Annotated in this window: 65 protein-coding genes; 55 read left to right on the forward strand and 10 right to left on the reverse strand. The window is 62.2% G+C overall.

What is annotated here, in order from left to right; all coding sequences use genetic code 11:
• From BQ8794_RS12300 to BQ8794_RS12470, 35 genes are all read left to right on the forward strand, one after another.
• Positions 1–204, forward strand: a 204-nt coding sequence (locus BQ8794_RS12300; protein ID WP_483189060.1) for an EF-Tu C-terminal domain-related protein, incomplete at its 5' end; no start/stop codon positions are given.
• Between the two features lie 63 nt (positions 205–267).
• Positions 268–576, forward strand: a complete 309-nt coding sequence (gene rpsJ, locus BQ8794_RS12305) for a 30S ribosomal protein S10 (protein ID WP_006205468.1) — start codon at positions 268–270, stop codon at positions 574–576.
• A 140-nt stretch (positions 577–716) separates the two neighbouring features.
• Complete coding sequence (rplC, locus tag BQ8794_RS12310) at positions 717–1,463, forward strand: 50S ribosomal protein L3 (protein ID WP_077377556.1); 747 nt, start codon at positions 717–719, stop codon at positions 1,461–1,463.
• Entirely contained in the window at positions 1,463–2,083 is a 621-nt protein-coding gene (gene rplD, locus BQ8794_RS12315) for a 50S ribosomal protein L4 (RefSeq protein WP_027154042.1), read from the forward strand. Before rplC ends, rplD begins: the two co-directional genes overlap by 1 nt.
• A complete protein-coding gene (locus tag BQ8794_RS12320; protein WP_010909275.1) occupies positions 2,080–2,373 on the forward strand; it encodes a 50S ribosomal protein L23 in 294 nt (97 codons plus the stop codon). Before rplD ends, BQ8794_RS12320 begins: the two co-directional genes overlap by 4 nt.
• 23 nt (positions 2,374–2,396) lie before the next feature.
• On the forward strand, positions 2,397–3,230 hold the full coding sequence (gene rplB / locus BQ8794_RS12325; protein WP_027154041.1) for a 50S ribosomal protein L2: 834 nt from the start codon (positions 2,397–2,399) through the stop codon (positions 3,228–3,230).
• Positions 3,231–3,246: 16 nt separating this feature from the next.
• Positions 3,247–3,525, forward strand: coding sequence for a 30S ribosomal protein S19 (gene rpsS, locus BQ8794_RS12330; RefSeq protein ID WP_006205463.1), 279 nt, complete (start codon positions 3,247–3,249; stop codon positions 3,523–3,525).
• A gap of 2 nt (positions 3,526–3,527) precedes the next feature.
• Positions 3,528–3,917 (forward strand): 50S ribosomal protein L22, encoded by a 390-nt coding sequence (rplV, locus tag BQ8794_RS12335; protein WP_023799292.1) that lies wholly within the window; start codon positions 3,528–3,530, stop codon positions 3,915–3,917.
• Positions 3,917–4,642, forward strand: coding sequence for a 30S ribosomal protein S3 (rpsC, locus tag BQ8794_RS12340; protein WP_077377560.1), 726 nt, complete (start codon positions 3,917–3,919; stop codon positions 4,640–4,642). Before rplV ends, rpsC begins: the two co-directional genes overlap by 1 nt.
• Positions 4,643–4,669: 27 nt before the next feature.
• Positions 4,670–5,083: a 50S ribosomal protein L16 gene (rplP, locus tag BQ8794_RS12345; RefSeq protein ID WP_023799290.1), complete on the forward strand. Its 414-nt coding sequence runs from the start codon at positions 4,670–4,672 to the stop codon at positions 5,081–5,083.
• Positions 5,084–5,096: 13 nt separating this feature from the next.
• The gene (rpmC, locus tag BQ8794_RS12350) at positions 5,097–5,297 is read left to right on the forward strand and encodes a 50S ribosomal protein L29 (RefSeq protein WP_023799289.1); all 201 of its coding nucleotides are present in this window, start codon (positions 5,097–5,099) and stop codon (positions 5,295–5,297) included.
• An 11-nt stretch (positions 5,298–5,308) separates the two neighbouring features.
• Positions 5,309–5,548: a 30S ribosomal protein S17 gene (gene rpsQ / locus BQ8794_RS12355; RefSeq protein WP_077377563.1), complete on the forward strand. Its 240-nt coding sequence runs from the start codon at positions 5,309–5,311 to the stop codon at positions 5,546–5,548.
• Positions 5,549–5,619: 71 nt separating this feature from the next.
• Positions 5,620–5,988, forward strand: a complete 369-nt coding sequence (gene rplN / locus BQ8794_RS12360; RefSeq protein ID WP_006205457.1) for a 50S ribosomal protein L14 — start codon at positions 5,620–5,622, stop codon at positions 5,986–5,988.
• 12 nt (positions 5,989–6,000) lie between these two features.
• Positions 6,001–6,315 (forward strand): 50S ribosomal protein L24, encoded by a 315-nt coding sequence (rplX, locus tag BQ8794_RS12365; RefSeq protein ID WP_013531428.1) that lies wholly within the window; start codon positions 6,001–6,003, stop codon positions 6,313–6,315.
• Complete coding sequence (gene rplE, locus BQ8794_RS12370; protein ID WP_023799287.1) at positions 6,308–6,886, forward strand: 50S ribosomal protein L5; 579 nt, start codon at positions 6,308–6,310, stop codon at positions 6,884–6,886. The genes rplX and rplE overlap by 8 nt, the downstream gene beginning before the upstream one ends.
• Positions 6,887–6,913: 27 nt before the next feature.
• Positions 6,914–7,219, forward strand: coding sequence for a 30S ribosomal protein S14 (rpsN, locus tag BQ8794_RS12375; protein WP_023799286.1), 306 nt, complete (start codon positions 6,914–6,916; stop codon positions 7,217–7,219).
• Positions 7,220–7,231: 12 nt separating this feature from the next.
• The gene (gene rpsH, locus BQ8794_RS12380; RefSeq protein ID WP_006205453.1) at positions 7,232–7,630 is read left to right on the forward strand and encodes a 30S ribosomal protein S8; all 399 of its coding nucleotides are present in this window, start codon (positions 7,232–7,234) and stop codon (positions 7,628–7,630) included.
• Between the two features lie 112 nt (positions 7,631–7,742).
• Positions 7,743–8,276 carry a 50S ribosomal protein L6 gene (rplF, locus tag BQ8794_RS12385; RefSeq protein ID WP_023799285.1) on the forward strand — a complete coding sequence of 178 codons (534 nt, stop codon included), beginning with the start codon at positions 7,743–7,745 and terminating at the stop codon, positions 8,274–8,276.
• A gap of 192 nt (positions 8,277–8,468) precedes the next feature.
• Positions 8,469–8,828, forward strand: coding sequence for a 50S ribosomal protein L18 (gene rplR, locus BQ8794_RS12390; RefSeq protein WP_029352225.1), 360 nt, complete (start codon positions 8,469–8,471; stop codon positions 8,826–8,828).
• Between the two features lie 156 nt (positions 8,829–8,984).
• Entirely contained in the window at positions 8,985–9,548 is a 564-nt protein-coding gene (gene rpsE, locus BQ8794_RS12395) for a 30S ribosomal protein S5 (protein ID WP_006333394.1), read from the forward strand.
• Positions 9,549–9,573: 25 nt separating this feature from the next.
• A complete protein-coding gene (gene rpmD / locus BQ8794_RS12400) occupies positions 9,574–9,771 on the forward strand; it encodes a 50S ribosomal protein L30 (protein ID WP_006205449.1) in 198 nt (65 codons plus the stop codon).
• Between the two features lie 22 nt (positions 9,772–9,793).
• Positions 9,794–10,267 carry a 50S ribosomal protein L15 gene (gene rplO / locus BQ8794_RS12405; RefSeq protein ID WP_077377566.1) on the forward strand — a complete coding sequence of 158 codons (474 nt, stop codon included), beginning with the start codon at positions 9,794–9,796 and terminating at the stop codon, positions 10,265–10,267.
• Between the two features lie 191 nt (positions 10,268–10,458).
• Positions 10,459–11,799, forward strand: coding sequence for a preprotein translocase subunit SecY (secY, locus tag BQ8794_RS12410; protein WP_077377569.1), 1,341 nt, complete (start codon positions 10,459–10,461; stop codon positions 11,797–11,799).
• On the forward strand, positions 11,796–12,416 hold the full coding sequence (locus BQ8794_RS12415; RefSeq protein ID WP_077377573.1) for an adenylate kinase: 621 nt from the start codon (positions 11,796–11,798) through the stop codon (positions 12,414–12,416). Before secY ends, BQ8794_RS12415 begins: the two co-directional genes overlap by 4 nt.
• Before the next feature lie 191 nt (positions 12,417–12,607).
• Positions 12,608–12,976, forward strand: a complete 369-nt coding sequence (rpsM, locus tag BQ8794_RS12420) for a 30S ribosomal protein S13 (RefSeq protein ID WP_023799280.1) — start codon at positions 12,608–12,610, stop codon at positions 12,974–12,976.
• A gap of 157 nt (positions 12,977–13,133) precedes the next feature.
• Positions 13,134–13,523: a 30S ribosomal protein S11 gene (gene rpsK / locus BQ8794_RS12425; RefSeq protein WP_023799279.1), complete on the forward strand. Its 390-nt coding sequence runs from the start codon at positions 13,134–13,136 to the stop codon at positions 13,521–13,523.
• 100 nt (positions 13,524–13,623) lie between these two features.
• Positions 13,624–14,634: a DNA-directed RNA polymerase subunit alpha gene (locus tag BQ8794_RS12430; protein WP_023799278.1), complete on the forward strand. Its 1,011-nt coding sequence runs from the start codon at positions 13,624–13,626 to the stop codon at positions 14,632–14,634.
• Positions 14,635–14,736: 102 nt separating this feature from the next.
• Positions 14,737–15,168, forward strand: coding sequence for a 50S ribosomal protein L17 (gene rplQ / locus BQ8794_RS12435; RefSeq protein WP_077377576.1), 432 nt, complete (start codon positions 14,737–14,739; stop codon positions 15,166–15,168).
• 192 nt (positions 15,169–15,360) lie between these two features.
• Complete coding sequence (locus BQ8794_RS12440) at positions 15,361–16,848, forward strand: DegQ family serine endoprotease (protein ID WP_077377579.1); 1,488 nt, start codon at positions 15,361–15,363, stop codon at positions 16,846–16,848.
• A 51-nt stretch (positions 16,849–16,899) separates the two neighbouring features.
• Positions 16,900–18,210 (forward strand): replication-associated recombination protein A, encoded by a 1,311-nt coding sequence (locus BQ8794_RS12445; protein ID WP_077377582.1) that lies wholly within the window; start codon positions 16,900–16,902, stop codon positions 18,208–18,210.
• A gap of 103 nt (positions 18,211–18,313) precedes the next feature.
• Positions 18,314–18,691 carry a fluoride efflux transporter CrcB gene (gene crcB, locus BQ8794_RS12450; RefSeq protein ID WP_077377585.1) on the forward strand — a complete coding sequence of 126 codons (378 nt, stop codon included), beginning with the start codon at positions 18,314–18,316 and terminating at the stop codon, positions 18,689–18,691.
• 135 nt (positions 18,692–18,826) lie between these two features.
• Positions 18,827–19,807 carry an RluA family pseudouridine synthase gene (locus BQ8794_RS12455; protein WP_077377588.1) on the forward strand — a complete coding sequence of 327 codons (981 nt, stop codon included), beginning with the start codon at positions 18,827–18,829 and terminating at the stop codon, positions 19,805–19,807.
• Between the two features lie 11 nt (positions 19,808–19,818).
• Positions 19,819–20,733: a DMT family transporter gene (locus BQ8794_RS12460; protein ID WP_077377591.1), complete on the forward strand. Its 915-nt coding sequence runs from the start codon at positions 19,819–19,821 to the stop codon at positions 20,731–20,733.
• An 11-nt stretch (positions 20,734–20,744) separates the two neighbouring features.
• The gene (locus tag BQ8794_RS12465) at positions 20,745–21,536 is read left to right on the forward strand and encodes an ATP12 family chaperone protein (protein ID WP_077377791.1); all 792 of its coding nucleotides are present in this window, start codon (positions 20,745–20,747) and stop codon (positions 21,534–21,536) included.
• Positions 21,537–21,813: 277 nt separating this feature from the next.
• Positions 21,814–23,703 (forward strand): MFS transporter, encoded by a 1,890-nt coding sequence (locus tag BQ8794_RS12470; protein ID WP_077377794.1) that lies wholly within the window; start codon positions 21,814–21,816, stop codon positions 23,701–23,703.
• Between the two features lie 189 nt (positions 23,704–23,892).
• Here BQ8794_RS12470 and BQ8794_RS12475 read toward each other — a convergent pair whose 3' ends face one another.
• The gene (locus BQ8794_RS12475) at positions 23,893–24,087 is read right to left on the reverse strand and encodes a DUF2735 domain-containing protein (RefSeq protein ID WP_077377594.1); all 195 of its coding nucleotides are present in this window, start codon (positions 24,085–24,087) and stop codon (positions 23,893–23,895) included.
• 317 nt (positions 24,088–24,404) lie between these two features.
• On the opposite strand from BQ8794_RS12475, the gene BQ8794_RS12480 reads away from it, so the two are divergent.
• Entirely contained in the window at positions 24,405–25,442 is a 1,038-nt protein-coding gene (locus BQ8794_RS12480; RefSeq protein WP_077377596.1) for a glutamine synthetase beta-grasp domain-containing protein, read from the forward strand.
• Between the two features lie 134 nt (positions 25,443–25,576).
• Here the strand turns inward: BQ8794_RS12480 and glnA are convergent, their stop codons facing one another.
• Positions 25,577–26,986: a type I glutamate--ammonia ligase gene (glnA, locus tag BQ8794_RS12485; protein ID WP_023799265.1), complete on the reverse strand. Its 1,410-nt coding sequence runs from the start codon at positions 26,984–26,986 to the stop codon at positions 25,577–25,579.
• Between the two features lie 54 nt (positions 26,987–27,040).
• Positions 27,041–27,379, reverse strand: coding sequence for a P-II family nitrogen regulator (locus BQ8794_RS12490; protein WP_006205430.1), 339 nt, complete (start codon positions 27,377–27,379; stop codon positions 27,041–27,043).
• Positions 27,380–27,795: 416 nt separating this feature from the next.
• Here BQ8794_RS12490 and BQ8794_RS12495 point away from each other — a divergent pair, with 416 nt between their 5' ends.
• Positions 27,796–29,325 (forward strand): bifunctional ADP-dependent NAD(P)H-hydrate dehydratase/NAD(P)H-hydrate epimerase, encoded by a 1,530-nt coding sequence (locus BQ8794_RS12495; RefSeq protein WP_077377599.1) that lies wholly within the window; start codon positions 27,796–27,798, stop codon positions 29,323–29,325.
• A complete protein-coding gene (locus tag BQ8794_RS12500) occupies positions 29,322–31,343 on the forward strand; it encodes a hypothetical protein (protein WP_077377602.1) in 2,022 nt (673 codons plus the stop codon). Before BQ8794_RS12495 ends, BQ8794_RS12500 begins: the two co-directional genes overlap by 4 nt.
• A gap of 34 nt (positions 31,344–31,377) precedes the next feature.
• Here BQ8794_RS12500 and BQ8794_RS12505 read toward each other — a convergent pair whose 3' ends face one another.
• Positions 31,378–32,910, reverse strand: a complete 1,533-nt coding sequence (locus tag BQ8794_RS12505) for an acyl-CoA carboxylase subunit beta (RefSeq protein ID WP_077377605.1) — start codon at positions 32,908–32,910, stop codon at positions 31,378–31,380.
• Positions 32,911–33,228: 318 nt separating this feature from the next.
• Between BQ8794_RS12505 and BQ8794_RS12510 the strand changes: the two genes are divergently transcribed.
• From BQ8794_RS12510 to BQ8794_RS12520, 3 genes are all read left to right on the forward strand, one after another.
• On the forward strand, positions 33,229–33,465 hold the full coding sequence (locus tag BQ8794_RS12510) for a transcriptional regulator (RefSeq protein ID WP_077377608.1): 237 nt from the start codon (positions 33,229–33,231) through the stop codon (positions 33,463–33,465).
• A 64-nt stretch (positions 33,466–33,529) separates the two neighbouring features.
• Entirely contained in the window at positions 33,530–33,760 is a 231-nt protein-coding gene (locus tag BQ8794_RS12515) for a type II toxin-antitoxin system RelE/ParE family toxin (protein ID WP_425293535.1), read from the forward strand.
• A gap of 343 nt (positions 33,761–34,103) precedes the next feature.
• Positions 34,104–35,507, forward strand: a complete 1,404-nt coding sequence (locus BQ8794_RS12520; protein ID WP_077377614.1) for a DEAD/DEAH box helicase — start codon at positions 34,104–34,106, stop codon at positions 35,505–35,507.
• Between the two features lie 98 nt (positions 35,508–35,605).
• On the opposite strand, the gene BQ8794_RS12525 is transcribed toward BQ8794_RS12520, so the two are convergent.
• Entirely contained in the window at positions 35,606–36,580 is a 975-nt protein-coding gene (locus tag BQ8794_RS12525) for an alpha/beta hydrolase (RefSeq protein WP_077377617.1), read from the reverse strand.
• 95 nt (positions 36,581–36,675) lie between these two features.
• Complete coding sequence (locus BQ8794_RS12530) at positions 36,676–37,497, reverse strand: SDR family oxidoreductase (RefSeq protein ID WP_077377620.1); 822 nt, start codon at positions 37,495–37,497, stop codon at positions 36,676–36,678.
• A gap of 214 nt (positions 37,498–37,711) precedes the next feature.
• On the opposite strand from BQ8794_RS12530, the gene BQ8794_RS12535 reads away from it, so the two are divergent.
• The 6 genes from BQ8794_RS12535 (at position 37,712) to BQ8794_RS12560 (ending at position 42,426) form a co-directional block, all read left to right on the forward strand.
• A complete protein-coding gene (locus tag BQ8794_RS12535) occupies positions 37,712–38,746 on the forward strand; it encodes a cysteine synthase A (protein ID WP_077377624.1) in 1,035 nt (344 codons plus the stop codon).
• Positions 38,746–39,489, forward strand: coding sequence for an alanyl-tRNA editing protein (locus BQ8794_RS12540; RefSeq protein WP_077377797.1), 744 nt, complete (start codon positions 38,746–38,748; stop codon positions 39,487–39,489). The genes BQ8794_RS12535 and BQ8794_RS12540 overlap by 1 nt, the downstream gene beginning before the upstream one ends.
• Positions 39,490–39,540: 51 nt before the next feature.
• Positions 39,541–40,392 carry a 3-mercaptopyruvate sulfurtransferase gene (gene sseA / locus BQ8794_RS12545; RefSeq protein WP_077377627.1) on the forward strand — a complete coding sequence of 284 codons (852 nt, stop codon included), beginning with the start codon at positions 39,541–39,543 and terminating at the stop codon, positions 40,390–40,392.
• A gap of 5 nt (positions 40,393–40,397) precedes the next feature.
• A complete protein-coding gene (locus BQ8794_RS12550) occupies positions 40,398–40,961 on the forward strand; it encodes a GNAT family N-acetyltransferase (RefSeq protein WP_027154015.1) in 564 nt (187 codons plus the stop codon).
• Between the two features lie 113 nt (positions 40,962–41,074).
• Positions 41,075–41,881 carry a 4-hydroxy-tetrahydrodipicolinate reductase gene (gene dapB, locus BQ8794_RS12555; protein WP_077377630.1) on the forward strand — a complete coding sequence of 269 codons (807 nt, stop codon included), beginning with the start codon at positions 41,075–41,077 and terminating at the stop codon, positions 41,879–41,881.
• Between the two features lie 77 nt (positions 41,882–41,958).
• Complete coding sequence (locus BQ8794_RS12560; RefSeq protein WP_077377633.1) at positions 41,959–42,426, forward strand: DUF1203 domain-containing protein; 468 nt, start codon at positions 41,959–41,961, stop codon at positions 42,424–42,426.
• Positions 42,427–42,654: 228 nt separating this feature from the next.
• On the opposite strand, the gene BQ8794_RS12565 is transcribed toward BQ8794_RS12560, so the two are convergent.
• Entirely contained in the window at positions 42,655–43,956 is a 1,302-nt protein-coding gene (locus BQ8794_RS12565; protein WP_077377636.1) for an outer membrane protein, read from the reverse strand.
• A 200-nt stretch (positions 43,957–44,156) separates the two neighbouring features.
• On the reverse strand, positions 44,157–45,272 hold the full coding sequence (gene ald / locus BQ8794_RS12570) for an alanine dehydrogenase (protein ID WP_077377800.1): 1,116 nt from the start codon (positions 45,270–45,272) through the stop codon (positions 44,157–44,159).
• 159 nt (positions 45,273–45,431) lie between these two features.
• Between ald and BQ8794_RS12575 the strand changes: the two genes are divergently transcribed.
• A complete protein-coding gene (locus tag BQ8794_RS12575; protein WP_023799250.1) occupies positions 45,432–45,905 on the forward strand; it encodes an Lrp/AsnC family transcriptional regulator in 474 nt (157 codons plus the stop codon).
• Here the strand turns inward: BQ8794_RS12575 and BQ8794_RS12580 are convergent.
• Positions 45,902–46,558 (reverse strand): 5-formyltetrahydrofolate cyclo-ligase, encoded by a 657-nt coding sequence (locus BQ8794_RS12580; protein ID WP_077377640.1) that lies wholly within the window; start codon positions 46,556–46,558, stop codon positions 45,902–45,904. The two genes, BQ8794_RS12575 and BQ8794_RS12580, sit on opposite strands and share 4 nt — an antisense overlap.
• A gap of 270 nt (positions 46,559–46,828) precedes the next feature.
• Here BQ8794_RS12580 and BQ8794_RS12585 point away from each other — a divergent pair, with 270 nt between their 5' ends.
• The gene (locus BQ8794_RS12585; protein WP_077377643.1) at positions 46,829–48,094 is read left to right on the forward strand and encodes an NAD(P)/FAD-dependent oxidoreductase; all 1,266 of its coding nucleotides are present in this window, start codon (positions 46,829–46,831) and stop codon (positions 48,092–48,094) included.
• Between the two features lie 260 nt (positions 48,095–48,354).
• Here the strand turns inward: BQ8794_RS12585 and BQ8794_RS12590 are convergent, their stop codons facing one another.
• The gene (locus BQ8794_RS12590; RefSeq protein ID WP_077377647.1) at positions 48,355–49,611 is read right to left on the reverse strand and encodes an SAM-dependent methyltransferase; all 1,257 of its coding nucleotides are present in this window, start codon (positions 49,609–49,611) and stop codon (positions 48,355–48,357) included.
• Positions 49,612–49,786: 175 nt separating this feature from the next.
• Here BQ8794_RS12590 and BQ8794_RS37000 point away from each other — a divergent pair, with 175 nt between their 5' ends.
• From BQ8794_RS37000 to BQ8794_RS12615, 6 genes are all read left to right on the forward strand, one after another.
• Positions 49,787–49,921 carry a hypothetical protein gene (locus BQ8794_RS37000; protein WP_274609392.1) on the forward strand — a complete coding sequence of 45 codons (135 nt, stop codon included), beginning with the start codon at positions 49,787–49,789 and terminating at the stop codon, positions 49,919–49,921.
• A gap of 104 nt (positions 49,922–50,025) precedes the next feature.
• The gene (locus tag BQ8794_RS12595; RefSeq protein WP_077377651.1) at positions 50,026–50,316 is read left to right on the forward strand and encodes a Dabb family protein; all 291 of its coding nucleotides are present in this window, start codon (positions 50,026–50,028) and stop codon (positions 50,314–50,316) included.
• A 169-nt stretch (positions 50,317–50,485) separates the two neighbouring features.
• Entirely contained in the window at positions 50,486–51,397 is a 912-nt protein-coding gene (locus BQ8794_RS12600; protein ID WP_244554927.1) for a VOC family protein, read from the forward strand.
• Complete coding sequence (gene kdsA, locus BQ8794_RS12605) at positions 51,394–52,224, forward strand: 3-deoxy-8-phosphooctulonate synthase (RefSeq protein ID WP_077377657.1); 831 nt, start codon at positions 51,394–51,396, stop codon at positions 52,222–52,224. The genes BQ8794_RS12600 and kdsA overlap by 4 nt, the downstream gene beginning before the upstream one ends.
• Positions 52,225–52,325: 101 nt before the next feature.
• A complete protein-coding gene (locus tag BQ8794_RS12610; RefSeq protein WP_077377803.1) occupies positions 52,326–52,529 on the forward strand; it encodes a dodecin family protein in 204 nt (67 codons plus the stop codon).
• 97 nt (positions 52,530–52,626) lie between these two features.
• Positions 52,627–52,992, forward strand: coding sequence for a PRC-barrel domain-containing protein (locus BQ8794_RS12615; protein ID WP_077377660.1), 366 nt, complete (start codon positions 52,627–52,629; stop codon positions 52,990–52,992).
• The last annotated feature ends 241 nt before the right edge of the window (positions 52,993–53,233 follow it).

Genomic DNA, 53,233 nt, shown 5'->3' on the forward strand with positions numbered 1-53,233 from the left:
CGGCCGCAGTTCTATTTCCGCACGACCGACGTGACCGGCATCGTGTCGCTGCCGGAAGGCACCGAGATGGTGATGCCGGGCGACAACATCACCGTCGATGTCGAACTGATCGTGCCGATCGCCATGGAAGAGAAGCTGCGCTTCGCCATCCGTGAAGGCGGCCGCACCGTCGGTGCCGGCATCGTCGTCACCATCAAAGAGTAATTTGGACTTAAACCGATCTGTCGCGGGCGCTGCCCGCGCCGCGCCAGAACAAGGAAGTGACGCATGAACGGACAGAATATCCGCATCCGCCTGAAGGCGTTTGATCACCGGGTGCTTGACGCCTCGACGCGGGAAATCGTGTCGACGGCCAAGCGCACCGGCGCCAACGTCCGCGGCCCCATTCCGCTGCCGACGCGGATCGAAAAGTTCACGGTCAACCGGTCGCCGCACGTCGACAAGAAGAGCCGCGAGCAGTTCGAGATGCGCACGCACAAGCGTCTGCTCGACATCGTCGATCCGACCCCGCAGACGGTCGACGCTTTGATGAAGCTCGATCTTGCCGCCGGTGTCGACGTCGAGATCAAGCTCTAAGGAACCAGAGCGGCGGGGCGACCCGGAACTCTGAAGGAACAAGAGGCGTGGAGGGGCGACAGCCCCGACAGGGAACTCTGAAGGAACAAGAGGCGTGGAGGGGCGACAGCCCCGACAGGGAACTCTAAAGGAATGAACCGATGCGTTCAGGTGTGATTGCAAAGAAGGTGGGAATGACCCGCATCTACAACGATGCCGGGGAACATGTTCCCGTCACCGTTCTCCAGATGGAGAACTGCCAGGTCGTGGCGCAGCGCACGCAGGAGAAGAACGGCTATACCGCCGTCCAGCTCGGCGTTGGCCTTGCCAAGGTGAAGAACACGTCGAAGGCGATGCGCGGCCATTTCGCGACCGCTTCCGTCGAGCCGAAGGCCAAGGTTGCCGAGTTCCGCGTCTCCGCCGACAACATGATCGATGTCGGCGCCGAGATCACCGTCGATCATTTCGTCGTCGGCCAGAAGGTCGATGTGACGGGAACCACGATCGGCAAGGGTTTCCAGGGCGTCATCAAGCGGCACCACATGGGCGGTGGCCGCGCGACCCACGGCAACTCGGTCTCGCACCGTACGCACGGCTCGACCGGCCAGCGCCAGGACCCGGGCAAGGTGTTCAAGGGCAAGCATATGGCCGGCCACATGGGTGACACCCGCGTCACCACGCAGAATGTCGAGGTCGTCTCGACCGACGCCGACCGCGGCCTGATCCTGATCCGCGGCGCGGTTCCCGGTTCGAAGGGCGCCTGGATCCTGGTCCGCGACGCGGCCAAGGTTGCGCTGCCGGCCAATGCGCCGAAGCCCGCCGCAATCCGCGCCATTGCAACCAGTGATGGCGCCAAGAACGATGCCCCGGCCACAGCAGATGCCCCGGCCACAGAGGGAGCGGAATAATGGACCTCAAGATCACAACGCTTGGCGGCAAGGACGCCGGCAAGGTGAAACTCTCCGAGGAGATTTTCGGCCTTGATCCGCGCGAGGACATCCTGCAGCGCGTCGTGCGCTGGCAGCTTGCCAAGAAGCAGCAGGGCACGCACAAGACCAAGGGTCGCGCCGAGATCGCCCGCACCGGCGCCAAGATGTACAAGCAGAAGGGTACGGGCCGCGCCCGTCACCATTCGGCACGCGCTCCGCAGTTCCGCGGCGGCGGCAAGGCGCACGGCCCGGTCGTCCGCAGCCACGAGCACGATTTGCCGAAGAAGGTGCGTGCGCTGGGCCTCAAGCATGCTCTCTCGGCCAAGGCCAAGAGCGCCTCGCTCATCATCATCGATGAGCTGATGCTGACCGAGGCCAAGACCAAGGCGCTGATCGCGAATTTCGCGACACTGGGCCTGTCCAACGCCCTGCTGATCGGCGGCGCCGAGCTCGACAAGAACTTCAAGCTGGCGGCCACGAACATCCCGAACATCGACGTGCTGCCCATCCAGGGCATCAACGTCTACGACATTCTGCGCCGCGGCACGCTGGTCCTTTCGAAGGCCGCCGTCGAGGCTCTCGAGGAGCGCTTCAAATGACCGACCTTCGTCACTACGACGTGATCGTCTCGCCGGCGATCACCGAAAAGTCGACCATGGCTTCCGAGCAGAACCAGGTCGTCTTCAACGTCGCCAAGAAGGCGTCGAAGCCGGAAATCAAGGCTGCCGTCGAAGCGTTGTTCGGCGTCAAGGTGATGGCCGTCAACACGCTTGTCCGCAAGGGCAAGATCAAGCGCTTCCGCGGCACGATCGGCCGCCAGAGCGACGTCAAGAAGGCGATCGTGACGCTGGCCGACGGCCAGTCGATCGACGTCGCGACGGGTCTCTGAGCAAGACCGCGAGGACAACACACATGGCACTGAAAAAGTTCAACCCGATAACGCCGAGCACCCGCCAGCTGGTCATCGTCGACCGCTCGGGCCTCTACAAGGGCAAGCCCGTCAAGGGCCTGACCCAGGGCCTGACCAAATCGGGCGGCCGCAACAATTACGGCCGCATCACGGCCCGCTTCATCGGCGGCGGTCACAAGCGTACGTATCGCATCATCGACTTCAAGCGCCGCAAGTTCGACATTGTCGGCACAGTCGAGCGTATCGAATACGATCCGAACCGCAGCGCCTTCATCGCGCTGATCAAGTATGACGATGGTGAGCTATCCTACATCATCGCTCCGCAGCGCCTTGCTGCCGGCGACAAGATCGTGGCCGGCGAAGCGGTCGACGTGAAGCCGGGCAATGCGATGCCGCTGGCCTCGATGCCGGTCGGCACGATCGTCCACAACATCGAGCTGAAGCCGGGCAAGGGCGCCCAGGTTGCCCGTTCGGCTGGCGGTTATGCCCAGCTCGTCGGCCGCGACCAGGGCATGGCGATCCTGCGCCTCAACTCAGGCGAGCAGCGTGTCGTCCACGGCTCGTGCATGGCCACCGTCGGCGCCGTGTCCAACCCGGACCACGGCAACATCAATGACGGCAAGGCAGGCCGCACGGTGTGGCGGGGAAAACGTCCGCACAACCGCGGCGTGACCATGAACCCGGTCGACCATCCGCACGGCGGCGGCGAAGGCCGCACCTCGGGTGGCCGCCATCCGGTTTCGCCTTGGGGCAAGCCGACCAAGGGCAAGAAGACGCGGTCCAATAAGGCGACCGACAAGTTCATCCTGCGCTCGCGCCATCAGCGCAAGAGCTAAGAAGAGGTAACGCCAAGTGACTCGTTCGATTTGGAAAGGCCCCTTCATTGACGGCTACCTTCTCAAGAAGGTGGACAAGGTTCGTGAAGGTGGTCGCAATGAGGTGATCAAGATGTGGAGCCGTCGCTCCACCATCCTGCCGCAGTTCGTCGGCTTCACCTTCGGTGTTTACAACGGCCAGAAGCACGTTCCCGTTTCGGTGAACGAGGACATGGTCGGCCACAAGTTCGGTGAATTCGCTCCGACCCGGACCTATTACGGTCATGGCGCGGATAAGAAGGCGAAGAGGAAATAATCATGGGCAAGGCCAAAGCTCCGCGCAGGCTTGCTGACAACGAAGCGCGCGCCGTGTTGCGCACGATCCGTATCAGCCCGCAGAAGCTGAACCTGGTTGCCGCGCTGATCCGCGGCAAGAAGGTCGCGACAGCGCTTTCCGATCTCGAATTCTCGGCCAAGCGGATTTCCGGCACGGTCAAGAAGACGCTGGAATCGGCGATCGCCAACGCGGAAAACAACCACGACCTCGACGTCGATGCGCTGATTGTGGCGGAAGCCTATGTCGGCAAGTCGATCGTCATGAAGCGGTTCCATGCCCGTGGCCGTGGCCGCGCCAGCCGTATCGAGAAGCCGTTCTCGCACCTCACGATCGTCGTTCGTGAAGTCGAAGAAAAAGTGGAGGCCGCATAATGGGCCAGAAAATCAATCCGATCGGTCTGCGTCTCGGCATCAACCGGACCTGGGATTCGCGCTGGTTCGCCAACACCGGCGAGTACGGCAAGCTGTTGCATGAGGACATCAAGATCCGCAAGTATCTTGAGAAGGAACTCAAGCAGGCCGCGATTTCGAAGGTCGTGATCGAGCGTCCGCACAAGAAGTGCCGCGTCACCATCCATGCGGCGCGTCCGGGCCTGATCATCGGCAAGAAGGGCGCCGACATCGAGAAGCTTCGCAAGAAGCTGATGGAGATGACGAAGTCCGAGACGCATTTGAACATCGTCGAAGTGCGTAAGCCCGAGATCGACGCGACGCTGGTCGCCCAGTCGATCGCCCAGCAGCTCGAGCGCCGTATCGCGTTCCGCCGCGCCATGAAGCGCGCCGTGCAGTCGGCGATGCGTCTCGGTGCCGAAGGTATCCGCATCAACTGCGCCGGCCGTCTCGGCGGCGCCGAGATCGCGCGCATGGAATGGTACCGCGAAGGTCGCGTGCCGCTGCATACGCTGCGCGCCGACGTCGACTACGGCACGGCCGAAGCACACACCGCCTACGGCATCTGCGGTGTCAAGGTCTGGGTGTTCAAGGGCGAAATCCTCGAGCACGACCCGATGGCTTCGGAGCGCCGCGCCACCGAGGGCGATCATGCGCATGGCGGTGGTGGTGAGCGCGAACGCGGTCGCCGTCGCGAAAACGCCTGAGACAGTTGAGAATTTGGAGTTAGAACGATGCTGCAGCCAAAGCGCACAAAGTTCCGCAAGCAGTTCAAGGGTCGTATCCATGGTGCCGCCAAGGGTGGCACCAATCTGGATTTCGGCGGTTTCGGGCTGAAGGCGCTTGAGCCGAACCGCGTCACCGCGCGTGAGATCGAGGCGGCCCGCCGCGCGATCACCCGCGAGATGAAGCGCGCCGGCCGCGTCTGGATCCGTATCTTCCCGGACGTGCCGGTGACGTCGAAGCCGACCGAAGTCCGCATGGGCAAGGGCAAGGGCGCAGTCGACTACTGGGCGGCGCGCGTCAAGCCCGGCCGCATCATGTTCGAGATCGACGGCGTCAATGAGGAAACCGCCCGTGAGGCGCTGCGTCTCGGCGCGGCCAAGCTCTCGGTCAGGACGCGCTTCGTACAGCGCATCGCAGAATAAGGACGGGCTGATCATGAAAGCCGAAGACATCCGGACCAAGACCCAGGACCAGCTGACCGACGAATTGGCCAGCCTGAAGAAGGAGCAGTTCAACCTGCGCTTCCAGAAGGCCACCGGCCAGCTCGAGAAGACCGCGCGCGTGAGGCAGGTCCGCAAGGACATTGCGCGTATCAAGACCATCGCTGCGGAAAAGTCCGCGGCTAAGAAGGCTTAAGGACGAAAACCATGCCAAAGCGCATTCTGCAGGGCACCGTCGTCAGCGACAAAAACGAGAAGACGGTTGTCGTCAAGGTCGAACGGCGCTTCACGCATCCCGTGATGAAGAAGACCGTGCGCATGACCAAGAAGTACAAGGCGCACGACGAGAACAACGCCCACAAGATCGGCGATCAGGTGTTCATCCAGGAATCGAAGCCGATTTCCAAGGACAAGCGCTGGACCGTCGTGTCTTCGGACCAGGCGTAAACAACGAATTTTGGACAGACCGGGGAGGGGCTTTGAGCCCATCCCGTTAGAAGAGAAGAAGGCGGCCAGTCATGATTCAGATGCAAACAAACCTCGACGTCGCGGATAATTCCGGCGCCCGTCGTGTCATGTGCATCAAGGTGCTGGGCGGCTCGAAGCGGAAATACGCTTCCGTGGGCGACATCATCGTGGTGTCGATCAAGGAAGCCATCCCGCGCGGCCGCGTCAAGAAGGGCGATGTGATGAAGGCGGTCGTGGTTCGCACGGCCAAGGACATCCGCCGCCCGGACGGCAGCGTGATCCGTTTCGACAAGAACGCGGCCGTTCTCGTCGACAACAAGAAAGAGCCGATCGGCACGCGTATCTTCGGACCGGTTCCGCGCGAACTCCGCGCCAAGAACCACATGAAGATCATCTCGCTCGCGCCTGAAGTGCTGTAAGGAGCCGGACCAATGCAGAAGATTAGAAAAGGCGACAAGGTCGTCGTGCTGGCCGGCAAGGACAAGGGCCGTTCGGGCGAAGTCCTCTCGGTACAGCCGAAGGAAGACACCGCGCTGGTGCGCGGCGTCAACATGATCCGTCGTCACCAGAAGCAGTCCCAGTCCCAAGAGGGCGGGATCATCACCAAGGAAGCGCCGATCCAGCTGTCGAACATCGCGCTGGCCGACCCCAAGGATGGCAAGCCGACCCGCGTCGGCTTCATCTTCCAGAAGGACGGCAAGAAGGTGCGCGTCGCCAAGCGCTCGGGAGAAGTCATCAATGGCTAAGGCTCAAACCAAGCAGGCGACTGCCCAGAACACGCCGCGCCTCAAGCAGGTCTACAACGAGACCATCCGCAAGGCGCTGCAGGAGCAGTTCGGCTACGAGAACGAGATGCAGGTTCCGCGCATCGACAAGATCGTGCTGAACATGGGCGTCGGCGAGGCGACCGGCGATTCCAAGAAGCCTTCGATCGCGGCGGAAGATCTTGCGCTGATCGCCGGCCAGAAGGCCGTCGTCACCCATGCGCGCAATTCGATCGCCGGCTTCAAGGTCCGCGAAAAGATGCCGATCGGCGCCAAGGTCACGCTGCGCAAGGAACGCATGTACGAGTTCCTCGACCGCCTCGTGAACATCGCGCTGCCGCGCGTCCGCGACTTCCGCGGGCTCAATCCGAAGAGCTTCGATGGCCGTGGCAACTATGCCATGGGCATCAAGGAACACATCGTGTTCCCGGAGATCAACTACGACAAGGTTGATCAGATCTGGGGCATGGACGTCATCGTTTGTACGACTGCGAAGACGGACGACGAAGCCAGGGCATTGCTCAAGGCCTTCAACTTCCCCTTCCGCCAGTAACGGCAGCGAGAAAAGGAAAAATCTGAAATGGCAAAGACCAGCTCAGTCGAGAAGAACAACAGGCGCCGCAAGCTTGTGGACCAGTACGCTGCCAAGCGTAAGGTCCTCAAGGCGATCATCATGGATCAGTCCAAGCCGATGGAAGAGCGCTTCCGCGCTCAGCTGAAGCTTGCGGCACTGCCGCGCAACTCGGCCAAGATCCGCATCCGCAACCGCTGCGAAGTCACCGGACGTCCGCGTGCCTACTATCGCAAGCTCAAAGTATCGCGCATCGCGCTTCGTGATCTCGGCAACAACGGCCAGATCCCGGGCCTGGTCAAGTCGAGCTGGTAAGGAGGACATAACATGTCATTGAGCGATCCTCTCGGCGATATGCTGACCCGCATCCGCAACGCCTATGGCCGCAAGAAGTCGAGCGTTTCGACGCCGGCCTCGCGCCTGCGCACCCGCGTCCTCGACGTGCTGAAGGCGGAAGGCTATATCCGCGACTACAGCCAGACCGACTTCGACAACGGCAAGTCCGAAATCGAGATCGAGCTGAAGTATTTCGACGGTGCGCCGGTGGTGCGCGAAATCGCCCGCGTTTCGAAGCCGGGCCGCCGCGTTTACGTTTCGGCGAAGTCGATCCCGCACGTCGCCAACGGCCTCGGCATCGCCATCCTTTCGACACCGAAGGGCGTGATGGCCGACCACGAAGCGCGTGAACAGAATGTCGGCGGGGAAATCCTCTGCCAGATCTTCTGATCTGGAGCGCGATCCCGAACCGAACCACGCAGTGAAACGTGGAACCCGGCTTTCGGACAAGATCACGCTCGAAACAGAGACCTGAAACAAGAGAAGTGACGAGGACAACAAAATGTCTCGTATTGGAAAGAAACCCGTTTCGCTGCCGCAGGGCGTGACCGCGACCGTCGACGGCCAGACCGTCACGGCGAAGGGCCCCAAGGGTGAGCTGAAGTTCGTGGTCAACGACGAAGTGCTGGTCAAGATGGAAGGCAGCGAGATCGCTGTCCAGCCACGCGACCAGACCAAGACCGCCCGTTCCAAATGGGGCATGTCGCGCACCCAGATCGTCAACATCCTGCAGGGCGTCAAGGACGGTTTCGAAAAGAAGCTCGAGATCACCGGCGTCGGCTATCGCGCCGCCATGCAGGGCAAGAACCTGCAGCTGGCGCTCGGTTTCAGCCATGACGTCGTCTACGAAACGCCGCAGGACATCACGATCACCGTGCCGAAGCCGACGGAAATCACAGTGACCGGCATCGACAAGCAGAAGGTCGGTCAGGTTGCTGCCGAGATCCGCGAGTATCGCGGTCCTGAGCCGTACAAGGGCAAGGGCGTTCGTTACGCTGGCGAGAAGATCGTCCGCAAGGAAGGCAAGAAGAAGTAATTTCGTGGATGGTGAATGGAGAATGGTAAATGGCGGTAGGATAGAGCAGGGGCCGGGTGGCACTTGCTTTCTACCATTCACCATTTTTCCATTCACCCTTCACTGCAAATCAACGCCGCGGGGAGCGGTCGCGGGAAGCTTGTCCTACCGCACAGGGTTGCCCCCGTTTTTTGAAGGCAAGGAACTGATATCATGGGCTCGAAAGAATCCACCCAACGCCGCGCTCAGCGCGTTCGCCGCCAGATCAAGAAGGTCGCCGGCGAGCGTCCGCGTCTGTCGGTCCACCGCACGTCGAAGAACATCTACGTCCAGGTGATCGACGACGCAAAGGGCCACACCATCGCTGCCGCCTCGACGCTGGAGAAGGACCTCAAGGGTTCGCTCAAGACCGGTGCCGACACTGCCGCCGCTGTGGCAATCGGCAAGCTGATTGCCGAGCGCGCTTCGAAGGCCGGCGTCAAGGAAGTCGTCTTCGACCGCGGACCGTACATCTATCACGGCCGCGTCAAGGCGCTGGCCGAGGCTGCCCGTGAAGGTGGCTTGAGCTTCTAAAGCATGATCCCGAACCGGAGGTCTGCGCAGCAAAGGGTTGCAGACTTTTCGGTTAAGATCATGCGAAGGGAAAAATGAGTTTCGCCCCCGGCAACCCACAGAGGGAACCGGATATCATCATCAACCGTGCTTCCGGAAAAAAACAAGGAACAGGATATGGCACAGGAACGTAGGGATGGCGGCCGCGGCCGTGATCGCGAAGAGCGCGACGACGGCATGGTGGACAAGCTCGTCCACATCAACCGCGTCGCCAAGGTCGTCAAGGGCGGCCGGCGCTTCGGCTTTGCAGCACTCGTCGTCGTCGGCGACCAGAAGGGCCGCGTCGGCTTCGGTCACGGCAAGGCGCGCGAAGTGCCAGAGGCGATCCGCAAGGCGACCGAATCGGCCAAGCGCGACATGATCTTCGTGCCGCTGCGCTCGGGCCGTACGCTGCATCACGACGTTGAGGGACGCTGGGGTGCCGGACGCGTTCTGCTGCGCGCTGCCAAGCAGGGTACCGGCATCATCGCCGGCGGCCCGATGCGCGCCGTCTTCGAGACGCTCGGCATGCATGACGTGGTCGCCAAGTCGATGGGTTCGTCGAACCCCTACAACATGGTTCGCGCCACCTTCGACGCGCTGAAGAGCCAGATGCATCCCAAGGATGTGGCTGCCGCGCGCGGCATCAAGTATTCGACCCTTCAGGCCCGCCGCGGCACCGCCGTTGCGGCCGAAGAATAGTCGACGCTGACCAGGGATATTGACCATGGCCAAGAAAGCAACCAAGACCATCACCGTCGAGCAGATCGGTTCGCCGATCCGCCGGCCGAAGGAGCAGCGCGCGACGCTGGTCGGCCTCGGCCTCAACAAGATGCACAAGCAGCGCACGCTGGAGGACACCCCCTCCGTGCGCGGCATGATCGCTGCCGTCCAGCATCTCGTCCGCGTCGTGGACGAGGGCTGAACCAGAGCGCAGGAGAACTCAGATGAAACTCAACGATCTGCGTGACAAGGACGGCGCGACGCATTCCAGGAAGCGTCTCGGCCGCGGCATCGGTTCCGGCTCGGGCAAGACCGCCGGTCGCGGCGTCAAGGGCCAGAAGGCGCGCTCCGGCGTCGCCGTCAACGGCTTCGAGGGCGGCCAGATGCCGCTCTACCGGCGCTTGCCGAAGCGTGGCTTCAACAACATCTTCGCCAAGAGCTTTACCGTTGTGTCGCTGGCCCGCATCCAGGCCGCGCTCGATGCCAAGAAGCTCGATGCCAAGACGACCGTGACCGCCGAAGCGCTGGTCGCGGCCGGCGTCATCCGCCGCGTCAAGGACGGTGTGCGCATCCTCTCCGACGGTGAGATCAAGTCGAAGCTTGCCTTCGACGTGGCCGGCGCCTCCAAGGCTGCCATCGAGAAGATCGAAAAGGCCGGCGGTTCGGTGAAGCTGCCGGAAAAGACAGCCGCCGAGTAACGGCGATTTGAAGCGCGATCGCCAGAGGTGGGACACGTTTCGCTTTTGATTGCGCTTTGATCCGCTCAATATGGCGGCCGCGTCAACGCGGCCGCTTGCATGTTTGCAGTCCGGAGCTTATCTCGTGAGCTTCGGTGACACGCGCCGCCTGAGTTGCGGGCCATCGAGCGTGACCAAGCGGAGAATCAGGCATGGCTTCGGCTGCTGAACAACTAGCCTCGAATCTGAATTTCTCGGCCTTCGCCAAGGCGGAGGACCTGAAGAAGCGCATCTGGTTCACCGTTGGCGCGCTGCTGGTCTACCGCCTCGGCACCTATATCCCGCTGCCCGGCATCAATCCCGACGCTTTCGCGCAGGCCTTCTCGTCGCAGAGCAAGGGCGTGCTTGGCATGTTCAACATGTTCGCCGGTGGCGCCGTCGAGCGCATGGCGATCTTTGCCCTCGGCATCATGCCCTATATCTCCGCTTCCATCATCATGCAGCTGATGACCTCCGTCATCCCGTCACTGGAGGCGCTGAAGAAGGAAGGCGAGCAGGGCCGCAAGGTCATCAACCAGTATACCCGCTACGGCACCGTGCTTTTGGCGCTGGTCCAGGCCTACGGCATTGCGGTCGGACTGGAAGGCGGCAGCGGCATCGTCAGCGATCCCGGCATGTTCTTCCGCGTCTCGACCGTCATCACGCTGGTCGGCGGCACCATGTTCCTGATGTGGCTCGGCGAGCAGATCACCGCCCGCGGCATCGGCAACGGCATTTCGCTGATTATCTTTGCCGGCATCGTCGCCGGCCTGCCGCAAGCCATCTCCGGTACGCTGGAACTTGGCCGCACCGGCGCGCTGTCGACCGGCCTGATCCTGGCGATCATCGTTCTGGCCGTCGTCGTCATCGCGCTGATCGTCTTCTTCGAGCGCGCCCAGCGGCGCTTGCTGATCCAGTATCCCAAGCGTCAGGTCGGCAACCGCATGTTCCAGGGCGACACCTCGCACCTGCCGCTCAAGCTCAATACGGCCGGCGTCATTCCGCCGATCTTCGCCTCTTCGCTGCTGTTGCTGCCGGCGACGGTCGCCGGCTTCTCGCAGACGACCAACATGCCAGCCTGGGCCAGCACCGTCCTGGCGGCGCTCGGTCATGGTCAGCCGCTCTACATGGCGTTCTATGCGGCGATGATCGTGTTTTTCGCCTTCTTCTATACGGCGATCGTCTTCAACCCGAAGGACACCGCCGACCAGCTCAAGAAGCATTCGGGTTTCATTCCGGGCTACCGTCCGGGCGAGCGCACCGCCGATTACATCGACTATGTCCTTACCCGCATCACTGTCGTCGGCGCCATCTATCTGGTGCTGGTGTGTCTGCTGCCCGAGTTCCTGATTTCAGCGACTGGCGTACCATTCTACCTCGGTGGCACATCGCTTCTGATCGTCGTCAGTGTAACGCTCGACACGGTGGCGCAGATTCAGGGTCACCTGATCGCGCACCAGTATGAGGGCCTGATCAAGAAGTCGAAGCTGCGCGGGGGGAAGAAGGCCAGATGAGGTTGATATTGCTTGGGCCGCCAGGGGCGGGCAAGGGGACACAAGCACAAAGACTGGTAGAAAAATACGGCATACCCCAACTCTCCACGGGCGATATGCTGCGCGCTGCTGTCCAGGCCGGCACCGAAGTCGGCAAACGGGCCAAGGCGGTGATGGACGCTGGCGAACTGGTTTCCGACGCCATCGTCAACGCCATTGTCGCCGAGCGCATCGATCAGGCCGATTGCGCCGGGGGATTCATCCTTGACGGATATCCGCGAACCCTGGTGCAGGCGGACGCGGTTGAAGCGATGCTCTCGGATCGCGGCCTCACTCTCGACGCCGTCATCGAACTTGTCGTCGACGACAAGGCGCTGGTTGGTCGAATCGGCAAGCGCGCCGAAGAGGCCAAGGCGGCGGGTCTGCCGGTGCGCAAGGACGACAATCCGGCGGTGTTCGAAGAGCGCCTGAAGGAGTACTACAAGAAAACGTCGCCGCTGATCGGCTACTACTATGCCAAGGGCAAGCTCAGAGGTGTCGACGGCATGGCCAACATCGATGCGGTGACGCGACAGATCGAAGCGGTGCTCACGGCTGCGACCCCAGCGGCGGCCCAAGGGTCTGCGTACGCAAAATAAACGATTGCGCTTGACTGGAGCGGTTCGCTGGGGTATGGCGGCCCGTCTTCCTATCAGGCATGAGGCTTGCTTGCCCGCAAGGGCAAGGCAGCCGCTTTGAACTGGAAACTCCCGCATGGGCCGGCCTCCACCGGACGCGGGGCAACTTTGATAGCGCCGGCTTGTCCGGCCCACATGGAGAAGAGAAGAACATGGCTCGTATAGCCGGCGTCAACATTCCGACCAACAAGCGCGTCGTCATTGCGCTTCAGTACATTCACGGCATTGGCAAGAGCTTCGCCCAGGAGATCGTCGACAAGGTCGGCATCCCGGCCGAGCGCCGCGTCAACCAGCTGACCGACGCGGAAGTGCTGCAGATCCGCGAGACGATCGACCGCGACTACCAGGTCGAGGGCGATCTGCGCCGCGAAGTGTCGATGAACATCAAGCGGCTCATGGACCTCGGCTGCTATCGCGGCCTGCGTCATCGCCGCTCGCTGCCGGTTCGCGGCCAGCGCACGCATACCAATGCGCGCACCCGCAAGGGCCCGGCCAAGTCGATCGCCGGCAAGAAGAAGTAATTTAGGGGAATAAGGGAGTAGGGGAGTAAGGCAGTAGGGAACAGCCGCCAATTGGATTGCGCGTTTCCCTACTCCCTTACTGTCCTATTCCCCTACTCCCTACGAAGGTGGAGCCGCTGGCATTACGGCGGTGTAGAGATCAACTGAAAGGACCATTATGGCCAAGGAAGCCACACGTGTTCGCCGTCGCGAACGCAAGAATATCTCGTCGGGCGTTGCCCACGTCAACTCGACCTTCAACAACACGATGATCACCATCACCGACGCGCAGGGCAATTCGATTGCCTGGTCGTCGGCGGGAGCCCAGGGCTTCAAGGGATCTCGCAAGTCGACCCCGTTCGCTGCCCAGATGGCTGCCGAGGACGTTGCCAAGAAGGCCCAGGAACACGGCATGCGCATGCTTGAGGTCGAGGTCTGCGGACCCGGCTCCGGTCGTGAATCGGCGCTGCGCGCATTGCAGGCAGCCGGCTTCACCATCACCTCGATCCGTGATGTGACGCCGATCCCGCACAATGGCTGCCGCCCGCGCAAGAAGCGCCGCGTCTAAAGAATACCGAACGCCGCGCGAACGCCAGGAGCGTTCCTCCACGGCATTCCAGGTCGCCCGCCACGATTGGATGGTGGCGGGTCAACGGAAGGAAAGCATCATGATCCAGAAAAATTGGCAGGAACTGATCAAGCCGAACAAGATCGAGTTCTCTTCGAAGAAGAAGACGCTGACCACGCTGGTCGCCGAGCCGCTCGAGCGCGGCTTTGGTCTGACCCTCGGCAACGCGCTGCGTCGCGTGCTTCTGTCTTCGCTGCGTGGCGCGGCGGTGACCGCCGTGCAGATCGACGGCGTTCTGCATGAATTCTCGTCGATCGCCGGCGTGCGCGAGGACGTGACCGACATCGTCTTGAACATCAAGGAAATCGCCATCCGCATGGAAGGTGACGGCCCCAAGCGCATGGTCGTGCGCAAGCAGGGACCGGGCGCTGTTCTCGCCGGCGACATCCAGACGGTCGGCGACGTCGAGATCCTCAATCCCGACCACGTCATCTGCACGCTGGACGAGGGCGCTGAAATCCGCATGGAGTTCACCGTCGATACCGGCAAGGGCTACGTGCCGGCCGACCGCAATCGCGCCGAAGACGCGCCGATCGGCCTCATCCCGGTCGACAGCCTCTACTCGCCGGTCAAGAAGGTCTCCTACAAGGTCGAGAACACCCGTGAGGGCCAGGTTCTCGACTATGACAAGCTGACCATGACGATCGACACCGACGGTTCGATCTCGGGCGAGGACGCGGTGGCTTTCGCTGCCCGCATCCTGCAGGACCAGCTTGGCCTGTTCGTCAATTTCGACGAGCCGCAGAAGGAAGTCGCCGCCGAGCAGGTGACCGAGCTTGCCTTCAACCCGGCGCTGCTCAAGAAGGTCGACGAGCTCGAGCTTTCGGTGCGTTCGGCCAACTGCCTGAAGAACGACAACATCGTCTATATCGGCGACCTGATCCAGAAGACCGAAGCCGAGATGCTGCGCACCCCGAACTTCGGCCGCAAGTCGCTGAACGAGATCAAGGAAGTCCTGGCGGCGATGGGCCTGCACCTCGGCATGGAAGTGCCGGATTGGCCGCCGGAAAACATCGAAGACCTCGCCAAGCGTTACGAAGATCAATACTAAGCTTGATCCCGATAAAGTTGCAGATTTTTCGGACAAGATCATGCGGCTAACCAACTGAGGCTCGGAAAGAGCTTCCTGAACCCGGAATGAAGGAGAAGAGCCATGCGCCACGGATTTAAGGGCCGCCGGTTCGCCCGCAGCATCAGCCACCGCAAGTCGATGTTTGCCAATCTTGCCGTGTCGCTCATCGAGCATGAGCAGATCCTCACCACATTGCCGAAGGCGAAGGATTTGCGTCCGATCGTCGAGAAGCTGGTGACGCTCGGCAAGCGCGGCGACCTGCATGCCCGCCGCCAGGTGATTGCCCAGATCGGCAATGAAGGCGTCGTCAAGCGCCTGTTCGACACGATCGCGCCACGCTACGCCACCCGCAATGGCGGCTATCTGCGCATCATGAAGGCGGGCTTCCGCCACGGCGACAATGCCGCGATGGCGGTCATCGAGTTCGTCGATCGCGACACCTCGGCCAAGGGCGCCGGCGACCGTGCCCGCATCGAGGCCGAAGGCGCCGAAGAGGAAGCCGCAGCCGCATAGCTTCGGTTTTCCTGAAAGAGTTCAAAGGGCCTGCGGGCCCTTTTGTGCGTTCTGGAAGCGGTAGGGAGCATTGCGGGGATTTTCTTGACTAAAGCTCATGTCTTTTCCTCGCGAATAATTCGATTGCATCGACTTAGCCTTTCATTTTGCACAATCGTCGGGACAATGGCGCCCGGCCCCGGAGGATTCGGAATGCGCGTAAAACGGATGTCCCTTGTTCTACTCTGCGCCTTGATGGCGGCGGCAGTCGCGCCGGCCGCCAGGCAGGCGCTGGCTCAGGACACCAAGGCCGATCCCGGTCTGTCCGACGTGCTGACCGACATGTTGCGCGGCGCCGAAGGCGAAAATGCCACCTCAGGTCCAGACAAGCGCGTGCCGTTCGGCCGCGACGAGATGCAACTGTCGTTTGCGCCGCTGGTCAAGCAGACGGCGCCGGCCGTGGTCAATGTCTATGCCTCGCAAACGGCCAGGCTGAGGTCGCCCTTCGACGGTGATCCGTTCTTCGAAGAGTTCTTCGGCCGTTCGCAGCCGCGTGCGCAGTCTTCGCTCGGCTCCGGCGTGCTGGTCGACCCGACAGGCATAGTGGTCACCAATTTCCACCTCATCAAGGACGCCGATCAGGTCAAGGTCGCCACCGCGGACGGCCGTGAATTCGACAGCAAAGTGCTGCTCAAGGACGAGACGCTTGACCTCGCTGTGCTCAAGATCTCCGCCGACAAGCCATTTCCGGTCGTCGCCATCGGCGATTCCGACGCGCTCGAGGTCGGCGACCTGTTGTTGGCCATCGGCAACCCCTTCGGTGTCGGCCAGACCACCACCAGCGGCATCGTTTCGGCGCTTGCCCGCAGCCACATCGGCGTTTCCGATTCCAGTTTCTTCATCCAGACTGACGCTGCGATCAATCCGGGCAATTCCGGCGGTGCGCTGATCAACATGGGCGGCCAACTCGTCGGCATCAACACGGCGATCTACAGCCGCAGCGGCGGCTCGATCGGCATCGGCTTTGCTATTCCCTCCAATATGGTTCGCGCTTTTGCCGATGCGGCCAAGGCCGGGCGCGACTTCTTCGAGCGGCCGTATATCGGCGCCGAATTCGAGCGCGTGACGCCGCAAATCGCCGAATCGCTTGGTCTCGAGACGCCGACCGGGGCGCTGGTTTCGTCCGTCGACGAAGCCGGGCCGGCGGCCAAGGCGGGGCTCAAGGCCGGTGACGTCGTGCTGTCGCTCAATGGCACGCCGGTCGAGAGTATCGAGGCGCTGGATTACCGGATGGCGACGCTGTCGATCGGCACCAATGCCAGCTTCGCCGTTCTGAGCAAAGGCCAGCAAGCGGCGATGGACATCGCGCTGGAGCGTGCGCCGGAAGGTGCAAAACTCGCGGAAGTGACGCTGCGCGGTCGCAGTCCGTTCTCCGGTGCCAAGGTTGCGGAACTGTCGCCGCGGCTCGCCCAGCGGCTCGGCATCCGCACGGACGTCAAGGGTGTTACGGTGATCGACATCAATCGCGGTTCGCCGGCAGCCGGTTTCGGCTTCCAGCCGGGCGACATCGTTCGCGAGGTCAACGGCTTGACCATCGATACAGCCGCGACCCTGGAGCAGGCAGCCATGCAGGAGACGCGCTGGTGGCGCTTTACCGTCGAGCGCGGCGGGCAGATACTGCGCCAGGTGTTGCGTTACTGAGCCCGAGCGTCGATCCTTCGGACGAGATCGCGCTCCAACGAAAAGAAGTGCATGGCCGATCTGTTCAGCGTCGATGAACCGGAAAAGGCGCCGCCCGGCAGGCCGCTGGCCGACAGGCTGCGCCCGCAGAACCTTGGCGAGGTCGTCGGCCAGGAGCATCTGACCGGGCCAGACGGCGCACTGACGCGGCTGATCGGCTCCGGCTCGCTTGGCTCGATGATCTTCTGGGGGCCGCCCGGGACGGGCAAGACCACGGTCGCGCGGCTGCTTGCCGGCGAAACCAGCCTTGCGTTCCAGCAGATATCGGCGGTGTTTTCCGGAGTCGCCGACCTGAAGAAAGTGTTCGAGGCGGCGAAGCTGCGCCGCACCAACGGCCGTCAGACGCTGCTCTTCGTCGATGAGATCCATCGCTTCAACCGCGCCCAGCAGGACAGTTTTCTGCCCGTGATGGAAGACGGCACCGTCGTGCTGGTTGGCGCCACCACCGAAAACCCGTCCTTCGAGCTGAATGCCGCGCTTCTATCGCGCGCCCGCGTGCTGGTCTTCCATTCGCTCGGTGAGGACAGCATCGCAAAACTGCTGGCCCGGGCCGAGGAGACCGAGGGCAGGGCGCTGCCGCTCGACGACGAGGCGAGGGCGATGCTCGTCCGCATGAGCGATGGCGATGGCCGCGCGGCGCTGACGCTGGCCGAAGAGGTCTGGCGCGCCGCCAAGTCAGGCGAGGTGTTCGGCGCTGAGGGCCTGCAGCGCATCGTCCAGCGCCGCGCGCCGATCTACGACAAGGGCCAGGACGGCCACTACAATCTGATCTCGGCGCTGCACAAATCGGTGCGCGGCTCCGATCCGGATGCCGCCCTCTATTATCTCGCCCGCATGTTCGACGCCGGCGAGGATCCGCTCTATCTCGGCCGCCGCCTGGTGCGCATGGCGATGGAGGATATCGGGCTGGCCGACCCGCAGGCGCTGGTCGTCGCCAATGCCGCCAAGGATGCCTACGACTATCTGGGCTCGCCGGAGGGCGAGCTCGCCTTCGCCGAGGCCACCGTCTATCTCGCCAGTGCGCCCAAATCCAACGCCGTCTACACCGCCTTCAAGGCCGCCACTCAGGCGGCGAAGGAGTTCGGCTCGCTGCTGCCGCCAAAACACATCCTCAACGCGCCGACCAAGCTGATGAAGGAAGAAGATTACGGCGCCGGCTACCGTTACGACCACGACGAGCCGGACGCTTTTTCCGGACAGGATTATTTTCCGGAAAAGATGGGCCGCCGCACATTCTATGATCCGCCGGAGCGCGGTTTCGAGCGTGATATCAAGAAGCGGCTCGACTATTGGGCGAAGCTGCGCCGCGAGCGGGACAAATGAGTTCGCTTCACTCGGCCGGATCGGCAAAGGGCCCGTTCGACAAATGTGCTTCCGCCGAGGGCAGGGATTGACCGAGATGGCCCTGTAAGGGCAGTAAACGGCGATGATCAATCTCCTCCTCGTTGCCGCAGGCGGCGCTATTGGTGCGGGGCTCCGGCACGTCGCCAACTTCGTCGCATTGCGTCTTGTCGGCCCGAGCTTTCCCTGGGGCACGATGGCGATCAACATTGTCGGCTCTTTTGTCATGGGTCTGTTCATCACGACCCTGGCGCGGCGCTACGGCGGATCGAACGAGCTTCGGCTGTTCGTCGCCACCGGCATCCTTGGCGGCTTCACTACTTTCTCCGCCTTTTCGCTCGATTTCGCGACGCTGTGGGAGCGCGGCGCGACGCTGCCGGCGTTTGGATACGCCCTTGCCAGCCTCATTGGCGCGATCATTGCCCTGTTTCTGGGTCTTTGGCTCGCAAGAAGCCTGCCTTAATGCTATTGCCCCCGCTTACAGCACCGCGCGCCCCTTAGGACGCGCCAAGGACGCTGTAGCTTTTTGATTTTGCGCATCACCCTTTTCCGAAAATCGATTTCAGGTCATGCGCTAGAAACGGGTAAAAACGAGACAATGGCAGGCGTAGAACAGATCACGGTGGAGGCCGGCGAGGCGGGCATGCGGCTCGATCGCTGGTTCAAGACCCATTTTCCGGGTCTTGGCTTCGGCCATCTGCAAAAGCTGCTGCGCTCCGGCCAGATCCGTGTCGATGGCGGCAGGGTGAAGGCCGACACGCGTGTCGAGCCGGGCCAGATGGTCCGCATCCCGCCGCTCGAAGTGGACAAGAAGGGGGAGAGCGCGCTCACCGGTCATTCGATCCGCAACCAGGGCGACGCCGACGTTCTGGCCAAGATGCTGATCCATGAAGATCCGAAAGTGTTTGTCTTCAACAAGCCGGCCGGCCTCGCCGTCCAGGGTGGCTCGGGTGTCACCCGCAATGTCGACGACATGCTGGAAGCCTGGCGCAGCCAGAAGGGCGAGAAACCGCGTCTGGTGCACCGGCTCGACCGCGACACGTCAGGCGTGCTGGTCGTCGCCCGCACCAGGCTCGCCGCCATGAAGCTTGCCGAGGCGTTCCGGGCGCGTGAGACCAAAAAGACCTATTGGGCGCTGGTCAAGGGCGTGCCGCCGAAGCGCGAGGACAAGATCTCGACCTGGCTGATCAAGGAGCCGACGCCCGACGGCGATCGGGTGCGCGTCGCCAAGCATGGCGAAAAGGGCGCCGACCACGCGGTGTCCTACTACAGGATCGTCGAGCAGGCGGCGCAGACCCTGTCCTGGCTGGAGATGGAGCCTTATACCGGCCGCACCCACCAGCTTCGCGTCCATGCCGCTCACATCGGCTGCCCGATCATCGGCGATCCCAAATATTTCGAGGCCGACACCAATTGGGATTTTCCCGGCGGCATGCAGAACCGCTTGCATCTGCACGCGCGCCGCATCGTCATCCCGCATCCCGACAAGGGTTTTATCGACGTCACCGCACCGATGCCGCCGCATATGCGCCAGAGCTGGAACCTGATCGGCTTCGACGACGCCAGCGCGGAGGACTAGGTCCAGTGGGCATGGCCACCGATACGCTCGACCGCCGCGACAGCGTCGACATGGCCGCCGCCGCCATCATGGTCGGATTGACCTTTTCCTGGGGGCTGAACTACGTCGCCGCCAAGATCTCCTATGCCGGCTACGACCCTATTTTTCTGTCGATCGCACGGTCGGTCATTGGCGGGCTGTGTGTTCTCGCCTGGTGCCGCTGGCGCGGCATTGTGCTTTTCAGCCGCGACGGAACCCTTGTCGCCGGCATTCTGGCGGGCGCGCTCTTTGGTCTCGAGTTCCTGTTTCTCTATGTCGGGCTCGAACAGACGACCGTCGCGCGCAACACCTTGCTGGTCAACACCATGCCGTTCTGGGTGCTGGTCGGCGGGCATTTCCTGCTGAACGAACGCATCACCTTGCGCCGGCTCGTCGGCCTTCTGCTCGCTTTCGCCGGCCTGGTCGCGGTGTTCTCCGACCAGTTGAGCGCCGATAACGGTGCGACTCTGATTGGTGATCTGCTCAGTCTCGGCGCCGGCATTCTGTGGGCCTTGACCTACATCGTCATCAAGCGGACGAAATTGGCGGAAACCAGCGCCGAGAAATTGCTGCTCTATCAACTGGCCGGCGCTGCGATGGTCGGCGCCTTGGTGCTGCCTTTCGCCGGGCCGCCCGTCCGCGACTTCGCCGCTTTGCCGACCTTGGCCTTGCTTTTCCAGGCGGTCTACATCGTCGCCTTCACCTATGTGCTGTGGTTCTGGCTGCTGCGGCGCTATCCGGCATCGGGCCTGTCGAGTTTTACCTTCCTGTCGCCGGTGTTCGGCGTGCTGTGCGGCGCCATCTTCTTGAACGAGCCGCTGACCATCCGTATTTTCCTGGCACTCGGTCTCATCGCAGCCGGCCTGATCATCGTGAACCGGCCGGCCCGAAAACAGATCCCCGGATGAAAGGCTCCGGCATGCGCGATATTCTCAACGACCTCGAAGCGGGAAAGCAGCTTTCCGATCCGGATCCGGTACGCCGTGCCCAGATCCAGATGAAGACGCACCTGCCGAAACGCTTCTACAAAGCCGTCTCGGTCGCATCGGCCGAATCTGGTTTTGCCGTTCATCTCGATGGCAAGCCGGTCCGCACGCCGGGCAAGGCGCTTCTGATCCTGCCGACCGAACAGGCGGCTGCTCTGGTCGCCGGCGAATTCGCTGCGCAAGGCGAGACGATCGACCCGGTGACGATGCCGGTCATGCGTCTGGTCAACACGGCCATCGACGGCGTCGCCAGCGATCCGCAGGCGGTTTTGGAAGACATCCTGCGCTTTGCCTCGTCCGACCTGCTCTGCTATCGCGCCGACGCCCCCCAGGGGCTGGTCGACCGGCAGAACGAATATTGGGATCCCGTCATCGACTGGGCGCGGAGCGCGCTCGGCGCCCGGTTTCACCTCGCCGAAGGGGTGATCCATGTCGAGCAGCCGCGCGAGAGCATCGCGGTGCTCGGCGTCCATCTTGCCCAGCGTGCCGACCCGCTCCGGCTTGCCGCCATCCACGTCATGACGTCGCTGACGGGATCGGCGCTGCTGGCGCTGGCCGTCGATTTCGGCGAGATCGACGGCGAGGCAGCCTGGGCCGCCGGCCATGTCGACGAGGACTGGCAGGCCGAGCACTGGGGCCATGACGCGGAAGCCGTCGCCCGCCGTGCCCACCGCAAGCGCGACATGATGGCCGCCGTCGGCCTCCTCGAGGCGCTCAAGGGCTGACGGCAATCGCCGCCCTCATTCGTTCCGTGTTGCCCATCAGAGCGACGTGCGTTCGAGTTGGACGTGCAAAGTACGCTCTAACACTTTGAATCTATGCATCGTGCTTTCTGAAGATCGATTCCGATCTTGAGGCCGGTGCATTGGACCAAAGTCATAATCCCAAAGACGGGCTGCCTCTGGGCGGCGCTTTCTGTCACTTCTCGCGGCGATAGCTGCCCGAGTTCGTACGACACCGCGCAGCATCAAGCACAGCGAGATGTCACGGGAGGACGAATTCATGGCAATGGCAGCGACCGCCGGCAGAGCAAGCCGCGGAATGACGCGGGAAGAGAAGAAAGTCATCTTCGCTTCCTCGCTCGGCACCGTTTTCGAATGGTACGATTTCTATCTCTACGGCGCATTGGCGGCCGCGATCGGCTCGACATTCTTCAACTCGTATCCGGAAGCGACGCGCAACATCTTTACGCTGCTGGTTTTCGCCGCTGGCTTCCTCGTGCGCCCGTTCGGCGCGCTGGTGTTTGGCCGCATCGGCGATCTCGTTGGTCGCAAATACACCTTTCTCGTCACCATCATGATCATGGGCCTGTCGACTTTCCTGGTCGGCCTGCTGCCTGGTTCGGCAAGCTGGGGCATTGCAGCGCCCATTATCCTGATTGCGCTGCGCATGCTGCAGGGCCTGGCGCTCGGCGGTGAATATGGCGGAGCGGCGACCTATGTGGCCGAGCATGCGCCCGACGACCGCCGCGGCTTCTACACGTCGTGGATCCAGACGACGGCGACGCTCGGCCTGTTCCTGTCGCTGGTCGTCATCCTTATCGTGCAGAATTCGCTGAGCAAGGAGGATTTCGACACCTGGGGCTGGCGTGTTCCATTCCTGCTCTCAGCCATTCTGCTCGGCATATCCGTCTGGATTCGCCTGTCGCTTGCCGAATCGCCGACCTTCCAGCGCATGAAGGACGAGGGCAAGGGCTCCAAGGCGCCGCTCACGGAAGCCTTCGGACAGTGGAAGAATGCCAAGATCGCCATTTTGGCACTTTTCGGCCTTACCGCCGGCCAGGCCGTGGTCTGGTACAACGGCCAATTCTACGCGCTGTTCTTCCTGCAGAACGTGCTCAAGGTCGACGGCCAGTCGGTCAACATCATGATCGCCATCGCGCTGGCGCTCGGCACGATCTTCTTCGTCGTGTTCGGCTGGCTCTCCGACAAGATCGGCCGCAAGCCGATCATCATGGCGGGCCTGGCGCTGGCGATCGTCACCACCTTCCCGCTGTTCAAGGCGCTGACCTGGGCAGCCAACCCGGCGCTCGCCACCGCACAGCAAAACACCCGTGCGACGATTACCGCTGCGCCTGGCGACTGCAAGTTCCAGTTCAATCCGACCGGAACGCGCAAGCCTCTGACGTCGTGCGATATTGCGACGGACTTCCTCGCCAAGAGCTCGGTGCCCTATGACATTGTCACGACAGCGGCGCCGGGGACTGCGGCCAGTGTCAAGATCGGCACCGCAACGGTGGCGTCCTATGATGCCGTGGCAGCCGCAGACAAGGCAACTTCAAGCGACGCCGCGTTCAAGAAGGCAATCAACATTGCGTTGCGGGACGGCGGCTATCCGCTGAAGCGTGCTTCGGCCAAGGTCGCCGACCAGAAGCTTGACGCTTTTGTTGCGGCCAATCCGGAACTGAAGCTCGACGCCGCCGCAATCCGCGCCGGCGACAAGACGACGGTTGCGGCCGACCAGGCGATCAAGGACAAGCTACTGACGGTCGAAGAGGCCAAGGCGGGAGCGCCTGAGGTCACCGTCTACAGCGTCCCGGGAGCAGGCGCCTTTGTGATGTTTGCCGACCCTGAACAGGTCAGTTGGGCAAAGGTCATCGGCATCCTGTTCATCCTGGTCCTTTACGTGACCATGGTCTACGGACCGATCGCCGCGATCCTGGTAGAAATGTTCCCGACCCGCATCCGCTATACCGGCATGTCGTTGCCCTATCACATCGGCAATGGCTGGTTCGGCGGCCTGCTGCCGGCGACGGTGTTCGCGCTCAGCGCCTACAGCGGCGATATCTATTACGGCCTCTGGTATCCGGTGGTGATCGCGGCGATGTCGCTGGTCATCGGTATGATCTTCGTCAGGGATACGCTGGGAACGGACTTGCACGCCAAGACCTGATCCTCGCCTAGAGCAATTCCAGGAAAAGTGTGAAACGGTTTTCCGTCCGGAATTGCTCATAAACAAAGAGATAGAGCGGTTCGGCGTTTCCGTGAAACGATGAACCGCTCTGACATCAAAAATGAAAAGCCCGGCGTGAGTGATCGCGCCGGGCTTTGCAATTCGTCAAAAGCGATGCGGAGAAAAGATTTAGCTGTTCCGGTCCTGTTTTTCTTCCTCGATGGCTGCCTCGTGATACCAGCCGCTTCCGAAATCCGTACGGTTGCGCAATGAAGCAAGTTCTGCCGCGAACTTGGCCTTTCCGCTTAAATTTGAGGCAGAAGCGCGCGCTGCCAGCGGGAACATCAGAATTTTGGCCGACTGACGGGCAGGAGTGATTTCCATTGTCGGTCTCCCTTCTTCTGCAGAGCCTTGCCGATTCAATCTTTCGCGAAGATAGGTTCTGCAATCCAGTTAGGCAACATGATTATAAAGAGATCAGTATCTGCCTATTATTTGTGCGAAATGTGCTTGTGATTGATCCGGGCGCATTGCGGTGACGACGCAACGAATTTGTCGGAATGCGGCGCCACTTTTGCCGCATGCTTTGCCGGCGAGAATGGCACACGAATTGCTTTTTAATAATCCGGCAGGTCGGCTGCAGGGTGGCTGGCATGCCGGCGCCGTCCAAGGTTCGGTGATCAAAGCAACGAGAGGCTAGAATGACGAAATACAAGCTCGAGTACATTTGGCTCGATGGATACACCCCGGTTCCCAACCTTCGTGGAAAGACGCAGATCAAGGAATATGCCGAATTCCCGACGCTCGACCAGCTTCCGCTGTGGGGCTTCGACGGTTCCTCGACCATGCAGGCCGAAGGCCATTCGTCCGACTGCGTGCTGAAGCCGGTCGCCATCTATCCGGATCCCGCGCGCAGCAATGGCGTGCTCGTCATGTGTGAAGTCATGATGCCGGACGGCGTGACGCCGCATGCATCCAACAAGCGCGCCACCATCCTCGACGACGAGGGCGCCTGGTTCGGCTTCGAGCAGGAGTATTTCTTCTACAAGGACGGCCGCCCGCTCGGCTTCCCCGAGAGCGGCTACCCCGCGCCGCAAGGCCCGTACTACACCGGCGTCGGCTACAGCAACGTCGGCAGCGTCGCCAGACAGATCGTCGAGGAGCATCTCGACCTCTGCCTTGCCGCCGGCATCAACCATGAAGGCATCAACGCCGAGGTGGCCAAGGGCCAGTGGGAATTCCAGATTTTCGGCAAGGGCTCCAAGAAGGCCGCCGACCAGATGTGGATGGCCCGCTACCTGATGCAGCGCCTCACCGAGAAATATGGCATCGATATCCAATACCACTGCAAGCCGCTCGGCGACACCGACTGGAATGGTTCCGGCATGCACGCCAACTTCTCGACCGCTTACATGCGCGAAGTCGGCGGCAAGGACTATTTCGAGGCGCTGATGGCCGCCTTCGACAAGAACCTGATGGATCACATCGCCGTCTACGGGCCGGACAACGACAAGCGTTTGACCGGCAAGCATGAGACCGCGCCATGGAACAGGTTCAGCTATGGCATCGCCGATCGCGGCGCCTCGATCCGCGTGCCGCATTCGTTCATCAACAATGGCTACAAGGGCTATCTCGAGGATCGCCGCCCGAACTCGCAGGGCGACCCCTACCAGATCGCCTCGCAGATCCTGAAGACGATTGCCAGCGTGAGCACGGCCGAGAAGAAGGCCGCAGCTTGAGCTTTCGTCATGGCGTGGACGCCTTCCGTCTGCGCCGTGACCACCTCTTGTCACGCCGGCCCTTGCCGGCAGATGACAGCACAAACAAAAACCCCGGCATCTCCGCCGGGGTTTTTCTTTAATTCCTTGGTCGATCAGACCGAATAATACATGTCGTATTCGACCGGATGCGGGGTCATTTCGAAGCGCATCACTTCGGCCATCTTGAGCTCGATGTAGCTGTCGATCTGGTCGTCGTCGAAGACGCCGCCGGCCTTCAGGAAGCCACGGTCCTTGTCGAGGCTCTGCAGCGCTTCGCGCAGCGAGCCGCAGACGGTCGGGATCTTCTTCAGTTCCTTCGGCGGCAGGTCGTAGAGATCCTTGTCCATCGGCTGTCCCGGATGGATCTTGTTCTTGATGCCGTCGAGGCCGGCCATCAGCATGGCGGCAAAGGCGAGATAGGGGTTGGCGCCCGGATCGGGGAAGCGGACCTCGACGCGCTTGGACTTCGGCGACGAGCCGAACGGGATGCGGCAGGAGGCAGAGCGGTTGCGGGCCGAATAGGCGAGCAGCACCGGCGCTTCATAGCCCGGCACCAGGCGCTTGTAGGAGTTGGTCAGCGGGTTGGTGAAGGCGTTGATGGCCTTGGCGTGCTTGATGATGCCGCCGATGTAGAACAGGCAGCTCTCCGAGAGGCCGGCATATTCATTGCCGGCGAAGGTCGGCTTGCCGCCCTTCCAGATCGACTGGTGGACGTGCATGCCCGAGCCGTTGTCGCCGAAGACCGGCTTCGGCATGAAGGTGGCCGTCTTGCCGTAGGCATTGGCGACCTGATGCACGACATACTTGTAGATCAGCATCTTGTCGGCGTTGCGGACCAGCGTGTCGAACTTGATGCCGAGCTCGTGCTGGGCAGCGGCGACTTCGTGGTGGTGCTTTTCGACACGCACGCCCATTTCGGCGAGCACGGTCAGCATTTCGGAGCGCATGTCCTGCGCCGAGTCGATCGGTGGCACCGGAAAATAGCCGCCCTTGATGCGCGGGCGGTGGCCGAGATTGCCGGTCTCGTAGTCGGTGTCGTCGTTGGACGGCAATTCGGTGGAGTCGAGCTTGAAGCCGGTGTTGTACGGATCGGCCTTGTACTTGACGTCGTCGAACACGAAGAACTCGGCTTCCGGGCCGACGAAGATCTGATCGCCGATGCCTTCCGCCTTCATATAGGCTTCAGCCTTCTTGGCGGTGCCGCGCGGGTCGCGGTTGTAGGATTCTCCGGAGATCGGATCGAGGATATCGCACAGGATGACCATGGTCGACTGCGCGAAGAACGGGTCCATATGCACCGTCTCGGTGTCGGGCATCAGCACCATGTCGGACTCGTTGATCGCCTTCCAGCCGGCGATGGAGGATCCGTCGAACATGACGCCGTCGGCAAACATGTCTTCCTCGACCTCAACGACATCCATCGTCACGTGCTGCAGCTTGCCCTTCGGATCTGTGAAGCGCAGGTCAACGAATTTCACGTCGTTGTCCTTGATCTGCTTCATGATGTCTTTGGCTGTCGTCATGTCATGTTTCCCTGTCTGATGACGTTTCGAGGAGATGATCTGAAATCAGAAACCTCAGACCGCGTCCATCCCTGTTTCGCCGGTGCGGATGCGCACGACTTCCTCGATGTTGGAGACGAAGATCTTGCCGTCGCCGATGCGGCCGGTCTGGGCCGCCTTGCGAATGGCTTCGATGGCGCCTTCGACCGCGTCGTCGCCGAGCACGACCTCGATCTTCACCTTGGGCAGAAAATCCACGACATATTCGGCGCCGCGATAGAGTTCGGTATGGCCCTTCTGCCGGCCAAAACCCTTGGCCTCGGTAACGGTGATGCCTTGCAGCCCGGCCTCCTGAAGCGCTTCCTTCACTTCGTCTAGCTTGAACGGCTTGATGATCGCTTCGATCTTTTTCATGTAAAAAGTGGCCTCCACTGTCAAAAAAGACGGGTTGTGAGCCCCGCTTGCGCCTCTTTCAAGCACGAACTGTGCCAATTTGAGGGGATTCGAAGCGGTATCACGCGATTTCGATGCCATGCCGCGTTGAGGGCTAAATTCGCGTCATTCGCTGCGTTGGATGCGTCATGGATACTGGGAACCTACACATTGTCGGTGCTAGCGTCCGCACAATAATTGGGCAGATAGAGCATTTCGCGGGCAATTGTGCTTCGACGAGGCCATTGTCCCTAACGATGTGCCTATAGATCGTGCCATCTCATCGCCGTTTGCTTCGAACCGAAAACTGGACAATGTTTGACCACAGGGATCGGAGTTTTACCACAGGGATCGGGTTTGACCACAGGATCGGCTTGAGCCAATGCGGATCGGCATCCATGAGCAATGAAATTCTGTCTCCGGCCGAAATGGCTGAAGCCGACCAGTTGACGATTTCCGCCGGACCACGCGACGGCAGTGGCCTGATGCGCAATGCAGGTGGCGCGGTCGCTGCGGTGGTGCTCGCCCATTTTCCGGCTGCCAGGCGTGTCCACGTGCTGTGCGGGCCCGGCAACAATGGCGGCGATGGCTATGTCGTCGCCCGCATTCTTCGGGACAGCGCCGTCGACGTCTTGCTGTGGGCATCCGGCTCGCCCAAAGCCGGCAGCGATGCGGCGCTCGCCGCTTCGGAATGCCGGGTCAGGCCCCGGCCGCTGTCGGAATTTGCTGCCGATAAAGGTTCGATCCTGGTCGATGCGCTTTATGGGGCGGGGCTGTCGAAGCCGCTGTCCGGTGATGCCGCCAGGGCGGTCGAGGTTGCGACAGAACTGAACCTGCCTGTCGTCGCGGTCGATCTGCCCTCAGGCGTGTCCGGCGAGAGCGGCCAGATTCTCGGCCGGGCATTCCGCGCCCGAATCACGGTGACGTTTGCGCGAAAGAAGCCCGGCCATCTGCTGTTGCCGGGGCGCGGGATGTGCGGCGAGCTGGTGCTTGCCGACATCGGCATTAGCGACGATATCGTTGCGCAGCTTGAACCGCTCACCTTCGAGAACCTCCCGCCGCTTTGGCTCGAAAATTTCCCGGTCCCAGCCGTCGACGCGCATAAATACAGGCGCGGCCATGTCGGCGTCTTTTCCGGCGGACCATCGGCGACGGGTGCCGCACGGCTGTCGGCGCTTGCCGCGGCCAGAAGCGGGGCAGGGGCGGTGACCGTGCTGTCGCCGGCGAACGCCGTGCAGGTGAATGCCGCGCATCTGACTTCGATCATGCTGAAAAAGGCCGACAGCATCGCGGACGTACAGGAATTCATCGACGACCGCCGGCCATCGGCGTTCGTCCTCGGACCCGGATTTGGCGTCGGCGAAAAAACACGCGATTTTGCCCTCGGCGTGCTGGCCAACGGCGAGCGGCAAGACGGCAGGGTCGACGGGCTGGTGCTCGATGCCGATGGTATCAGCTCGTTTCGCGATACCCCGAAAGTTCTGTTCGAAGCCGCCCGTCGTCTGAACGCGCCAGCGCTGGTGCTGACGCCGCATGAAGGCGAATTCGCCAGGCTGTTCGCGGACATCGCCGGAGCCAAGAACCTGTCCAAACTGGCCAAGGCGCGCTCTGCCGCCGAGCGCGGCGCCATCGTCGTCTACAAAGGCGCGGACACGGTGATCGCGGCGACCGATGGCAGGGCGGCGATCAACAGCAACGGCGCCCCATGGCTGGCCACCGCCGGTTCGGGCGACGTGCTGTCGGGGGTCATTGCCGGCTTGCTTGCGCAAGGCATGCCGGCTTTCGAAGCCGCCTGCGCGGCGGTCTGGATTCACGCTGAGGCCGGCAGCCGTTTCGGACCTGGGCTGATCGCTGAAGACTTGCCGCTGGCGCTGGTGCCGGTGCTGCACGAGCTTGCCGAAAATCGCAACGGGATGACTGCTGAATGAACCGTCGGCTCGCCCTGATCGCTGTGATTTTCGCCAATTTTTTCTTAGCCAGCCTGGCGCGCGCCGAAGGTCCGGTGATGATCGTCGACGATCCGGCCGTGCTCGCCGCTCTCGACGCCAGGGGTTTTGATTTCGCCGGCATTTTCGATGTCGACGGCATTTTCGATGTCGAAGGCAAGGGCGACCTGAAGACGCTCTATGACAAGGCGCCGGCCTATCATCAGATCGTCGAAACGATTGCCGGCGATGTCGCCGCGCTGCGCGCCGAGATGAAGGCTGGCGGGCGGCCGCTCTACGAAGTCACCGACGGCAATGTCGGCCGCATCATTGACATGCGCTGGCTGAAGACCGACGCCGCGCGCTTCCGGCTGGTCGGTGTCGTCAACCGGCTCGATCGGCGTGATTTCGCCGAGATACGAGGCGACGGGCGATGCGGCGAGGTCCGTTTCATCTACCGCCTCGCCTACAGCTTCAAGAAAAACGGCAAGGTTCTGGCCTCGCGCCTGCCATTCAATTTCAATGCCATCTATAGCGCCGCGCCGGACGCGGATGGCGGCTGCGTCGGCGTTGCCGGACGCTGGACGCCGCAGCTCGATGAGACCGTCGATATCGGCTGGCTCATCGGCGGGCCGCTTGAAAAGGCCGGGCTGAGCTTCAAGCAGCTCGAGCTAAACGCCCAGGTGGTGCGCTTTCCCTCCGGCCAGGAGACCGAATTTGGCGGGCAGGCTGCCTACCTCATGCGGATCTTTGGTATCGATGGAGAGACGGTCAGCGAAAAGCCGCTGGAAAACACGCCCGACCTGGCGCGGCTCGCCGACGACGCCGCGCTGAAAGCAAAACTTGCCGACTATATCAGCGCCAATGTCGCGGCGGTCGATCTCGGCGTCTACGAAATCCCGGATGAATTCCTGGCGAAGAAAGTCGTCTCGTGGTCGACTTTCGGCAGCGCAAGGCAGGCCAATCACCCGTTCACGCCGCTGTTCCAGCCCGCGGATTTTTCCGGGCTGGACTATTCCGCGCTGAAGCTGCTGCGCACGTCGGAAGCGCTAGTCGAGCGGCTCGACAATGGCGCCTGCCAGGGTTGTCATCAGGCTGGTTCGACCGCCGGTTTCCATTTCATCGGCCTCGACGACAAGACGACGTCGCCGCTGAACCGCATCGAGGTCGGCGTCTCGCCGCATCTTCATGCCGAAATGCCGCGGCGCGAAGCCTGGCTGCGTGCGTCCGCCGACAGCAAGGAGCCGAACCGCCTCCGCCCGCTGTCCTTCGCGCCGCCGGCCGCATGGAAAGACGCCGGCGAGGTCGCTTATGCACCGGCCGAGATGGCGATGCCATGTTTGATGCCGGAGGATGCGGCCCGCTTCGGCACGACCTGGCAATGCGGCGGCGGCACCGTCTGCACGGCGCTGGCGACCGCATCGGGGGTGCGGACGAAACTGGCGCAATGCCTGCTGCCCAAGGACAGCGAAAAGATGTTCTCCGGCCATCCATGCCTGACCGGCTCGATCGCCAGCAACGGCACGCAGCCTTTCAATGACCGCTACAGCATTACAGGCCAGTTCGCGGCCTTCGCCACCGACATTTCGCGCACCGCCTACACCTGCCGGCCGCCGAAGATCGGCGTGCCGGCCGGCATCGCCTATCGCGGATGCAGTGACAAGGACCGTGCCTTTGCCGGCTTCAAGCCGGGCAAGCCGATGCCGAACGAGATCTGCGGGCTGGTCGGCGGCAAAAAATTCGACATCTGCGTGGCGACCAATAATTTCGACCAGTGCTTGGGCGGCGCGGTCAATCGCGGCAACCGGCCGGCTTGCTCGGCCGACCATTTCTGCCGCGAGGATTACATGTGCCAATCGCTGCCGCCCGATACGCCTGGTATCGGCAAGGTGAGAGGTGTCGGCTTCTGCTCGCCGACCTATTTTATCTTCCAGATGCGCATCGACAATCATGCCACGCCGTGGTCGGGCGCCGTCCGCGCGACGATGGGCGCGGGGTTCGGCGCGGCGGAACCGGAGTGAGCTTTGCTGTGGTCGCTTTCGCGACATCAGCGCCTCACAACGGAATGTTGTCGTGCTTCTTCCAGGGGTTCTGCATATCCTTGTTGCGTAGCATGCGCAGCGCACGCGCGATGCGGCGGCGGGTCGAATGCGGCATGATCACCTCGTCGACATAGCCGCGCTCGGCGGCGACGAAGGGCGACAGGAAGCGATCCTCGTAAGCCTTTGTATGTGCTGCGATCTTCTCCGCATCGCCGATGTCCTTGCGATAGATGATCTCGACCGCGCCCCTGGCGCCCATCACTGCGATCTGCGCCGTCGGCCAGGCATAATTCATGTCGCCGCGCAGATGCTTTGACGCCATCACGTCATAAGCGCCGCCATAGGCTTTTCGGGTGATCACGGTGATCTTCGGGACGGTCGCTTCGGCATAGGCGAACAAGAGCTTGGCGCCGTGCTTGATCAGCCCGCCATATTCCTGCGCAGTGCCGGGCAGGAAGCCTGGAACGTCGACGAAGGTGACGATCGGAATCGAAAAACAGTCGCAGAAGCGCACGAACCGCGCCGCCTTGCGGCTGGCGTCCGAATCAAGCACGCCGGCCAGCACCATCGGCTGGTTGGCGACGAAGCCGACCGTGCGCCCTTCGACGCGCCCGAAACCGGTGACGATGTTTTTTGCAAAATCCTGCTGGATTTCGAAGAAATCACCCTCATCGGCAACTTTAAGGATCAACTCCTTGATGTCGTAGGGTTTATTGGCGTTGTCGGGGATCAGTCGGTCGAGCGACAGATCGTCATCGGCGACCGACTGGTAGCATTCGATCTCGGGGATTTCAGCCGTGTTGGAGGCAGGCAGCAGATCGACCAGCCGGCGCATCTGCAGCAGCGCCTCGACGTCATTGTCGTAAGCGCCGTCGGCGATCGACGACTTCGTCGTGTGGACGAAGGCGCCGCCGAGGCTCTCGGCGGTTACCGTCTCGTTGGTGACGGTCTTCACCACGTCCGGGCCGGTGACGAACATGTAGGAGGTGCCGCGCACCATGAAGATGAAGTCGGTCATCGCCGGCGAATAGACGTCGCCGCCGGCGCACGGGCCCATGATCACTGAAATCTGCGGGATGACGCCGGAGGCGAGCACATTGCGCTGGAATATCTCGGCGTATCCGCCAAGTGCTGCCACGCCTTCCTGGATGCGGGCGCCGCCGGCGTCGTAGAGGCCGATGATCGGCGCGCGGTTGCGCAACGCCATCTCCTGCACCTTGACCACCTTTTCGGCGTGGGCCTCGGACAGCGAGCCGCCGAACACGGTAAAATCCTTGGCGAAGACATAGACCGGCCTGCCGTTGACGGTGCCCCAGCCGGTGACGACGCCGTCGCCGGCGATCTTGGTTTTCTCCATGCCGAAATCGGTCGAGCGATGCTCGACATACATGTCGAACTCCTCGAACGAGCCTTCGTCGAGAAAGACGTCGATGCGTTCGCGCGCGGTGAGTTTGCCTTTCTTGTGCTGAGCGTCGATTCGGGCCTTGCCGCCGCCCATGCGCGCCATGGCGCGGCGGCGCTCGAGTTCCTTCAGCACGTCCTTCATCGCTCGGTCCCCAAAGAGAAGCTGATTTGTGGTAATCATGGCGGTAAGCGAGCGCAAGCGCCGCTTTTCGGCCTGCCTTGTTTTCGCAACGCTGGCCGTGCTTTCGCCGCTGGTCTCGATATGCTGGCGGGCATAGCTGGCCGTCTGTTAGGTGCGGCTTACCAACCGCCCTCGCTTCGACTCCACGGCGCGGAACGAGGAATAGCAAGTTCCCCCTTGCGGACACGATCTGCTCTGGCGCGGATCGAACAGGGAACAAACAGCCTTCAACAGCGAAACTTCTTGGCAGGCATTCGCCGGATATGGCAAACTGAACTTATGAAGAACAGCATAGAAATATCCGAGGATTTGAACCGCCGGATCGACATGTTGGCCTCGCGCTCAACCCTGACTCGCGATCAGATCATTGAGGACGCGCTGTCCCATGGCCGTTCTCTGGCGTGGCAGGAAAAGTGGATAGCTGGTGTTCAGGCGGGGATCGAGGCCGCCGACCGTGGAGACTTCGCAAACGAAGAAGAGATCGCGGCGGTTCTCAACAAATATGGTCAGGCATAGCGGTCGGTGCGAATTGTCTGGACCCGACACTATCTGATCGAGCCTTGCATCAATCGGCGACTACATCGGCCAGCATAACCCGCGTGCTGCCGCCCGCCTCGTCAATGACATTCATTCAAAGACTGCTTGGCTGTTGTCCGCCAATCCGTTTATCGGACGTGTCGGCGAGATCAGCGGCACTCGTGAACTGGTGATTTCCGGCACACCCTACGTCGTCGCGTATCGGGTGAAAGACACTCAAATAGAAGTTCTGTTCGTCCAGCATGGGGCGAGGGAATGGCCGGGAGAAGTTTGAGCAGACCTTCACGGCTGCCGTCTTGACTGTTTTCGCTGCGCTGCAACATGACGGCCCTTGCATTTCGCGGCGAACTGGGCCATATGCGGCGGCATAGGCGCTTGGGCCGGGACCTATCCGGCCTTCTCGACGAATGAGACTGGTTGCGTCTGTTTTCCCTCTTTCCGACATATCGGCAAGGCGGCGAAAAAGCCCCGTGGCATGATGCCTGCGGGCACGACAGCGCAGCCGTGCGGACGATAACGTCCGCCCGCCTTGTCGTTTCATGACAGTTTTTCGACGGCAGGTTGCGCCCTGCCGCCATTGATGTTTGCGGCCAGGAGCCGCGTGAAAGAAGAATATTTTGAACAACGAAAACACTCTGCCCGGTAAAGACACTGGGGAACTTTCGGGTTTCGCAGCACTTGGAATTACGGGCGCGCTGCTCAAGGCCACCCATGGCGCAGGCTTCACCGATCCGAAGCCGATCCAGGCCCAGGCGATCCCGCCGCAGCTGGAAGGCCGTGACATTTTCGGCATCGCCCAGACCGGTTCGGGCAAGACCGCTGCGTTCGCGCTGCCGATCCTTTCGAAGATCATCGCGCTCGGCACCAAGCGCCGGCCGAAGACCGCTCGTGCGCTGATTTTGGCGCCGACGCGTGAGCTTGCCGTGCAGATCGAAGAGATGATCAAGCTGCTCGCCAAGGGCGCCCATGTCTCGACAGCACTCGTGCTTGGCGGCGTCTCGCGCTTCAGCCAGGTGAAGAAGATTGCTCCCGGCGTCGACATTTTGATCGCCACCCCCGGCCGGCTGACCGATCTGGTGCGTGAGGGCGACCTCGTGCTTGCCGACACCAAGTGGCTGGTGCTCGACGAGGGCGACCGCATGCTCGACATGGGCTTCATCAACGATGTCAAGCGCATCGCCAGGGCGACCGCGCCGGACCGTCAGACGGTGCTGTTCTCGGCGACCATGCCGGCCGAAATCGCCGAATTGGCCAAGGGCCTGCTGAAGAACCCGATCCGCGTCGAAGTGGCGCCGCACAGCACTGCGGCGGCCGAGATCGTACAGGGCGTTGTCTTTGCCCGCACCAAACAAAAGCGCCAGGTGCTGGCGACGATGCTCGCCGACGAGGCGATGAAGTCCGTCATCATCTTTTCGCGCACCAAGCATGGCGCCGACAGGGTGACCAAGGATCTCGATCGCGATGGCTTCAAGGCCGCCGTCATCCACGGCAACAAGTCGCAGAACGCCCGCCAGAAGGCGCTGAACGATTTCCGCGAGGGTTCGGTGCGCATTCTTGTGGCGACCGATATCGCGGCGCGCGGCATCGACGTGCCCGGCATCAGCCATGTGGTGAATTTCGACCTGCCGGACGAGGCGGAGAGCTATGTCCACCGCATCGGCCGCACCGGCCGTAACGGCATGGACGGCATCGCCATCACGCTTTGCGACCCGTCCGAGAACAGCAAGCTGCGCCAGGTCGAGCGGATCATCCGCACCAAGCTGCCGATCGTTGCCGACCATCTCGGCAGTCCCGACCCGCAGCGCAATCCTGCCGAAAAGAACGAGCGCAGCTTCGAGCCGGCCAACGACCGCAATGGTCGTCGCGACGGCAGGCGGCCGGGCGGCCACAACAACGGCAGCAAACGCTTCGGCGACAAGCCGGCCTTTGCCGGCGAGCGCAAGCCGGAAGGCGCCAAGCCCTTCAAGGGCAACAACAAGCGTCGTTTCGGCGGCAAGCGGCCAGCAGCGCGGGCTGCGTAATCAGATAGTGCATCCGGCCCGCGCCTGTCGGGCCGGCTCGGCTGCTCACAATTGAAAAGGCGATCGGAGCGATGCTTCGGTCGCCTTTCGCCTGAGATCTACTTCACCACCGCCTGTACCCACACGACAATGCGCTGCGCGAGGAAAGCTGTGGTTGCTGGCGACAGCGCGTCTCCGGCAATGACATGATTGTCGCGATCGCCGGTATCGTCGACCGGCACCAGTTCGTGCGCCGCGCCCCAGCGCCCGGCGATGTCACGGGTGCGGTCCGGCCGCACGATCCTGTCCGAATCGGAAAAGATGAAGAGGGCAGGGATGGCCGCCTTCTCCACCGGCGCGCCATAGGCCAGCTCGGTCACCGCCACCATCGGCAGGGTCGCCGTGATCGGATAGCGGTAGGTCCAGAATTTCTCGTGCAGCGCATTGCGTGGCACGAAGCTGCGCTGCTTACCGGCGACCAGCTCGGCGATCTTTCGGCCCCACGGCATGGTCAGAAGTTCGGCGCCGGAAGCCTTGACGCCGAAATTCGGCGAGATGAACGCTATTGCCGCCACCCCGTCCGATGCGCCCGGCTGCGTCGCGGCCCAGGCTGCCAGCGAGCCGCCGGTCGAGGTGGCGATGACGATCACCTTGTCGCCGATCGCTCGGCCGATGGCGAGCGCTTCCTCATAATCGTTGATCCAGGCGTTGACGCTGCCGTCCACCATTGCGGCACCGCCCTGTCCGTGGCCGGTGAGACGGGTGTAGTAAAGATTGGCGTCGAGCTGGTCGGCCACCTCGTCGGGAAGCGGACGAACCTCGCCCTTCGACGCCGAAAAGCCGTGGATATAGACGATCGACAGCGGCGTCCTGGCGTGAACCATCGGATTGGCCCAGATGATTTCCTTTTCCAGCCCGTCGTGGATATCAGGTACGGCCGCCTCCTTGCGTGCCAGATAGGCTTGCGGGTCATCGCCGATCACGGAAGGATCGAAGCGGATCGTGGTGTCGGCTGGGACGCGCGGGCCAAAGACGTAGGCAAGGACGAGAATGACGGCGAGACCCAATACCGCAAGCACGATCCGTCGCCCCATCGCAGACTCCATGCAATAAATCTCAACCTATGGCCACGATGGCAAACAGGCAACGACGTCCCGCCGGCGGCGGGATCGCCAACTTGATGGCCGCTCTAATCACTCGGCGGCTTTCGGTCGAAATTAAGCGGACGCGCCTTCCAGCGGGTCGCGGTGCTGATGACCCATCGGCAGAACGGTCTCGGCAGGATTCTGAGCAGCTTCAGGCCCCAGCACAAGCGCCACGGGAAGGTGACTTCGAAGCCGCCGGACTTGATGCCGCGCGCCATGCGGCGCGAGGCGCGATTGACGGGCATCAGCCCGGGCATCGGCAGCAGATTCTTCTCGGTCAGCGGGGTGTCGACGAAGCCCGGGTTTATCACCTGGATGCGGACGTTCATCTTGTCGAAATCGTACTTCAGCGACTCGGCGAGGATATTGATCGCCGCCTTGGTGCCGCCATAGGCGGCCGTGGTCGGCCAGCCGAAATAGGCGGTGACCGAACCGACCAGGACGATATGGCCGCGCGCGCGGACGCGCATGCGCTCGATGACCGGCACGAGGCCGTTGATGATGCCGAAATAATTGACATCGAAGGACTGGCGAAATCCACGGACAGTGAGGTCTTCGCCGGCGGTCGCAATATAGCTCCCGGCATTGAACACGGCCAAGACGATCGGGCCGAGATCCTTCTCGATCGCCGCGACCGTCCTTGCCATGCGTTTTTCGTCGGTGACGTCGCAAGGATAGGCCGTGACGTGGCCCGGCATCTGCGCCGTCTCGACAACAAGCGTATCGATCGGATCGTCGTCGAGCGCCGTCACCGCGACGACATAGCCTTGCGCCGCAAGGTCCTTGGCCAGTGAACGGCCGATGCCGCTGCTGCCGCCGGTAATCCAGGCGACGCCGTGCTTCGGGTCAGCCCGATAAAGTGTCATGCTATGCCTTGCGACTTTTTCTTAGCCTGTGCTCTAGCGGTGAAGAAATCGGATGAAAAGAGCGCTTTTCAATGGTGAGCTTCAATGATTGGCGGAACGCAACGTCTGTTTTGGGAAATTGCAGCCCGGAAATGCCGCTGGACCAGGCAAATTCTTGCCTTGAAACCCAAGCTTCGGGTTTCTAGGGTTCGGCCGCAAGCATAAAGGAATCTCCATGCCCCGTTCTGTGATCGAAGCGATCGGCAATACGCCTCTGATCCGCCTCAACAAAGCCTCGGAAGAAACCGGCTGCGAGATCCTGGGCAAGGCCGAATTCATGAATCCGGGCCAGTCGGTCAAGGACCGTGCCGCGCTGTTCATCATCCGCGACGCCGAGCAGCGCGGACTTTTGAGGCCGGGCGGGGTGATCGTCGAGGGGACGGCCGGCAACACCGGCATCGGATTGACGCTGGTTGCCAAGGCGCTTGGCTACCGCACCGTAATTGTCATCCCGGAGACGCAAAGCCAGGAGAAGAAGGACACGATCAGATTGCTCGGCGCCGAGCTTATCGAGGTGCCTGCCGTTCCCTACAAGAACCCCAACAATTATGTGAAACTGTCGGGCCGTCTGGCCGAGCAGATGGCCCGGTCCGAGCCGAACGGCGCGATCTGGGCCAATCAGTTCGACAACGTCGCCAACCGTGATGGCCATACCCGCACCACGGCGGAAGAAATCTGGGCCCAGACCGGCGGCAAGGTCGACGGTTTCGTCTCGGCGGTCGGCTCCGGCGGAACACTGGCCGGGGTCGCCTTCGGGCTCAAGGCCAGGAGCAAGGATGTCAAGATCGCGCTCGCCGATCCGCTCGGTGCGGCGCTCTACAGTTTTTACACCAGCGGTGAGCTGAAATCCGAAGGCAGCTCGATCACCGAAGGCATCGGGCAGGGGCGGGTCACCGCCAATCTGGAAGGGTTCACGCCGGATTTCTCCTTCCAGATTCCGGACGAGGACGCGCTGCCTATCGTCTTCGACCTGATCCAGGAGGAAGGCCTGTGCGTCGGCGGCTCGACCGGCATCAACATTGCCGGCGCGATCCGGCTGGCACGCGAGATGGGTCCCGGCCACACTATCGTGACTGTGCTTTGCGACTACGGCACGCGCTATCAGTCGAAATTGTTCAACCCGGAGTTCCTGCGTCAAAAGCAGCTGCCGGTGCCGGGCTGGATGGAACAGCGGAGCACAATCTCGGTGCCGTTCGAAAAGGTTGCATGATGGCTTACAGGACGGATGCGCTGTTTCGCGACGACGCCTATCTCAGGACGGCTGATGCCGTGGTTGTCGCCGTCAACGACCGTGGCGGCATCATTCTGGACCGGACGATCTTCTATGCCACGTCGGGCGGGCAGCCTGGCGATACGGGCACCCTCGAACGCGCCGATGGCAGCCTGATCGCTGTTGCCGCCACCATCACTGGTGAGACCAAGGATGACATCATCCATGTGCCGCCGCCTGAGCAGGCGGTGCCTGAGGTCGGTGAGCCGGTAAAGCTTGCCCTCGATTGGCAGAGGCGGCATCTGCTGATGCGCATGCACACAGCCTGCCACTTGCTTACCGTCGTCTGCCCGTTCCCGATCACCGGCGCCTCGGTTTCCGAGGACGACAGCCGTATCGATTTTGATATTCCGGATGCCGGCTTCACCAGGGAAGACGTGACGGCCCGGCTGATGGAATTGGTGCGGGCCGACCACCCGGTCTTTGTCAGGCTGATCACCGACGAGGAACTGGCGGCCAATCCGGGACTGGTGAAATCGAAAAATGTTCGGCCGCCCGTCGGCACGGGCAAGATCCGCCTGGTCTGCATTGGCGAGAACGCCTCGATCGACAGCCAGCCTTGCGGCGGCACCCATGTGAAGAGCACTGGAGAAGTCGGCGAGATCCATATCGGCAAGATCGAGAAGAAGGGTCGCGAGAACCGGCGCTTCCGAATACGCTTTGGACCAATGCCGCCGGCCTGATAAACAGCCGGCCTGATAAACAGATTGTCGAAGGCGGGCAGGAGAAGAACAATGGCCGAAGACAGCCCTTTCATCGTCGATGCGGACTGGTTGCAGAAGCGCCTTGGCGAGCCTGGCCTGACCATCGTCGACGCGTCCTGGTATTTGCCGGCGCAGAAGCGCGACGCGCGCGCCGAATATGACGCAGCGCACATTCCGGGCGCCCGTTTCCTGGATCAGGATGCGATCTCGGATCCTGATTCCCGACTGCCGCACACACTGCCGTCGCCGCAGCATTTCGCCCAATATGTCGGTGCCATGGGCATTTCGGCCGACGACACCATCGTTGTCTATGACGGTCCGGGCTTCTTCTCGGCGCCGCGCGCCTGGTGGATGTTCCGTGTCATGGGGGTGTTCCAGGTCTACATATTGGACGGCGGGTTCGATTGCTGGAAAGCGGTTGGACGGCCGGTGACGGCGGAGCCGACGAAGATCGCGCCTTGCGTGTTCCATGCCGACTTCGATGCCGCTCGCGTCGCCAGCCTGGCCGACATGCGCCGGATCGTCGAGACCGGAGAAAGCCAGATCGCCGACGCGCGTTCGCCTGGCCGGTTTGCCGGTACCGAGCCGGAACCCCGCGCCGGCGTCCGCTCGGGCCATATGCCCGGCGCGCGCAATGTGCCGTTTTCGGCGCTTGCCGAGGACGGCGAGCTGCTGTCGAAAGACCGGTTGCGCAAGGTGATCGAGGACGCCGGCATCGACCTGTCAAAGCCGGTTGTCACCTCTTGCGGCTCAGGCGTTACGGCGGCGGCGATCACGTTGGCGCTCGAGACGCTAGGCCACACCGACAACAGGCTCTACGACGGTTCATGGACCGAATGGGGTGGGCTTGGCGATACGCCCGTCGTGACGGGCAAGGACTGACTGTGATGGAAAACGGCGCGCTTGAAGACATCGAGGTCACGGTGACGTTTCTCGAAATGCATGCGCCGCCGGCCTATTCGCCGCCGCTGCCGTACAACCGCCAGATCGCATTGCTGAAAACCAAGGACATTCCGCTGCATTTCTACCGCTATTTGATGGATCGGGTGGGCCGCAAATGGCACTGGGTCAATGTGCTGAGGCTGAGCGACGAGGAGCTTTCTGCCGGGATCCACCGCGAGGACCGCGACATCAGGGTGCTGTATCTCGACGGCTCGCCGGCCGGCTTTTTCGACCTGAAGCCGCATCTGCCGGGAGAAGTGGAACTTGCCTATTTCGGCATGATGGAGCACGCGACCGGGCAAGGCATCGGCCGCTGGTTCCTCGGTGCGGCGATCGACGCCGCCTGGTCGCACGGCCCAAGGCGGGTAACGGTGCAGACCTGCACGCTCGACCATCCGGCGGCATTGCCGCTCTACCAGAAGCTCGGCTTTGAACCGGTCGCGCAAAAGAAGGAGATGGTGCATCCAATGACCTTCGCCGAGCGTGCGGCCAGCGTCATGCGGCCATGATTTTCTCCGCAAGCTGAAGCTTCATCGATGCTTCAGCTTGCAGGCAAACTGTTGGAGCGTTCGCCACGCGTTCAAGGGAACGCGTGGCGCTCGAAATGGCGATGGGAGGATCAATGACGATTCGGGTGGTGATGGCCGGTGCGACCGGCTGGGTCGGCAAGGCACTGGTTCCGGCGATCGGGGCGCAAGGCGACATGGCGCTGGCCGCGGCCGTGTCACGCAGCGGCGCTGGGCAGGATTCCGGCCTACTGGTCGGCCTGCCGGCAAACGGCATCATCGTTGCCGCCTCGCTGGCCGAGGCAATGGAGGTGCCGTCGGACGTGCTGGTCGACTACACCAAACCGCATGTCGTGAAGGAGCATGCGCTGCTGGCCATCGAAAAGGGACGGCACGTGGTGATCGGCACGTCGGGGCTGGGTGCGGCCGATTTTGGCGAGATCGACGCTGCAGCCCGCGCCAATCGTGTCGGCGTCATTGCCGCCGGCAATTTTTCGATCACCGCCACGCTGATGAAGCGGTTTGCCCTGATGGCGGCGAAATACGTGCCGGATGTCGAGGTCATCGACTATGCCAGCGCCAAGAAACCCGACGCGCCGTCCGGCACCGCGCGCGAGCTTGCCGAAGCGCTGGCAGATGTCCGCAAGGCTTCGACCGCGCGGCCGGTCTCGGAGGTCTCCGGTGTGCCGGGAACGCGCGGTGCGGCGGTTGGCACGGGCGAGGGGGTGCAGGTGCATGCGCTTCGCCTGCCTTCCTACATCCTGTCCTGCGAAGCGCTGTTCGGCCTGCCCGACGAGCGGCTGACCATCCGCCACGACGCCGGCTCGTCCGCTGCCCCTTACGTGGCCGGGACGCTGCTCGCCATCCGGCGGGTACAGGAGATCACAGGGCTGGTGCGCGGTCTCGACGCGCTGATGGACTGATCCGAATTGGCAGGAATCGGGTGGGAGGCGCTGGCGCAGCGACGTAATTTCCGGTCGACGACATCGGAGATTTCACCATGACCATCCAGTTCAAGGCCTTGCCCACGGAAGCTGTCAGAGCCTTGCAGCGCGGCGGGCCGGACGCCTATGGCCTGATACCAGAGCGGAAAATATCCGACGGTGACGGCGTGCCTTGCCGTCACTGCCTGAAGAACGTTGCCGCTGGAGAAGCCTACCTTGTCCTGGCTTATCGGCCATTCCCGGAATTGCAGCCTTATGCCGAGACCGGTCCGATCTTCCTGCATGCCGCGCCCTGCGAGCGCGCTGCCGAAGCCGAGGCGCCTCCCGAAATTCTCGAAAGCAGCGACTACATCGTGCGCGGCTACGGCAGCGACGACCGCATCGTCTACGGCAGCGGCGGCGTCATCCCAACCGGCGCTATCGCGGCGCGGGCCGAGAGTTTGTTCGAGCGCGACGACATCGCCTATGTGCATGTCCGCTCGGCACGCAACAATTGCTATCAGTGCCGGATCGAGCGCGCGTGACCGGATCGGTCGCAGCTGTCGTACGCCTGTCGCAATGTCGCGTTACGGAATGATTGTCGATCGATTTGCCGACCGCGGATGAACCGGCGGGAGATCTCGATATCAGAGGAAGCGGGGCTTTGGCTCCGCTTTTTTGCTGCCTGCATTGTCCCGCCCATTTCGTCACCCGAAGAAAAAGCCCGCCGGAATGACCGACGGGCTTTGACTGTTGTCTGGACGGCTCGAAAATTAGTTGAACTTGTACTTCGCACCGATGCGAACGGTGTGGAACGAAGGCGTGGAGGTGAGAGTGTCGTCCGGCAGGCCAAGATCCGACGAAAAATCCTTCTCGGAGAACTGCGAGTAGCGGTACTCGAGGCCGACGGTCACGTTGCTGGACATGGCCGTTTCCAGGCCACCACCCACCGAGAAGCCGCTGGAGTCCCAATCGAGGATGTCGCCGACGGGCGAAGACGCTTTCAGATCGAAATGCTGCCAGCTGTAACCGCCGAGCACATAGGCAAGTGTCGATTCGTTGACTTTCATGCCGACGCGGGCAAGTACATCGAAGCCGTAATCGGTATCCAGATTGATCGATCCGCCTGGAACTTCCAACTCGGAAGTCATGCCGGAGTAGCGGGCATCCACCATGACACCTGCGACCCAGCTGCCGAAATCATGGTCATAGCCGACGTTCAATTCGCCGAACACACCTTCGCCGCCGAGCCCGTTGAACTCGAGCCCGCCAAGCGGCGGAACCTCGATCTGATGCACCGACGCACCCGCGCCGGCGGCGCCGCCGACGTAGAAGCCGGTCCAGTTGTAGGCAGGCGCTTCAAAAGAGGCGACGCCGCCATTCTGGGCGCCAAAGCGATAGTTGGCCCCGACCTGGAATGTATGCCGCGATGTGTCGAGATTGAGGGTGCCATCCGGAGCACCGAAATCGGAAAGCAGATCATCATTGGTACCGAAGCGGGTATAGCGATATTCTGTCTTGATGGTCCAGTTGCTGTTGATGGCCGTTTCAACGCCGGCTCCGACGAAGTAGCCGCTCTGGTCCCAATCCAGGTCAATACCAGCGTTGGTGTCGAGTTTGTATTTCTGCCAGGAATAGCCGCCGAGCACATAGCCCAACGTGTTCGGCGTGAACAGGTAACCAGCCCGCAGACCAGCGTCGAAACCGTAGGTCTCGCGGACCGAAGCCTCTAGTCCAGCTACATCGAGCGTGGTTTCAATGTTGCCGATATGGGCGTCCAAGAGTCCGCCGATCAGGAAGCGCGGCGACACCATATAGTCGTACCCAACGGTCAGTTCACCGTATACGCCTTCACCACCAATGCCGTTCAACGAGAAGCCGGGAAGGAAATCGCTGCTGAGCTCGTGGACATTGGCGCCGGCGCCAACGCCAAAGCCGACATAAATGCCACTCCAGTTGAAGGCCGACGTCTCGACCACCGGCACAAGCGCGTCGGCGGCATGAGAAACCGATCCGAGCGCCAGTACGGAAACCGCGCCAAGAAGAAGAGATTTTGCGAATCGTTTGTTGATCATTGCCCCTGCCTTTTGAAAAACCCGTCAGCCGTCTAGCACCTGCCCATGCTGGCGGATGTAACAAAAAAGCCACAGGAAAGACACATTGCAAGCATGACGGGTAAAACCGGTCAGCCTATCGCAATTCGTGAAATTTGCTTGTGGAAAAAGCCGCCGGGGGGCGCCGGCGGCTCTGTCGGGACGGGAAATCGGCGGCGGGTTCAGGCGGCGAGAACGGCCTTCGGCTCGACCAACTCATAGCCGAGTGATTCGGCCACCGCGCGGTTGGTGATCTTGCCCTTGTGGACATTGAGGCCGTTGCGCAAATGATGATCGTCGACCAGCGCCTTCAGGCCCTTGTCGGCAAGCTGCAGGCCGTAATGCAGCGTCGCGTTGTTCAACGCCTGGGCCGAAGTGACCGGCACCGCGCCCGGCATGTTGGCGACGCAATAGTGAACGACGCCGTCGACCTCATAGGTCGGGTCGGCATGAGTTGTGGCGTGCGAGGTCTCGAAGCAACCGCCCTGGTCGATGGCGACATCGACCAGCACCGAGCCTTTCCTCATTCCCGACAGCATTTCGCGCGAAACGAGTTTTGGCGCGGCGGCACCCGGGATCAGCACGGCGCCGACGACGATGTCGGCAGAAAAACATTCCTCTTCCAGCGCCTCGACCGTCGAGTAGCGGGTGTGGACGCGGCCGCCGAAGATATCGTCGAGCTGGCGCAGGCGCGGGATCGAGCGGTCGATGATGGTGACGTCGGCGCCAAGGCCGGCCGCCATCCGCGCGGCATGCAGCCCGACGACGCCGCCGCCGAGCACGGTGACCTTGCCGGGCAGCACGCCGGGCACGCCGCCGAGCAGAACGCCGCGGCCGCCATTTGCCTTCTGCAGCGCGGTGGCGCCGGCCTGGATCGACAGGCGGCCCGCGACTTCCGACATCGGCGCAAGCAGCGGCAGGCCGCCGCGGTCGTCGGTGACCGTCTCGTAGGCGATGGCCGTCACGCCCGAGGCCAGCAGGCCCTTGGTCTGCTCCGGATCCGGAGCGAGATGGAGATAGGTGTAGAGGATCTGGCCGTCACGGAGCTGGACCCATTCGTTGGGCTGCGGCTCCTTGACCTTGACGATCATGTCGGACTTGGCAAACACGTCGGCAGCCGTCTTGGCGATGGTGGCGCCGGCGGCGCGATAGGCGTTGTCGTCGGCGCCGATGCCGGCGCCGGCGCCGGTCTCGACCAGCACTTCGTGGCCATGCGCGACATATTCGCGGACCGATCCCGGCGTCAGGCCGACGCGGTATTCGTGGTTCTTGATTTCCCGGGGGCAGCCGACGCGCATTTTCTTCTCCTCCTGATCCAGCCTTTTGGGGCATGTTCGCTGTTGACAGACAGTGAACCACGAATCGTCGCGAAGGTGTTTGCGAATGCGCTTGCGCAAGACGGCACGGTTCGATAATTGTTGCGCAAAACAGCTGGATTGTCGCAGGAATCCCGAAAAATGCCGCTCGACAGGATTGATATCGCCATCCTCGAAACGTTGCAACGGGATGGGCGGATACCCAACGCGGCGCTTGCCGAGAAGGTCGGCCTGTCGCAGTCGGCCTGCTCGCGGCGGCTCGACAATCTGGAGAAATCCGGAACCATCCGCGGCTACCACGCCCGGCTTTCCAATGCCGCTCTTGGCCACCAGATGACGGCGATCGTGCATATATCGCTGTCGGGGCAATTCGAGAAGACACTGTCGGATTTCGAGGCGGCGATAAAGCGCTGCCCGAATGTGTTGTCCTGCCACCTGATGTCGGGCGAATACGATTATATCCTGCGCATCGCGGCAAAGGACCTCGTCGACTATGAGCGCATCCACAAGGAATGGCTGTCGGCGATGCCGCATGTGACGAAGATCAATTCGTCGTTCGCCTTGCGCGAGATCGTCGACCGGACGGCGGTCGGGATGAAGCCGGAACTTGCTTAGGCTTTGAAAGCCTCCGTTACCACCCGGTCCATCGGGATATCATGCGGCTGCGGGTAGATGGTGGCGATGCGCTGCAGTTCGTAGCCGACACCGATGACCAGCGGCTTGAACGGCATCGCCGCCAGCGTGCGGTCGAAGAAGCCGCCGCCATAGCCCAGCCGATACAGTCTCGGATCGATGCCGACGACAGGGGAAATGACGATGTCGGGCAGCACCGGATCGCCTCCAGCCGGGATCGGGATGTTCCAGACGCCCTTCTCAAGCCGGTCGCCCGGTGCATAGGCGCGAAAGACAAGCGGGCGGTCTTTTTCGACGACAACGGGCAGTGCGGTACGGCCGCCGCGCTCATTGACGGAAGCCATCCAGGCCCGCAAATCCGGCTCGCCGCGGAACGGCCAGTAGAGGCTGACCATGCGGCCGGCAATGTCGGCGATCACCGCGTCGAGGCTTTCGCCGATGCGCTGCGACATTGCCGTCCGCACGTCAGCCGGGACAGCGAGGCGCGCCGCAATCAGCCGCTCGCGTTCGGCCTTGCGCCATCGTTTCACGTCGTTCCAATCGGCCAGGGGCGGCCGGAATTCCGGGTCGAGCTCGTGCATGAAGCAAGGCGGCGAGGAATATTGCCCCGGACCGTCGTCATGATCGCTAGCCAACTTTCACTCCTGTCATCTGCTTCGATGAAATTATACTCGGCGGCAGGATGGGGGCATGTACAACAGCGACATCTTAGGGCGGGCAGTCGGCAAAGTCGGATGTTGTTGCGTGCACAAAAGTAGCTGCATCAGAATTGGCGAAATTGCTCTGCAGCCTGCTTTCGCGGCCAACCGCCCTCACGGCCCACCTGCTCTCCCGGCCAACCTGCTCCCGGCCAACCTGCTCCCGGCCAGCCTGCTCCCGGCCAGCCTGCTCCCGGAGTGAATGAGATGAACGAAACCAGACATCATGTCGTCGTCGTCGGGGCGGGCTTTGGGGGTCTCGAATTCACCCGCGCGCTTGACGGTGCGCCGGCGCGCATCACCATGATCGACAAGCGCAACCATCATCTTTTCCAGCCGCTGCTCTATCAGGTGGCGACCACGGCGCTGGCGACCTCGGAAGTCGCCTGGCCGATCCGCCATCTCCTGCGCAAGCGCAAGGACGTGACGACACTGCTGGCCACCGTCAGCGGCGTCGACCGCGCCGGCAAAAATGTGCTGCTCGATGATGGCGGCGCGGTTGGATACGACACGCTGCTGCTGGCCACCGGCGCCCGCCACGCCTATTTCGGCCATGACGAATGGGAGAATTTCGCGCCGGGGCTGAAGACGCTGGAGGACGCCACCACCATTCGACGGCGCATTCTGCTCGCCTTCGAATGGGCCGAGCGGGAGACTGATCCCGCCAAGCGCCAGGCGCTGCTGACACTGGCGATCGTCGGTGGCGGACCGACAGGCGTGGAACTGGCCGGCACCATTGTCGAACTGGCGCACGAGATGCTGCGCGGCGAGTCCCGCAACATCGATACGCGGCAGACGCGCGTGGTGCTGATCGAGGCCGGTGACCGTATCCTTCCCAATTTCGCGCCGGAACTCTCCGACTATGCCAGCAAGGCGCTCGAGCGGCTTGGCGTGACGGTCGAACTCGGTCGGCCCGTGACACGCTGCGACGCGGAGGGTGTCGTCTTCGGTGAAACGCATCTGCCGGCCAGGACTATCCTGTGGGCAGCAGGCGTCGCCGCTTCGCCGGCCGCCGAATGGCTGGGGGCGGCAGCGGACCGCGCGGGCAGGGTGCTGGTCGAGCCCGATCTGACCGTGCCGGGCAGCCCGGAGATTTTCGTCGTCGGTGACGCTGCACACGTCCTGCGGCCGGATGGCCGCATGGTGCCCGGCGTAGCACCCGCCGCCAAGCAGCAGGGCCGGCATGTCGCCGCGACGATCAAGGCCCGGCTTGCCAGCGACATGAACCCGCCGCCTTTCCGCTACAGGCATGACGGCGATCTGGCGACGATCGGCAAGCGCGCCGCCGCGATCGATTTCGGCTGGATCAAGCTCACCGGCCGGCTGGCCTGGTGGCTTTGGGGCCTGGCGCACATCTATTTCCTGATCGGCTTCCGTAACCGGCTTGCGGTTTCGCTGAGCTGGCTATGGATCTACCTGACAGGGCAGCGCAGCGCACGGCTGATCACCCAAGGCGACGACGACAGGAACTGACGTCTCCGCCCGCGCACATTCATCCGCACGTCATCTGTTCCTTATGGACTCGACCGGATCCAGGCGCGAAGCTCTGCTTCGGGCAGGACTTGGTACGCTGTTGAAGGCTGGCACGTCGTTGAACAGGAGCCGGCTCGAACCGCATCATCGACTTGATGTTCGACGGAGAACCAATTGATCCCATGCGGAAATTGGTCGTCGCCACCAACAACTGCCGCGCCGGCATCAGCCAGGGCACGATCAACCCGTCGGAGGTTGCCCTAAGCCCTGTAAACCACCTGGCGGACATCGATGTAGCTGGCGCGGAAGCCGGCTTCGCAATAATGCAGGTAAAACTCCCAGAGCTTCTTGAAGCGGTCGTCGAAACCGAGCGGGACGATCTTTTCCCATGACCCACAAAAACGGTGGCGCCATTCGGCGAGCGTGCGGGCATAGTCGTCCGGGAAAATGCGCTCGCGCAGATGAGCAAGGCCATGGTCTTTGCCGAGCGTTTTCAGGATCGACGGCGTCGGCAGCATGCCGCCCGGGAAGACATAACGCTGGATGAAATCCGGCCGGGCGCGATAGGTATCGTAGGCTTTCTCGTTGATGGTGATGATCTGCAGGCCGGCGGTGCCGCCAGGCCGCAGGCAATCCTTCATCTTGCCGAAGAACACAGGCCAGTACTTTTCGCCGACCGCCTCGAACATCTCGATCGAAGCGATGCGGTCGTAGGAACCGGTTTCGTCGCGGTAGTCCTGCAGCTTGATGTCGACCTTGTCGGCAAATCCAGCCTTCTGGACGCGTGCTCTGGCGAAATCATGCTGCTCGCGGCTGATCGTCAGCCCGGTGACGCGGCAGCCGATCTCGCGCGCCGCGAAATCGGCAAAGCCGCCCCAGCCGCAACCGATTTCAAGCACGTGGTCGTTCGCGCCGATGCCCGTGTCCTTGGCCAGCGCGCGATATTTGGCGGCTTGCGCGCTTTCCAGATCGTTGGCGCCAGCCGCATAGAGCGCCGACGAATAGGTCATGCTCGGATCCAGCCATTCCTTGTAAAAGGCGTTGCCGAGATCGTAATGGGCCGAAATGTTGCGCTTCGAGCCGGTGCGGGTGTTTTGGTTGAACCAGTGGCGGACACGCTGGACGGCGTTGATCAGCCAGCTGGCGCCGCCGGCGATGCGCTCTCCGATTTCTGAATTGACTACGAACAGTTCCAGGAAACTGGTCACATCGGGACTGTCCCAATCGCCGTCCATGTAGGATTCGGCGATGCCGATGGTGCCGCCGGTGAAGGCACGGCCGGGCAAGCGCCAGTTCTTGAGCACCAGTTCGGCGTCCGGACCCGGGCCCTTGCCGCCGACGAGGACGGCGCGGCCGTCCGGCATCCTCACCTTGAGCGAGCCACGCGGCAGGTTCATCGCCGCCGACAGCACCATGCGCGCCTTGGCCGGCAGGCCTTTGACGGTCTCGGCGAAATTGAATTCGTCCAATTTGACTGCGTCGCCCGACGCAACGCTGGTGTCTTCCTTGTGAGCCATGTCACGCCCCCGGGACTTCTGCGGCGCCGGCGCCGCAGCAATCTTTCATGCCATCAAAGGGAACTTCAAGAGCCAAGGCAAGCGAACACGGATCAATGGATAGATTTTGGGGGAGGGCGCTGATCAACGCCGGAATCACTATGGTTGCAGCCACCCAGATGCAGTAGTTTTAGCCATGCGTTATGTCATCGTCATCTGCGCCGTCACGTTCTTCCTGATCTGGGACGGGCTCTACAATCAGGGCAGCTATCTCGACACCACGGTCAGGGAGATAACGCGCATCGTGCGCTACATCACCAGCATGATGTAGTTTCCTCCCCCGCCCAACGCGTCGTTGCCGCGACATCGTTGCCGGTTGACGCGATCGTGTCGCCCACACAAAACATGGCTGCACATCGATCGAGGAGGCTGGGGTTGATCCGGCATATCGTTTTCTTCAGCGCGAGGCACAAAGAGGATGTCGAGTCCGTAAGGACGGGCTTGCTGGCGCTGGGCAACATCCCCCATTCCCGTCGGTTCGAGGTGACGCTCAACAGCAAGGTCGACCCGCTTTCGGACGAGATCGACGTGGTCGTTTATGCCGAGTTCGAGGATGACGCCGCTCTGGCCGCCTACAAGGCGCATCCGCTCTATGCCGAGACGACCAGCCAGGTCAAACCACTGCGCGAATTGCGCTATTCGGCGGATATTGTGGCTGCGACTTGAAGAGGAACTGACCGAAGCAGGAGCGACTCCGTCAGCAGCGGTTGCTTCGGTTGGAGGGCAAGAACAGCCATCGCGACGACCGCTGCCGCCATGAAATCCCTGCGCGTCAGGCGAGGGCTCTTGAACCAACTTCCGGAATGATGCACACCGCGCCGGCATGATCGAGACGATGCCAGCACGCCCCCATTCGCCCGGCCCTTATCCGCCCGGCGCTTGTCCGCTTGACCATCTTGTGCTGCCGACCGCCAACCTCGGCGTGGCGCGGGCGCGGCTGGATTCGCTTGGCTTTGTCGTGGCGCCGACCGGCATCCATCCTTTCGGCACGGAAAACTGCTGCGTCTTCCTTGAGGACGGCACCTATCTCGAGCCGCTGGCCATGGGCAATGCGCAAGCGGCGGCGAAAGCGGTCGCTGACGGCAACGTCTTCGTCGCGCGCGATCGTGCCTATCGCGACAGCTGCGGCAATGAGGGATTTTCCGCCCTTGTCCTGGGCACCCAAAATGCCGATGCCGACCGCGCACGCTATGTCGAAGCCGGCCTGTCGGCTGGAGACATGCTGAGCTTTTCGCGCGCCTTCACCGACGCGGCGGGAAACAGCGACACGGCATCGTTCAAACTGGCCTTCGCCTCCGGCGCCGGGGCGACGGACGCATTCCTGTTTGCCTGCGAGCGGATCAATGCGCCGAAAGTGGACCGCAGCGCGTTGCAGGTTCACGCCAATGGCGCAACCGGCATTGTCGAAGTCGTGGCGGTCAGCTCCGAGCCTTCCGAACAGCGCCGATTGATTTCGATCGCGACGCGCAGTCCGGCGACCGGGCAGGGGAGCAGCACTGCGTTTGACCTGCCGAACGCGACCTTGACCCTGCTTGACCCCGTCGCTTTCGAAACGCGCTTCGGCATACCTGCCGGCGCGCCATCGGAACTCCGCTTCGCGGGAATCGTCTTTTCAGTTCGTTTCGCCAACACGGTCGCCAAGCTGCTTGCAGCAAGTTCCGTCGAACACGACATACGCGGCGATGATATTGTCGTGCGGCCGGCATCCGGGCAGGGTGCGGCCTTCGTTTTCCAGGAGAAAGCATGAGCAAGCCCAATTCGTCCGTAACCGTCGGCAATGTCGTCTTCGGCAACACCGCGCCGCTGTCGCTGATTGCCGGCCCGTGCCAGCTTGAATCGCGCCAGCACGCCTTCGACATGGCTGGCGCGCTGAAGGAACTGACCGAGAAGCTCGGGCTGGGCCTCGTCTACAAGACCAGTTACGACAAGGCCAACCGCACCTCGCTTGGCGGCACGCGCGGTGCCGGGCTCGATGCGGCGCTGCCCGTCTTCGACGATTTGCGCAAGGCGTTTTCGCTGCCGATCCTGACCGATATCCACACCGAGGAACAGTGCGCGCTCGTGGCGCCGCATGTCGATATCCTGCAGATTCCGGCTTTCCTCAGCCGCCAGACCGATCTGCTGATCGCGGCGGCAAGAACCGGCAAGGTCGTCAATGTCAAGAAAGGCCAGTTCCTCGCACCGTGGGACATGAAGAACGTCGTCGCCAAGATCACCGGTTCCGGCAACGCCAATGTGCTGGTCACCGAGCGCGGCGCGTCCTTCGGCTACAACACGCTGGTGTCCGATATGCGCGCCCTGCCGATCATGGCCGAGATCGGCGCGCCGGTGATTTTCGACGCCACGCATTCGGTGCAGCAGCCGGGCGGGCAAGGCGGCTCGTCAGGTGGCGATCGGCGCTTCGTCGAGACGCTGGCGCGCGCTGCGGTTGCGGTCGGTGTCGCCGGCGTCTTCATCGAGACGCATCAGGATCCCGACAACGCCCCCTCCGACGGTCCCAACATGGTGCCGCTGAACGACCTTCGGACGCTGCTTGAAAGGCTGATGGCATTCGATCGCGTCGCCAAGGGCTGAGCAAGTTCAGCGGCCCAGCCCTAAGTCCGACCGGAAACTTGTGATCGACAGGCGCCGGTTGTACGCTGCCCAGGCAACCGAGTGCCTTGGAGGAGGAAGCCATGTCCGTCGCCCGCGTCACCGAAATCACATCATCGTCGAATAAGAGCTTTCAGGACGCCATCGAACAGGGGATTGCCCGCGCCGCAAAGACATTGAAGAACGTCGAAGGCGCTTGGATCCAGGACCAGAAGGTCGTCGTCGAGGACGGCAAGATCTCCGCCTACCGCGTCAACATGAAGGTCACCTTCATCCTCGCCGAGTGATCAGCCCTGCACGTATGCCCGCGTTCATAAAAGTCTGGAACCTTCGCAGCCCTCTCCTCATTGTCGAACCTGAAGTGAACGACAAAAGGAGCACATCATGACAACCCAGACAGGACACACTGAAGCCATCGCTGCCTCGCGGGTCATCGGCACTTCCGTCTACAACACGGAAGGCACGCACATCGGCGACATCGAGGATGTCATGCTCGACAAATTGTCGAATGGAATCATGTTTGCCGTGATCGGCTTTGGCGGATTTCTCGGCATCGGCGAGAAGTACCACGCCATACCGTGGGCGAGCCTCGACTATGACGAGGACAAGGGCGGCTATGTCGTGCCGTTCACCAAGGAGCAACTGAAGGCAGCTCCCGCCTATTCGATCAACGAATTGACGGGCGCCGACAGCGAGGCCGCGCGTGATGCTTCATACAGTTACTACAAGGTCGAGCCTTATTGGCATTGATCTTGCTCTGCCGGAATCAAAAGGCCCCCGGTTGAACCGGGGGCCTTTTCTGGAGAATATCTACTCCGCTGCAAGGGTGGACAACTCTACCGCGCCCTGTTGAGGCTGCTGAGTGTCACACGACGTCAAAAACGCCGCCGCGATCAGGAACAAACTTACAATACCGCTCAACTGAGACATGGCGAAACTCCTCCTGTTTCGCCCCGCGCAGCTGTTAGCATAAACCAGAAAACCGCACGCC

Origin of the sequence: Mesorhizobium prunaredense (assembly GCF_900156895.1) — a bacterium.
GTDB lineage: Bacteria > Pseudomonadota > Alphaproteobacteria > Rhizobiales > Rhizobiaceae > Mesorhizobium > Mesorhizobium prunaredense.

What these genes read in the sequence shown, in the direction of transcription:
- rpsJ (WP_006205468.1), top strand. Translation starts at nt 268, where the DNA reads ATGAACGGACAGAATATCCGCATCCGCCTGAAGGCGTTTGATCACCGG.
- rplC (WP_077377556.1), top strand. Translation starts at nt 717, where the DNA reads ATGCGTTCAGGTGTGATTGCAAAGAAGGTGGGAATGACCCGCATCTAC.
- rplD (WP_027154042.1), top strand. Translation starts at nt 1,463, where the DNA reads ATGGACCTCAAGATCACAACGCTTGGCGGCAAGGACGCCGGCAAGGTG.
- BQ8794_RS12320 (WP_010909275.1), top strand. Translation starts at nt 2,080, where the DNA reads ATGACCGACCTTCGTCACTACGACGTGATCGTCTCGCCGGCGATCACC.
- rplB (WP_027154041.1), top strand. Translation starts at nt 2,397, where the DNA reads ATGGCACTGAAAAAGTTCAACCCGATAACGCCGAGCACCCGCCAGCTG.
- rplV (WP_023799292.1), top strand. Translation starts at nt 3,528, where the DNA reads ATGGGCAAGGCCAAAGCTCCGCGCAGGCTTGCTGACAACGAAGCGCGC.
- rpsC (WP_077377560.1), top strand. Translation starts at nt 3,917, where the DNA reads ATGGGCCAGAAAATCAATCCGATCGGTCTGCGTCTCGGCATCAACCGG.
- rplP (WP_023799290.1), top strand. Translation starts at nt 4,670, where the DNA reads ATGCTGCAGCCAAAGCGCACAAAGTTCCGCAAGCAGTTCAAGGGTCGT.
- rpmC (WP_023799289.1), top strand. Translation starts at nt 5,097, where the DNA reads ATGAAAGCCGAAGACATCCGGACCAAGACCCAGGACCAGCTGACCGAC.
- rpsQ (WP_077377563.1), top strand. Translation starts at nt 5,309, where the DNA reads ATGCCAAAGCGCATTCTGCAGGGCACCGTCGTCAGCGACAAAAACGAG.
- rplN (WP_006205457.1), top strand. Translation starts at nt 5,620, where the DNA reads ATGATTCAGATGCAAACAAACCTCGACGTCGCGGATAATTCCGGCGCC.
- rplX (WP_013531428.1), top strand. Translation starts at nt 6,001, where the DNA reads ATGCAGAAGATTAGAAAAGGCGACAAGGTCGTCGTGCTGGCCGGCAAG.
- rplE (WP_023799287.1), top strand. Translation starts at nt 6,308, where the DNA reads ATGGCTAAGGCTCAAACCAAGCAGGCGACTGCCCAGAACACGCCGCGC.
- rpsN (WP_023799286.1), top strand. Translation starts at nt 6,914, where the DNA reads ATGGCAAAGACCAGCTCAGTCGAGAAGAACAACAGGCGCCGCAAGCTT.
- rpsH (WP_006205453.1), top strand. Translation starts at nt 7,232, where the DNA reads ATGTCATTGAGCGATCCTCTCGGCGATATGCTGACCCGCATCCGCAAC.
- rplF (WP_023799285.1), top strand. Translation starts at nt 7,743, where the DNA reads ATGTCTCGTATTGGAAAGAAACCCGTTTCGCTGCCGCAGGGCGTGACC.
- rplR (WP_029352225.1), top strand. Translation starts at nt 8,469, where the DNA reads ATGGGCTCGAAAGAATCCACCCAACGCCGCGCTCAGCGCGTTCGCCGC.
- rpsE (WP_006333394.1), top strand. Translation starts at nt 8,985, where the DNA reads ATGGCACAGGAACGTAGGGATGGCGGCCGCGGCCGTGATCGCGAAGAG.
- rpmD (WP_006205449.1), top strand. Translation starts at nt 9,574, where the DNA reads ATGGCCAAGAAAGCAACCAAGACCATCACCGTCGAGCAGATCGGTTCG.
- rplO (WP_077377566.1), top strand. Translation starts at nt 9,794, where the DNA reads ATGAAACTCAACGATCTGCGTGACAAGGACGGCGCGACGCATTCCAGG.
- secY (WP_077377569.1), top strand. Translation starts at nt 10,459, where the DNA reads ATGGCTTCGGCTGCTGAACAACTAGCCTCGAATCTGAATTTCTCGGCC.
- BQ8794_RS12415 (WP_077377573.1), top strand. Translation starts at nt 11,796, where the DNA reads ATGAGGTTGATATTGCTTGGGCCGCCAGGGGCGGGCAAGGGGACACAA.
- rpsM (WP_023799280.1), top strand. Translation starts at nt 12,608, where the DNA reads ATGGCTCGTATAGCCGGCGTCAACATTCCGACCAACAAGCGCGTCGTC.
- rpsK (WP_023799279.1), top strand. Translation starts at nt 13,134, where the DNA reads ATGGCCAAGGAAGCCACACGTGTTCGCCGTCGCGAACGCAAGAATATC.
- BQ8794_RS12430 (WP_023799278.1), top strand. Translation starts at nt 13,624, where the DNA reads ATGATCCAGAAAAATTGGCAGGAACTGATCAAGCCGAACAAGATCGAG.
- rplQ (WP_077377576.1), top strand. Translation starts at nt 14,737, where the DNA reads ATGCGCCACGGATTTAAGGGCCGCCGGTTCGCCCGCAGCATCAGCCAC.
- BQ8794_RS12440 (WP_077377579.1), top strand. Translation starts at nt 15,361, where the DNA reads ATGCGCGTAAAACGGATGTCCCTTGTTCTACTCTGCGCCTTGATGGCG.
- BQ8794_RS12445 (WP_077377582.1), top strand. Translation starts at nt 16,900, where the DNA reads ATGGCCGATCTGTTCAGCGTCGATGAACCGGAAAAGGCGCCGCCCGGC.
- crcB (WP_077377585.1), top strand. Translation starts at nt 18,314, where the DNA reads ATGATCAATCTCCTCCTCGTTGCCGCAGGCGGCGCTATTGGTGCGGGG.
- BQ8794_RS12455 (WP_077377588.1), top strand. Translation starts at nt 18,827, where the DNA reads ATGGCAGGCGTAGAACAGATCACGGTGGAGGCCGGCGAGGCGGGCATG.
- BQ8794_RS12460 (WP_077377591.1), top strand. Translation starts at nt 19,819, where the DNA reads ATGGCCACCGATACGCTCGACCGCCGCGACAGCGTCGACATGGCCGCC.
- BQ8794_RS12465 (WP_077377791.1), top strand. Translation starts at nt 20,745, where the DNA reads ATGCGCGATATTCTCAACGACCTCGAAGCGGGAAAGCAGCTTTCCGAT.
- BQ8794_RS12470 (WP_077377794.1), top strand. Translation starts at nt 21,814, where the DNA reads ATGGCAATGGCAGCGACCGCCGGCAGAGCAAGCCGCGGAATGACGCGG.
- BQ8794_RS12475 (WP_077377594.1), bottom strand. Translation starts at nt 24,087, where the DNA reads ATGGAAATCACTCCTGCCCGTCAGTCGGCCAAAATTCTGATGTTCCCG.
- BQ8794_RS12480 (WP_077377596.1), top strand. Translation starts at nt 24,405, where the DNA reads ATGACGAAATACAAGCTCGAGTACATTTGGCTCGATGGATACACCCCG.
- glnA (WP_023799265.1), bottom strand. Translation starts at nt 26,986, where the DNA reads ATGACGACAGCCAAAGACATCATGAAGCAGATCAAGGACAACGACGTG.
- BQ8794_RS12490 (WP_006205430.1), bottom strand. Translation starts at nt 27,379, where the DNA reads ATGAAAAAGATCGAAGCGATCATCAAGCCGTTCAAGCTAGACGAAGTG.
- BQ8794_RS12495 (WP_077377599.1), top strand. Translation starts at nt 27,796, where the DNA reads ATGAGCAATGAAATTCTGTCTCCGGCCGAAATGGCTGAAGCCGACCAG.
- BQ8794_RS12500 (WP_077377602.1), top strand. Translation starts at nt 29,322, where the DNA reads ATGAACCGTCGGCTCGCCCTGATCGCTGTGATTTTCGCCAATTTTTTC.
- BQ8794_RS12505 (WP_077377605.1), bottom strand. Translation starts at nt 32,910, where the DNA reads ATGAAGGACGTGCTGAAGGAACTCGAGCGCCGCCGCGCCATGGCGCGC.
- BQ8794_RS12510 (WP_077377608.1), top strand. Translation starts at nt 33,229, where the DNA reads ATGAAGAACAGCATAGAAATATCCGAGGATTTGAACCGCCGGATCGAC.
- BQ8794_RS12525 (WP_077377617.1), bottom strand. Translation starts at nt 36,580, where the DNA reads ATGGGGCGACGGATCGTGCTTGCGGTATTGGGTCTCGCCGTCATTCTC.
- BQ8794_RS12530 (WP_077377620.1), bottom strand. Translation starts at nt 37,497, where the DNA reads ATGACACTTTATCGGGCTGACCCGAAGCACGGCGTCGCCTGGATTACC.
- BQ8794_RS12535 (WP_077377624.1), top strand. Translation starts at nt 37,712, where the DNA reads ATGCCCCGTTCTGTGATCGAAGCGATCGGCAATACGCCTCTGATCCGC.
- BQ8794_RS12540 (WP_077377797.1), top strand. Translation starts at nt 38,746, where the DNA reads ATGGCTTACAGGACGGATGCGCTGTTTCGCGACGACGCCTATCTCAGG.
- sseA (WP_077377627.1), top strand. Translation starts at nt 39,541, where the DNA reads ATGGCCGAAGACAGCCCTTTCATCGTCGATGCGGACTGGTTGCAGAAG.
- BQ8794_RS12550 (WP_027154015.1), top strand. Translation starts at nt 40,398, where the DNA reads ATGGAAAACGGCGCGCTTGAAGACATCGAGGTCACGGTGACGTTTCTC.
- dapB (WP_077377630.1), top strand. Translation starts at nt 41,075, where the DNA reads ATGACGATTCGGGTGGTGATGGCCGGTGCGACCGGCTGGGTCGGCAAG.
- BQ8794_RS12560 (WP_077377633.1), top strand. Translation starts at nt 41,959, where the DNA reads ATGACCATCCAGTTCAAGGCCTTGCCCACGGAAGCTGTCAGAGCCTTG.
- BQ8794_RS12565 (WP_077377636.1), bottom strand. Translation starts at nt 43,956, where the DNA reads ATGATCAACAAACGATTCGCAAAATCTCTTCTTCTTGGCGCGGTTTCC.
- ald (WP_077377800.1), bottom strand. Translation starts at nt 45,272, where the DNA reads ATGCGCGTCGGCTGCCCCCGGGAAATCAAGAACCACGAATACCGCGTC.
- BQ8794_RS12575 (WP_023799250.1), top strand. Translation starts at nt 45,432, where the DNA reads ATGCCGCTCGACAGGATTGATATCGCCATCCTCGAAACGTTGCAACGG.
- BQ8794_RS12585 (WP_077377643.1), top strand. Translation starts at nt 46,829, where the DNA reads ATGAACGAAACCAGACATCATGTCGTCGTCGTCGGGGCGGGCTTTGGG.
- BQ8794_RS12590 (WP_077377647.1), bottom strand. Translation starts at nt 49,611, where the DNA reads ATGGCTCACAAGGAAGACACCAGCGTTGCGTCGGGCGACGCAGTCAAA.
- BQ8794_RS37000 (WP_274609392.1), top strand. Translation starts at nt 49,787, where the DNA reads ATGCGTTATGTCATCGTCATCTGCGCCGTCACGTTCTTCCTGATCTGG.
- BQ8794_RS12600 (WP_244554927.1), top strand. Translation starts at nt 50,486, where the DNA reads ATGCCAGCACGCCCCCATTCGCCCGGCCCTTATCCGCCCGGCGCTTGT.
- kdsA (WP_077377657.1), top strand. Translation starts at nt 51,394, where the DNA reads ATGAGCAAGCCCAATTCGTCCGTAACCGTCGGCAATGTCGTCTTCGGC.
- BQ8794_RS12610 (WP_077377803.1), top strand. Translation starts at nt 52,326, where the DNA reads ATGTCCGTCGCCCGCGTCACCGAAATCACATCATCGTCGAATAAGAGC.
- BQ8794_RS12615 (WP_077377660.1), top strand. Translation starts at nt 52,627, where the DNA reads ATGACAACCCAGACAGGACACACTGAAGCCATCGCTGCCTCGCGGGTC.